56 protein-coding genes (2 of these 56 cut by a window edge) are annotated in these 57,671 nt (G+C 33.3%); 16 read left to right on the top strand and 40 right to left on the bottom strand.

The window, feature by feature from the left end; all coding sequences use genetic code 11:
* Nucleotides 1-332, top strand: the 3' portion of a protein-coding gene (locus H600_RS0114855; RefSeq protein WP_026729530.1) for a DUF4142 domain-containing protein. It extends 256 nt beyond the left edge of the window; the window shows 332 of its 588 coding nt (coding positions 257-588); its start codon lies off the left edge, out of view; the stop codon is at nucleotides 330-332.
* A 320-nt stretch (nucleotides 333-652) separates the two neighbouring features.
* Here H600_RS0114855 and H600_RS0114850 read toward each other — a convergent pair whose 3' ends face one another.
* The 4 genes from H600_RS0114850 to galA form a co-directional block, all read right to left on the bottom strand.
* Complete coding sequence (locus H600_RS0114850) at nucleotides 653-1,705, bottom strand: NAD(P)-dependent alcohol dehydrogenase (RefSeq protein ID WP_026729529.1); 1,053 nt, start codon at nucleotides 1,703-1,705, stop codon at nucleotides 653-655.
* A gap of 218 nt (nucleotides 1,706-1,923) precedes the next feature.
* A complete protein-coding gene (locus H600_RS0114840) occupies nucleotides 1,924-2,331 on the bottom strand; it encodes a cupin domain-containing protein (RefSeq protein WP_026729528.1) in 408 nt (135 codons plus the stop codon).
* A gap of 303 nt (nucleotides 2,332-2,634) precedes the next feature.
* The gene (locus H600_RS0114835; protein WP_026729527.1) at nucleotides 2,635-3,507 is read right to left on the bottom strand and encodes a helix-turn-helix domain-containing protein; all 873 of its coding nucleotides are present in this window, start codon (nucleotides 3,505-3,507) and stop codon (nucleotides 2,635-2,637) included.
* A 284-nt stretch (nucleotides 3,508-3,791) separates the two neighbouring features.
* Complete coding sequence (gene galA, locus H600_RS0114830; protein WP_026729526.1) at nucleotides 3,792-6,614, bottom strand: beta-galactosidase GalA; 2,823 nt, start codon at nucleotides 6,612-6,614, stop codon at nucleotides 3,792-3,794.
* A 209-nt stretch (nucleotides 6,615-6,823) separates the two neighbouring features.
* Between galA and H600_RS0114825 the strand changes: the two genes are divergently transcribed.
* Complete coding sequence (locus tag H600_RS0114825) at nucleotides 6,824-7,207, top strand: hypothetical protein (RefSeq protein ID WP_026729525.1); 384 nt, start codon at nucleotides 6,824-6,826, stop codon at nucleotides 7,205-7,207.
* A gap of 251 nt (nucleotides 7,208-7,458) precedes the next feature.
* Here the strand turns inward: H600_RS0114825 and H600_RS0114820 are convergent, their stop codons facing one another.
* Nucleotides 7,459-7,950: a TlpA family protein disulfide reductase gene (locus H600_RS0114820; RefSeq protein ID WP_026729524.1), complete on the bottom strand. Its 492-nt coding sequence runs from the start codon at nucleotides 7,948-7,950 to the stop codon at nucleotides 7,459-7,461.
* Nucleotides 7,951-8,224: 274 nt separating this feature from the next.
* Between H600_RS0114820 and H600_RS0114810 the strand changes: the two genes are divergently transcribed.
* Together H600_RS0114810 and H600_RS0114805 are read left to right on the top strand one after the other, a co-directional pair.
* The gene (locus H600_RS0114810) at nucleotides 8,225-8,527 is read left to right on the top strand and encodes an ArsR/SmtB family transcription factor (RefSeq protein ID WP_012025367.1); all 303 of its coding nucleotides are present in this window, start codon (nucleotides 8,225-8,227) and stop codon (nucleotides 8,525-8,527) included.
* A 7-nt stretch (nucleotides 8,528-8,534) separates the two neighbouring features.
* On the top strand, nucleotides 8,535-9,641 hold the full coding sequence (locus tag H600_RS0114805; protein WP_026729522.1) for an NADH:flavin oxidoreductase: 1,107 nt from the start codon (nucleotides 8,535-8,537) through the stop codon (nucleotides 9,639-9,641).
* A gap of 200 nt (nucleotides 9,642-9,841) precedes the next feature.
* Here the strand turns inward: H600_RS0114805 and H600_RS22140 are convergent, their stop codons facing one another.
* The 6 genes from H600_RS22140 to H600_RS0114775 form a co-directional block, all read right to left on the bottom strand.
* On the bottom strand, nucleotides 9,842-10,978 hold the full coding sequence (locus tag H600_RS22140) for an acyltransferase family protein (protein WP_035108668.1): 1,137 nt from the start codon (nucleotides 10,976-10,978) through the stop codon (nucleotides 9,842-9,844).
* A 71-nt stretch (nucleotides 10,979-11,049) separates the two neighbouring features.
* Complete coding sequence (locus H600_RS0114795) at nucleotides 11,050-11,694, bottom strand: DUF1349 domain-containing protein (RefSeq protein WP_026729521.1); 645 nt, start codon at nucleotides 11,692-11,694, stop codon at nucleotides 11,050-11,052.
* A gap of 194 nt (nucleotides 11,695-11,888) precedes the next feature.
* Entirely contained in the window at nucleotides 11,889-14,105 is a 2,217-nt protein-coding gene (locus H600_RS0114790) for a glycoside hydrolase family 3 C-terminal domain-containing protein (protein WP_026729520.1), read from the bottom strand.
* A gap of 209 nt (nucleotides 14,106-14,314) precedes the next feature.
* Nucleotides 14,315-15,901 carry a DUF6377 domain-containing protein gene (locus tag H600_RS0114785; protein ID WP_245176573.1) on the bottom strand — a complete coding sequence of 529 codons (1,587 nt, stop codon included), beginning with the start codon at nucleotides 15,899-15,901 and terminating at the stop codon, nucleotides 14,315-14,317.
* Nucleotides 15,902-16,158: 257 nt separating this feature from the next.
* Complete coding sequence (locus H600_RS0114780) at nucleotides 16,159-18,420, bottom strand: acyl-CoA dehydrogenase family protein (RefSeq protein ID WP_026729518.1); 2,262 nt, start codon at nucleotides 18,418-18,420, stop codon at nucleotides 16,159-16,161.
* A 329-nt stretch (nucleotides 18,421-18,749) separates the two neighbouring features.
* The gene (locus H600_RS0114775; RefSeq protein WP_026729517.1) at nucleotides 18,750-19,667 is read right to left on the bottom strand and encodes an EamA family transporter; all 918 of its coding nucleotides are present in this window, start codon (nucleotides 19,665-19,667) and stop codon (nucleotides 18,750-18,752) included.
* 186 nt (nucleotides 19,668-19,853) lie between these two features.
* Between H600_RS0114775 and H600_RS0114770 the strand changes: the two genes are divergently transcribed.
* A complete protein-coding gene (locus H600_RS0114770; protein ID WP_026729516.1) occupies nucleotides 19,854-21,281 on the top strand; it encodes an aminotransferase-like domain-containing protein in 1,428 nt (475 codons plus the stop codon).
* A gap of 71 nt (nucleotides 21,282-21,352) precedes the next feature.
* Here H600_RS0114770 and H600_RS0114765 read toward each other — a convergent pair whose 3' ends face one another.
* The 6 genes from H600_RS0114765 to aspA form a co-directional block, all read right to left on the bottom strand.
* The gene (locus H600_RS0114765) at nucleotides 21,353-22,300 is read right to left on the bottom strand and encodes a bestrophin family protein (protein WP_026729515.1); all 948 of its coding nucleotides are present in this window, start codon (nucleotides 22,298-22,300) and stop codon (nucleotides 21,353-21,355) included.
* A 177-nt stretch (nucleotides 22,301-22,477) separates the two neighbouring features.
* Nucleotides 22,478-23,200 carry an adenine nucleotide alpha hydrolase family protein gene (locus H600_RS0114760; protein WP_026729514.1) on the bottom strand — a complete coding sequence of 241 codons (723 nt, stop codon included), beginning with the start codon at nucleotides 23,198-23,200 and terminating at the stop codon, nucleotides 22,478-22,480.
* Nucleotides 23,201-23,277: 77 nt separating this feature from the next.
* Entirely contained in the window at nucleotides 23,278-24,681 is a 1,404-nt protein-coding gene (locus H600_RS0114755; RefSeq protein WP_026729513.1) for a sensor histidine kinase, read from the bottom strand.
* Complete coding sequence (locus H600_RS0114750; protein ID WP_026729512.1) at nucleotides 24,682-25,356, bottom strand: response regulator transcription factor; 675 nt, start codon at nucleotides 25,354-25,356, stop codon at nucleotides 24,682-24,684.
* A gap of 121 nt (nucleotides 25,357-25,477) precedes the next feature.
* Nucleotides 25,478-26,749, bottom strand: a complete 1,272-nt coding sequence (locus H600_RS0114745) for a BamA/TamA family outer membrane protein (RefSeq protein WP_026729511.1) — start codon at nucleotides 26,747-26,749, stop codon at nucleotides 25,478-25,480.
* A gap of 152 nt (nucleotides 26,750-26,901) precedes the next feature.
* A complete protein-coding gene (gene aspA / locus H600_RS0114740) occupies nucleotides 26,902-28,311 on the bottom strand; it encodes an aspartate ammonia-lyase (RefSeq protein WP_026729510.1) in 1,410 nt (469 codons plus the stop codon).
* Nucleotides 28,312-28,466: 155 nt separating this feature from the next.
* Between aspA and H600_RS0114735 the strand changes: the two genes are divergently transcribed.
* The 3 genes from H600_RS0114735 (at nucleotide 28,467) to H600_RS0114725 (ending at nucleotide 30,464) form a co-directional block, all read left to right on the top strand.
* Complete coding sequence (locus H600_RS0114735; RefSeq protein ID WP_026729509.1) at nucleotides 28,467-29,045, top strand: pentapeptide repeat-containing protein; 579 nt, start codon at nucleotides 28,467-28,469, stop codon at nucleotides 29,043-29,045.
* 67 nt (nucleotides 29,046-29,112) lie between these two features.
* A complete protein-coding gene (locus H600_RS0114730) occupies nucleotides 29,113-29,631 on the top strand; it encodes a helix-turn-helix domain-containing protein (protein ID WP_026729508.1) in 519 nt (172 codons plus the stop codon).
* Nucleotides 29,628-30,464 carry an IS3 family transposase gene (locus tag H600_RS0114725; RefSeq protein WP_157509931.1) on the top strand — a complete coding sequence of 279 codons (837 nt, stop codon included), beginning with the start codon at nucleotides 29,628-29,630 and terminating at the stop codon, nucleotides 30,462-30,464. Before H600_RS0114730 ends, H600_RS0114725 begins: the two co-directional genes overlap by 4 nt.
* A gap of 171 nt (nucleotides 30,465-30,635) precedes the next feature.
* Here H600_RS0114725 and H600_RS0114720 read toward each other — a convergent pair whose 3' ends face one another.
* The 5 genes from H600_RS0114720 to glyA all read right to left on the bottom strand — a co-directional run bounded on the left by H600_RS0114720 (nucleotide 30,636) and on the right by glyA (nucleotide 35,011).
* A complete protein-coding gene (locus H600_RS0114720) occupies nucleotides 30,636-31,157 on the bottom strand; it encodes a hypothetical protein (RefSeq protein WP_026729506.1) in 522 nt (173 codons plus the stop codon).
* A gap of 59 nt (nucleotides 31,158-31,216) precedes the next feature.
* On the bottom strand, nucleotides 31,217-31,714 hold the full coding sequence (locus H600_RS0114715; protein WP_026729505.1) for a GNAT family N-acetyltransferase: 498 nt from the start codon (nucleotides 31,712-31,714) through the stop codon (nucleotides 31,217-31,219).
* A gap of 1 nt (nucleotide 31,715) precedes the next feature.
* Entirely contained in the window at nucleotides 31,716-32,756 is a 1,041-nt protein-coding gene (locus H600_RS0114710) for a GMP reductase (protein ID WP_026729504.1), read from the bottom strand.
* 240 nt (nucleotides 32,757-32,996) lie between these two features.
* Nucleotides 32,997-33,590 (bottom strand): MiaE family protein, encoded by a 594-nt coding sequence (locus H600_RS0114705; RefSeq protein ID WP_026729503.1) that lies wholly within the window; start codon nucleotides 33,588-33,590, stop codon nucleotides 32,997-32,999.
* A 146-nt stretch (nucleotides 33,591-33,736) separates the two neighbouring features.
* On the bottom strand, nucleotides 33,737-35,011 hold the full coding sequence (glyA, locus tag H600_RS0114700) for a serine hydroxymethyltransferase (protein WP_026729502.1): 1,275 nt from the start codon (nucleotides 35,009-35,011) through the stop codon (nucleotides 33,737-33,739).
* Nucleotides 35,012-35,120: 109 nt separating this feature from the next.
* On the opposite strand from glyA, the gene fahA reads away from it, so the two are divergent.
* Nucleotides 35,121-36,404 carry a fumarylacetoacetase gene (gene fahA / locus H600_RS0114695; RefSeq protein WP_026729501.1) on the top strand — a complete coding sequence of 428 codons (1,284 nt, stop codon included), beginning with the start codon at nucleotides 35,121-35,123 and terminating at the stop codon, nucleotides 36,402-36,404.
* 448 nt (nucleotides 36,405-36,852) lie between these two features.
* On the opposite strand, the gene H600_RS0114685 is transcribed toward fahA, so the two are convergent.
* Nucleotides 36,853-37,893 carry an agmatine deiminase family protein gene (locus tag H600_RS0114685; protein ID WP_026729499.1) on the bottom strand — a complete coding sequence of 347 codons (1,041 nt, stop codon included), beginning with the start codon at nucleotides 37,891-37,893 and terminating at the stop codon, nucleotides 36,853-36,855.
* Between the two features lie 186 nt (nucleotides 37,894-38,079).
* On the opposite strand from H600_RS0114685, the gene H600_RS0114680 reads away from it, so the two are divergent.
* Both H600_RS0114680 and H600_RS0114675 read left to right on the top strand, forming a co-directional pair.
* A complete protein-coding gene (locus tag H600_RS0114680; protein ID WP_026729498.1) occupies nucleotides 38,080-39,600 on the top strand; it encodes a choice-of-anchor I family protein in 1,521 nt (506 codons plus the stop codon).
* A gap of 202 nt (nucleotides 39,601-39,802) precedes the next feature.
* Nucleotides 39,803-41,068: an OmpA family protein gene (locus tag H600_RS0114675; RefSeq protein ID WP_026729497.1), complete on the top strand. Its 1,266-nt coding sequence runs from the start codon at nucleotides 39,803-39,805 to the stop codon at nucleotides 41,066-41,068.
* Nucleotides 41,069-41,364: 296 nt separating this feature from the next.
* Here the strand turns inward: H600_RS0114675 and H600_RS0114670 are convergent, their stop codons facing one another.
* From H600_RS0114670 to H600_RS0114625, 9 genes are all read right to left on the bottom strand, one after another.
* Nucleotides 41,365-42,255 (bottom strand): carbon-nitrogen hydrolase, encoded by an 891-nt coding sequence (locus H600_RS0114670; protein WP_026729496.1) that lies wholly within the window; start codon nucleotides 42,253-42,255, stop codon nucleotides 41,365-41,367.
* Between the two features lie 174 nt (nucleotides 42,256-42,429).
* Nucleotides 42,430-42,648 (bottom strand): type II toxin-antitoxin system RelE/ParE family toxin, encoded by a 219-nt coding sequence (locus H600_RS0114665; RefSeq protein WP_026729495.1) that lies wholly within the window; start codon nucleotides 42,646-42,648, stop codon nucleotides 42,430-42,432.
* Entirely contained in the window at nucleotides 42,648-42,893 is a 246-nt protein-coding gene (locus H600_RS0114660) for a hypothetical protein (RefSeq protein WP_026729494.1), read from the bottom strand. Before H600_RS0114660 ends, H600_RS0114665 begins: the two co-directional genes overlap by 1 nt.
* 139 nt (nucleotides 42,894-43,032) lie before the next feature.
* Complete coding sequence (locus tag H600_RS0114655; protein WP_026729493.1) at nucleotides 43,033-43,446, bottom strand: hypothetical protein; 414 nt, start codon at nucleotides 43,444-43,446, stop codon at nucleotides 43,033-43,035.
* A gap of 338 nt (nucleotides 43,447-43,784) precedes the next feature.
* Nucleotides 43,785-44,669: a DUF808 domain-containing protein gene (locus tag H600_RS0114650; protein ID WP_026729492.1), complete on the bottom strand. Its 885-nt coding sequence runs from the start codon at nucleotides 44,667-44,669 to the stop codon at nucleotides 43,785-43,787.
* A gap of 408 nt (nucleotides 44,670-45,077) precedes the next feature.
* Complete coding sequence (locus H600_RS0114640) at nucleotides 45,078-46,112, bottom strand: hypothetical protein (RefSeq protein WP_026729490.1); 1,035 nt, start codon at nucleotides 46,110-46,112, stop codon at nucleotides 45,078-45,080.
* A 23-nt stretch (nucleotides 46,113-46,135) separates the two neighbouring features.
* Nucleotides 46,136-46,627, bottom strand: a complete 492-nt coding sequence (locus tag H600_RS0114635) for a T9SS type A sorting domain-containing protein (RefSeq protein WP_026729489.1) — start codon at nucleotides 46,625-46,627, stop codon at nucleotides 46,136-46,138.
* Nucleotides 46,628-46,862: 235 nt separating this feature from the next.
* On the bottom strand, nucleotides 46,863-47,096 hold the full coding sequence (locus H600_RS0114630; RefSeq protein WP_026729488.1) for a hypothetical protein: 234 nt from the start codon (nucleotides 47,094-47,096) through the stop codon (nucleotides 46,863-46,865).
* A 6-nt stretch (nucleotides 47,097-47,102) separates the two neighbouring features.
* Nucleotides 47,103-47,333, bottom strand: coding sequence for a hypothetical protein (locus tag H600_RS0114625; protein WP_157509930.1), 231 nt, complete (start codon nucleotides 47,331-47,333; stop codon nucleotides 47,103-47,105).
* 474 nt (nucleotides 47,334-47,807) lie between these two features.
* Between H600_RS0114625 and H600_RS0114620 the strand changes: the two genes are divergently transcribed.
* Together H600_RS0114620 and H600_RS0114615 are read left to right on the top strand one after the other, a co-directional pair.
* Nucleotides 47,808-49,109: an IS1595 family transposase gene (locus H600_RS0114620; protein WP_245176571.1), complete on the top strand. Its 1,302-nt coding sequence runs from the start codon at nucleotides 47,808-47,810 to the stop codon at nucleotides 49,107-49,109.
* 44 nt (nucleotides 49,110-49,153) lie between these two features.
* Entirely contained in the window at nucleotides 49,154-49,942 is a 789-nt protein-coding gene (locus tag H600_RS0114615) for a hypothetical protein (RefSeq protein WP_026729485.1), read from the top strand.
* A gap of 69 nt (nucleotides 49,943-50,011) precedes the next feature.
* Here the strand turns inward: H600_RS0114615 and H600_RS22940 are convergent, their stop codons facing one another.
* The 3 genes from H600_RS22940 to H600_RS0114600 are packed head-to-tail and all read right to left on the bottom strand — an operon-like array spanning nucleotide 50,012 to nucleotide 50,798.
* Nucleotides 50,012-50,176 (bottom strand): hypothetical protein, encoded by a 165-nt coding sequence (locus H600_RS22940; protein WP_157509929.1) that lies wholly within the window; start codon nucleotides 50,174-50,176, stop codon nucleotides 50,012-50,014.
* 12 nt (nucleotides 50,177-50,188) lie between these two features.
* A complete protein-coding gene (locus H600_RS22935; protein WP_157509928.1) occupies nucleotides 50,189-50,347 on the bottom strand; it encodes a hypothetical protein in 159 nt (52 codons plus the stop codon).
* A gap of 4 nt (nucleotides 50,348-50,351) precedes the next feature.
* Entirely contained in the window at nucleotides 50,352-50,798 is a 447-nt protein-coding gene (locus H600_RS0114600; RefSeq protein WP_026729484.1) for a hypothetical protein, read from the bottom strand.
* A 160-nt stretch (nucleotides 50,799-50,958) separates the two neighbouring features.
* Between H600_RS0114600 and H600_RS22930 the strand changes: the two genes are divergently transcribed.
* Entirely contained in the window at nucleotides 50,959-51,135 is a 177-nt protein-coding gene (locus tag H600_RS22930; protein ID WP_157509927.1) for a hypothetical protein, read from the top strand.
* Here H600_RS22930 and H600_RS0114590 read toward each other — a convergent pair whose 3' ends face one another.
* A complete protein-coding gene (locus tag H600_RS0114590) occupies nucleotides 51,136-51,597 on the bottom strand; it encodes a hypothetical protein (RefSeq protein ID WP_026729483.1) in 462 nt (153 codons plus the stop codon).
* Between the two features lie 176 nt (nucleotides 51,598-51,773).
* On the opposite strand from H600_RS0114590, the gene H600_RS0114585 reads away from it, so the two are divergent.
* Together H600_RS0114585 and H600_RS0114580 are read left to right on the top strand one after the other, a co-directional pair.
* Nucleotides 51,774-52,115, top strand: a complete 342-nt coding sequence (locus H600_RS0114585; protein ID WP_026729482.1) for a hypothetical protein — start codon at nucleotides 51,774-51,776, stop codon at nucleotides 52,113-52,115.
* Between the two features lie 285 nt (nucleotides 52,116-52,400).
* Nucleotides 52,401-53,228 (top strand): hypothetical protein, encoded by an 828-nt coding sequence (locus tag H600_RS0114580; protein ID WP_026729481.1) that lies wholly within the window; start codon nucleotides 52,401-52,403, stop codon nucleotides 53,226-53,228.
* A gap of 169 nt (nucleotides 53,229-53,397) precedes the next feature.
* Here H600_RS0114580 and H600_RS0114575 read toward each other — a convergent pair whose 3' ends face one another.
* The 4 genes from H600_RS0114575 to clpB form a co-directional block, all read right to left on the bottom strand.
* On the bottom strand, nucleotides 53,398-53,709 hold the full coding sequence (locus tag H600_RS0114575) for a hypothetical protein (RefSeq protein WP_026729480.1): 312 nt from the start codon (nucleotides 53,707-53,709) through the stop codon (nucleotides 53,398-53,400).
* A gap of 6 nt (nucleotides 53,710-53,715) precedes the next feature.
* A complete protein-coding gene (locus H600_RS0114570) occupies nucleotides 53,716-54,585 on the bottom strand; it encodes a hypothetical protein (protein ID WP_026729479.1) in 870 nt (289 codons plus the stop codon).
* Between the two features lie 291 nt (nucleotides 54,586-54,876).
* Nucleotides 54,877-55,017, bottom strand: a complete 141-nt coding sequence (locus tag H600_RS22925; protein ID WP_157509926.1) for a hypothetical protein — start codon at nucleotides 55,015-55,017, stop codon at nucleotides 54,877-54,879.
* A gap of 106 nt (nucleotides 55,018-55,123) precedes the next feature.
* Nucleotides 55,124-57,671, bottom strand: partial view of an ATP-dependent chaperone ClpB gene (gene clpB, locus H600_RS0114560; protein WP_026729478.1) — the 3' portion only. 50 nt of this gene lie beyond the right edge of the window; only the last 2,548 of its 2,598 coding nucleotides appear in the window; its start codon lies off the right edge, out of view — the gene reads right to left on this strand; its stop codon occupies nucleotides 55,124-55,126.

The following is a 57,671-nucleotide window of genomic DNA, read 5'->3' as shown; positions in this document are numbered from 1 at the left end:
AATTCGGAAAAATGCTGGTTGATGAACATACAAAATCGGCTTCTGAAGTTAGTGCTTTGGCGAAAGCCAAAAACTTTACGCTACCAACTTCTTTAACTGAAGAAGGTCAAGACGAATACAATAAATTAAATGAAAAATCAGGTGTTGATTTTGATAAAAAATTTGCTGATATGATGATCGACGGTCACGAAAAAGCAATTGACAAACTTGAAAAAGCCTCTAAAGACGCCACTGACGAAGATGTGAAACAATGGGCATCAAACAATATTGCAGGTCTAACAGCACATTTAGAACATGCTAAAATGCTGAAACAAAATTTAGATAAAAAGTAATCTTTTAAGGTGCTAAGATTAAAAAAGTAAAATAAATTTAATTGGTTATTATTTATTTTAAACGCTAAGATTCTGAGATTCTGAGATACTAAGTTAAGTGAGCATCTAAGAACCCCAAATCTTTGCTAAAAACCCCTCAAGAGTTGAATTGCTTGAGGGGTTTGTTTTTTTTTAAGGGGCAAAGATTCAGAGAGACAAAGGGACAAAGTTTTTTCCTTTGTTGCTTTGAACCTTTGTAACTTTGTAACTTTGTAACTTTGTAACTTTGTAACTTTGTAACTTTGTAACTTTGTAACTTTGTAACTTTGTAACTTTGATATTTACTTCAAAGAAGCCATATCAATTACAAAACGATATTTGATGTCTCCTTTAAGCAATCTTTCGTAAGCGTCGTTTACTTCGTTTACACCAATTAACTCGATGTCTGCAGTAATGTTATGTTCAGCACAGAAATCAAGCATTTCTTGAGTTTCAGCAATTCCGCCGATAGCTGAACCTGCAAAACTTCTTCTTCCTAACAAAAGGCTGAATGATGTTACTGGCAGCGGTTCCATTGGTGCGCCAACAAGCGTTAGCGTTCCGTCAACTTTTAATAAATTCAAGTAAGAATCGATATTATGTTCCGCCGAAACGCAGTCTAAAATAAAGTTGAGGCTTTTTGAATGTTTTGCCATTTGCTCCGGATCTGTAGATAAAACCACTTCATCAGCGCCAAGCTCTTTTGCTGCTTCAAATTTTGACAAAGAAGTTGTAAATACCACCACATGAGCACCCATAGCTTTTGCCAATTTGATTCCCATATGCCCTAAACCGCCAATTCCAACGATTCCAACTTTTTGGCCAGGACCAACTTTCCAATGTTTTAATGGAGAATATGTTGTAATTCCAGCGCAAAGTAATGGAGCAACTCCAGCTAAATCAAGTTTATCAGAAATATGCAATACATAATTTTCATCCACTACAATGCTTTGAGAATAACCTCCAAAAGTATGTCCTCCTAAATGTTTGTCTGGCGAATTGAATGTCAATATGCTTCCTTCGTCACAATATTGCTCCAAATCGTTTTTGCAATGATCACATTCTCTGCATGAATCAACCATACAGCCAACTCCCGCTAATTGCCCTACTTTGAAGTTTTTAACGTGGTCTCCAACTTTAGTCACGCGCCCTACAATTTCATGTCCGGGCACAATTGGGTACATTGTTCCGTGCCATTCATTTCTAGCAGAATGCAAATCAGAATGGCAAATACCACAATATAAAATTTCAATTTCTACATCATGAGCTTGTACCGCTCTTCTTTTAATATCTAATGTTTTTAATGGTGCTTCGGCAGCTTCTGTACCAAAAGCTTTAATGTCTTTTGTTTCCATAATTTGTTTTTTGTTGTTTTTGTTTGAAGTTTCAGGTTTCAGGTTTTGGAACTATGGAAAAGTTTCTCGCAGATTTGGCAGATTTAAACCGATTTATTTCATATCAAATTGATAATATGAAAGTTACAAAAATATTTTCTCTTTCATATCAAAATAAATCATTCCAAAATCTGTATAAAAAAATGCTAAGAAGCTTAGAACCTTAGTAACTAAAAAAATCAAGCCCTTTGAAAAGAAAAATATTCTTCATCCGTAACTTTTTCAAGCCAAGTTCCAAAGCCTTTATCAATTTCTGTGATAATTGCGATGTAAGAAAATTTATTAAACGGAGTTGCGCCGTACCAGTGTTCGATGCCTGGCAAGATCGTAACTACTTCATCTTTTTGAAGCATTCTAATTTCGCTTCCTCTTTCTTGATAATAACCAGTTCCGCCTGTAGCAATCAGCATTTGAAGACTAACATTGCTGTGCCAGTTGCTTCTTGCGCTTGGCTCAAATGAAACTTCTTTAATAGTCGTATTTTCAGGATGAATTTCGCTGGTTTGTTTTTTATATGACACTTCACCTGTCATATAAGTATTTGGAACTTTTCCTTCTTCGGTCACTGTGGTGTATTGTGTCGACATAATTTAGTTGTTTTTAGGTTAATAATTTATTTTAAAAGTTATCGTAAACTATCTTTCGATAGCAAAATCAGAACGGCCAATCTCTAAAAGAGATTTTGAGTTAATTCATTCTTTAAAATTTTATATTATTTTATATCAAGCATTTAAAACTAAACCGTAAAGCTGGGACCTCGCTTTTATGAAGTGTTTTTTAGTCTTTAAAAACCGATAAATGATTTGTTTATTAATCTGGGACAAATGTAGTACAATACTAAAGTCCAGAAATAACAATATTCAAACAAAAAATTATGAAAATGAAACAATTTACATTCTCAACGATTTTGGAACCGTTCCTGTAAGTCTTTTAAAATAATTATTAAAGTAGCTCGGATATTCAAATCCTAAAGAATAACCAATGTCAGAAATACTCCAATCTGTATGCTGTAATAATGCTTTTGCTTCGTTGATAATTCTTTCTGTGATATGCGAAGTCGTAGGCTTTCCTGTAACTTCTTTAACCGAGCGATTTAAGTGATTTACGTGTACAGCAAGGCTTTGTGCATAATCCTGAGGCGTTTTTAATAAAAGTGGCTGATCTTTTGTTTCAATCGGAAATTGTCTTTCTAGTAATTCCAAGAACAAAGATGTAATTCTAGAAGATGCATTTTTTGGTTTAAAGAAATTCTCCGAAGGCTGCATCTTCATTGATTCGTGCAAAATCAAATTGATATAATTGCGCATTAAATCGTCTTTAAAAGCATAATCTGTTTCATATTCCTGAATCATTTTTTGAAACAATGAATCTATAAAAACCTTTTGTTCTGCGGTTAAAGAAAAGATTGGCGTACCTCCTATTTTAAACAAAGGTGATTCTTGAAGAGCTTCTGAACGCTCCTTTGATTTCAAGAATTCTTCTGTAAAAACACAAGCATATCCCTCATACTCTCCTGAAATGGTTTCCCATGAATATGGAATAATTGGATTGCCGAAAAACAAAATCGTACCGTCTGTTTCTATTCCACGGTCAGCGTATTGTATGATACTTCTACTCGTATTGATGCAGATTTTATAAAAATCCCTACGGCTGTAAACAGGAATCTTGCTTTGATCTCCATTTATTTGATAAACTTTAAACCCCTTCAGCTGTAAATCTGAAGTAAAATCGCAATTATTAATATTTTGTGCCTGATTATTCATTTTGCAAAGTTATGAAAATCAAACAATATTATTTTAGTTTATTTTGTTTCAGGTTTCAGGTTTCTCCCGAGGCTTTGGGATCAGGTTTAACCGCAAAGAGCGCAATCCCGATAGCTATCGGGAGCTATTTTTTTTTTTAGTTGAGTGAAAGAATCTCGCAAAGTCGCGAAGACGCAAAGTTTTTTTTGCACGCAGATTTTGCAGATTTAAGCAGATTTTTATTTTTTATATTGTGAAAATAAAATCTTTACCAATCTGCTTAAATCTGCAAAATCTGAATGAAATTATTTTAATTTTAAACTTGCTGCTTTTACTTCTTTTGCGGAAGCGGATAAAATAACTTCTTTGGCATTATCTTCTTTTTGGATTATAATTTGGGCGTAGCCATTAAAAAGCTTTCTTTTCCAAGATTCTGCTGGTGTTATGACCTGAATAATTCCGGGATCTGTATTCATTACATCCCAATCTTTAATTTTTTGCAATGGCGTTGCAGCAATATGAATTGTATTTTTTCCTTCTTTTAAGAGAGAAGTATTCAGAATGTATTTTTGAGGATCTTCAGAGCTTGCATTTACCTTGTTTCCGTTTACAAAAACGACCGATTCAATTCCAATTTTCTTGTAAAAGAAGCTCACAATATTTGAGACCGAAATATTTTTCAGTTCAAATTCACCGCGATAAATATAAGATGATGCCTGATTTTTATAATCACGGTCTTTAAAAGCTATTTTCCAATCGTTTTCAGGGTAATTTGACAATTGCTGTGGCAAAACAGCAGTTTTTCCTTTTTGTTCCTGAAAATTTGTAATTGACACCAATTCCATCTCATCTATAAACTGATCCTTTTCTAAAGAAGTTGGATCACCGTTTCCTACACCTAAAATTTTTCCGCCTTTTATTGAAAATGCTATTTCATCATTAGAAGTCGGAACATGCAAGCCATTTTTATCCGTAGTTTCAACCGTTATAACCGAAACATTCCCTTTCACAACATTTTCTTTATCCAAAGACAATTTGACGTTTTCTGCTTTTCCAGTTGTTTTTTGAATATCCGTCAACACTTTTTTGCCGTTTTTATATCCAATTGCTTCCAAAGTTCCTGTCGCATAATTTACTTTCCATTCTAAATGGCTGTTTTTATGCATTTTCTTTTTCCCTAAACTCTTTTTGTTCAAAAAAAGTTCAACTTCATCGCAGTTAGAATACGCCCAAACATCAATTTCTTTTCCTTCTAATCCAGCCCAGTTCCAATGTGGCAATAAATGCAAAACTGGCTCTGTTCCCCACCAAGATTTTAAATAAAAAACATTGTCTTTCGGGAAGCCACAAACATCCATCATACCAAAATACGAAGTCACTGACGGCCAACCATAAGGTGTTGGTTCTCCGCGGTAATCAAAACCAGTCCATATAAACATTCCGGCCAAATAAGATCTTTCAGCATAAAACTTCCAACCTTCTTCGATGCTATAAAAAGTCGGTCTAGGCTTTTGATCATAAGCACTTTTATAATGTTTAGCATCATCTGTAAAATACACCCCTCGCGTGGTGAAAGTTGAACCTTCCTCTGTTCCCATTCCCGGCTGTTGCTTGAATTCATTTCGGTGCGCGTCAATATCTCCATTTCCAAGATAATTGTAGCCCATCATCTCCACTACAGATGAAATACCACTTCTAAATCCACTGCTGATCCCAACTGTCACAGGTCTTGTATCATCAATGCTTTTTGCAAAATCCTGCATCACATTAGTAATGCGTTCGCCGACAATATTACCTTCGATATTCCATTCTTCATTTCCAACCGACCAACAAATAATACTTGGGTGATTTCGATCACGCTTCATCATCCGTTCCAAATCATTCAAATGATAATCGTTAATTCCCATTAATCGAGTTTCATCAATTACAAGCATTCCCAATTCATCACAAGCTTTCAGTAATTCGGGAGTTGGAGGGTGATGCGAACAACGATAAGCGTTTGAACCCATTTCTTTCAACTTTTTAATTCTGTAATACTGAATTTCATCTGGCAAAGCAGTTCCAATTCCAGCATGATCTTGATGATTATTGGTTCCTTTTAATTTTAACGCTTTTCCATTCAGAAAAAAGCCTTTTTCGGCATCAAATTTTATTGTTCTAATTCCGAAAGGCGTTTCGTAACGGTCAATTGTTTTTCCGTTCTGCTTTAATTCAGTAACCAAACGGTATAAGTTTGGTGCATCAATATCCCATAGAATCGGGTTTTTGACATTTAATTTTGAAGTAAAATTTGTTGTTTTATAAAATTCAGGAGCCAAAATATTTTCTGAAACTGATGTAATTTGTTTATTCGAAGCATCAAAAATCGTCTGAACTACTTCAATAGTGCCTTTGTAATTTCCTTTATTTTCTATTGAAACTTCGGTTGAAATTACTGCATCACTATTTTTCAATTCAGACTTTACATAAGTGCCATTCAAAGCAACATGAATTGGATTTGTTTTCAGCAGATAAACATGCCTGTAAATCCCTGCGCCTTCATAAAACCAGCCTTCTTCCATTGAAGTATCGGCACGAACAACGATCATATTTTCTCCACCGTAATTTACATAAGCTGTTACATCATATTCAAATCCATTGTAACCGCTTTCCTCTGTTCCGAGATAATAACCGTTGAAAAACACTTTTGAATTTCTGAAAACACCATCAAATTTTAAAGAGATTATCTTTCCCTTGTCAGCGTCTGGAATATTGATTTTCTTTCTATACCAACCAATGTTTTTTTCTGGAAAACCTTTTCCGGCTGTCTTAAATCCGTGACTGAAACTGGCGTTTTCGCTAAAAGATTGTTCGACCGCCCAATCATGAGGCAAATCAAGTTTTCTCCAGGCGCGGTCATCAAAATCTTTGGCCGCCGGACCATCTCCGAAACCTGTTTTTGTTAAATAAGAGAAATATCCTGTAGCATGACCAAAGTCTTTATCAGTGTCATATAAATGTCCAAAGGAAAATCGCCAATCTTTATCTATCAAAATCAATTCTCTATCCGATTTGCTTTGGGCAAAAGCCAAAACTGAAATCAAAAAAAAATAAATTGAAAAGACTTTTTTAAGACAAGAATTTCTCATAAAACTGTTTTGGTAAAAATTAGAAAATATAAAATTAGCTTTTTGAAGGTATATTTTTTAATAGTATTTTATCAAAAACATAAACTATTATCCTTGTATACCCCATCAAAAATGAGTAACAAAATTTAGAATCATTCTATTGGCTTTACTTTATAAAATAATTTTCTTTTGGTGTAATTTTATATAAAAATTTAAAAAACAAAGATTTTATGAGTGTTATTAAAGATGAAAAAAAGCTTCTGAGCACCATTAAGCGTATCGATGAAAAGATCGATAAGATTAATGATCAAAAGATAGTTGCCTTTTTTGATTCTCTTGGATTAACTGAAAGAGAGGACGTTCCAAAAAATTTTCTGGATTGGGATACGATTCTTATTGTCGTTCCCGATCGCCACATTTCGCATGAATTAAAATATTATAAATTCTCTATATCAAGACTTTTCTTTGTAACAAATCCGTATGCCGATAAAATCCATATTTATAATTTTGACGAATGGAAAAATGTTACACGAAACAAATCGCAGTTTCAAATTAGGGAAATGATGAAAACAAGCTTTGGAGGCGTCAAAAAGGCAAATACAGAAAACGAATAATTTAAAAAAGTCCATTAAAATGGACTTTTTTTTTGTTTCAGGTTTTTCTTTGTTTCAGGTTTCAGGTTGATTTGCTTTGTGAATTTAACCGCAAAGAGCGCATAGATTTACGCAAAGGTTCGATAAGTTTTTTTTTTAAGCTGACGAAATAATCTCGCAAAGTCGCAGAGTCGCAAAGTTTAATTTTCCTTGCGTGCTTTGCGTAAATCTATGCGCTCTTTGCGGTTAAACTTGAAACTTGAAACAAAAAACTACTTAGTCAACAAGCTGTTAACCATATCTTCTAGAGCTTTTCCGTGAATATTTTTAGCTAAAATAATTCCATTTTTATCAATTAAAAAGTTTAATGGAACAGATTGTAGCATGTACGCGCTTACAACTGGCGAACTCCAATATTTTAAGTCGCTTACGTTTGTCCAAGGCAATTTTCCTTTTGCAATTGCGCCTGTCCACAAAGGCTTTTTTGTGTCCATAGAAACGCCATAAATAAATAGTTTTTCTGGATAAGCATTATGCAGTTTCAATAAAGCCGGTTGTTCTTTGATGCATGGTCCGCACCATGAAGCCCAAAAGTCAACTAACACTAAAGCGCCTCTAAATGACGAAAGCGAAACGACATTTCCTTTTGTATCTGGAAGTTCAATTTCTGGAGCAATATCGCCGACATCGACACCTACAACTTGTGCTTTTGAACTGGTGATTGCACAACATAAGAAGCCTAAAATGAGTAATGTTTTTTTCATAATGGATTAAGTTTATTTGTTTTGGGGAATTTTTTAATCTCGCAAAGACGCGGAGTCGCAAAGTTATTTTTGACTTGCTTCCGGCTTTTACTGAGGCAAGCAACTCATAAAGCTTAAAAAGACTTTGCGACTCCGCATCTTTGCGAGATTAATACATAAGCAAATATAATTTTTCTTTAGTAAATTCTTCGTCATTTCCTCTTCTCCATCATAAAAAAATCCTAAATATTTTTCTTTAAATTGGTATATCGGGAAAAGTCGATATATTTGCGTCATGGAAAATATAGAAATCTTTAAAGCACTGTCAAACAAGTCCAGACTGCAAATGCTGGAATGGCTGAAAGAACCTGAAATCAACTTTCCAGGTCAACTGGAACATGGCGGATTTGAACACGGAGTTTGCGTGGGACAAATTCAGGCTAAAGCTGGTTTGACACAATCTACAGTATCTGAATACTTGTCTATTTTGCAACGTGCTGGTTTTATCGAAGCCAAACGTGTTGGACAATGGACTTATTATAAACGCAACGAAGGTGCCTTTGAAGCACTTAGTAAATTAATTCAATCTAATTTGTAAAATTACTATGAGTACAAACAACCTGTTTTCGGAATTTAACTTAAAATCGTTGAATCTGAAAAACCGAATCGTAATGGCGCCAATGACGCGCTCTTTTTCTCCAAATGGAGTTCCAACTGATGATGTCGCAGCTTACTACCAAAAAAGAGCTGAAGGCGAAGTTGGTTTAATTTTATCTGAAGGAACTGTAATTGACAGACCTTCATCATCAAACGATGCAAATGTTCCTCATTTTTATGGAGAATCTTCTTTAAATGGCTGGAAAAAAGTGATTGACGAAGTTCATGCTGCTGGCGGGAAAATGGGGCCACAAATCTGGCATATGGGAATTATGGATAATCACCATTCTGGTTGGGTTCCTCCTGTTCCATTTGAAGGTCCGTCTGGATTAAATCGTCCTGATTTCAGAAATGGAATTACAATGACTGAGAAAGATATTGAGAATACAATTTTGGCTTTTGGAAAAGCGGCAGCTGATGCAAAAAGACTTGGTTTTGATACGATCGAAATTCACGGCGCTCATGGTTATTTAATTGACCAATTCTTTAGAGCGGAAACAAATTTACGTGAAGATATTTACGGCGGAAAAACATTGCCAGAACGTAATTGTTTTGCCATTGAAGTTGTTAAAGAAGTAAGAAAACAAGTTGGGAATGATTTCGCAGTTATCATGCGTTTTTCTCAATTCAAACCTTCTGATTACAATTATAAATTGGCTAAAAATCCACAAGAATTAGAAGCTTGGCTTACACCGCTTGTTGATGCTGGAGTTGATATTATACATGCTTCACAACGCAGATTCTGGGAACCTGAATTTGAAGGTTCTGATTTGAATTTTGCTGGATGGGCTAAAAAAGTGACTGGAGCTCCAACTATTACTGTAGGTTCTGTTGGACTTTCAAGTGATTTCTTTGGCGCTTTTGCGGGTGAAAGTTCTGAGCCGACTTCTTTAGAAGAATTAAACAGACGTTTCGATAGAGGTGATTTTGATTTGGTTGCTGTTGGAAGACCTCTTTTATCTGATCCAAATTGGGTCGCAAAAATCAAAGAAGGAAAATTAGATCAATTGAAAGGTTTCAGCAAAGAAGCTTTAGGACAATTGGTTTTGGAATAATTTTTTTAGCTACAAAGAGACAAAGTTACAAAGGGACAAAGGTTTTACTCTGAACTTTGTTTAAAAATAGAAAAGGGATGAAATTTTAAATATTTCATCCCTTTTTTCAATTCTAAAACTAACAAAATTTAGAAATTCAATGTTTTTAAAAGGTGCAAAGTTGCGAAGATTCAAAGTGACAAAGTTTTTTCCTTAGCACCTTAGCTTCTTACAACCTCAGAACCTTTTCTCTGAAATTTATTTACAAGCCACTTTCTAACCGGCTCATCGTATAATTTTAAACATACGAATGCTAAAACAATACTTGCTAACAAAAGTGCAATTCCAGGAAGGAAACCGTCTTCTAAAGAAATTTTATTGTTAACGACCCAAGCCGTGTACCAATAAATCAATGGATAATGAGTAATATAAATTGGATATGAGATATCACCCAATAGTTTACAAATCTTAGCTGAAAAAGCACTTTTGATCTGTCCGCCGGCTCCAATTGCAACGATTAATGGGAAAACTAAAATGATACAGAATGATTCATATAATCCGTTCATCCATAAACTGTTTTCGTCTCCAAATCTTGGAAGAGCCAAAACAACAGTAATCAAAATACTGCAAATCCAGAAAGCGCCTTTTAAATGAATCAATTTTCCTAAACGACAAAGCAACATACCGGCAAAAAACGGGTATAATAATCGGGTAAAACCAATGTTCATTTGCTCCAAGTTTAAAGACCACCCGCCTATCACATCACCTTTTGGCCCAAAAACAAGATAATTAATTAGCAGTCCGGCAAATAGCAGTACAAAAACTGACAATACTTTTTTCGAAAATTTGCGAAAGATTAGGGCGTACAAGATATTTGCAATATATTCAAAAAAAAGCGACCATGCCGGACCGTCTAAAGGATGCATTTCTCCCCAGCCTCTAATTTCCAAAGAAGGCGGAATTGGCAATAATGTAAATCCGATTATCATGGTCAGAATTACTTTCCATACTTCCATATCTGCAATCATTGGAAATAATATGTCTGAAGCTTGAAAATAATAAAATAAGGCGCCTATAATCATCCCCATAATCACCATGGGCTGCAAACGAATTAATCGGCGTTTGTAAAATTCCCATTGTGTCATTTTTCCCCAACGATCATCATAGGCATAAGCAACTACAAATCCAGATAAAAGAAAAAAGAAATCAACGGCTAAATAACCGTGATTGATAATTTGCTTAAAACGGTTTCCGCCTGCGAAAGTTTCAAAAATATGAAAAGCTACAACTAATATTGCAGCAACTCCACGTAATCCGTCAAGGATTTCGTAATGTTTTTTTGGTTGAATATCATTCATATAATGGTTAATTATAAACTGTTAATGGTGAATTTAATTAATAATTGATAATTTACAATTCACAATTATTATTAGTGATTTTTCAACCATTCTAATCTTCTTTGGTCTGGAAGATGTTTAACTGTGAAATTTTCAAATTTAGCTTCAAAACCATTTCCGTCTGGCGAAGCGGCCATTAATCCAACCATAACCGGCGTGTTGTCTTGCAGTGGCGCATTTCTGGTCATGATGTAGTTTTTATCATCAAAAGAATAAAAAACTTCAACAGCATCTAACCTTCTAACGGCTTTTATCCAGATAAATGGTGGCGCTTTTTCAAGTGTGGTTACACTCCAATCGCTTTTTTCATGCGTCACTACAGTGCTGATGTTGAATTTTCCGTCAACAAATTCGACTCCGGTTTTAATGTAGTTTTTTTCGTCTACACGAATCATCAATCCCATTTGGTCAAAACGAGCGATGTAATTTCCTGTAATTTTTACTTTGGCCTCAAACTCACCACCGTAAGTTGCATAGTAAAAAGGCGCATCATCAACCGTAAAACCGTAATGCGAAATTCGCCAGTAATCACTGTTTGGCGTTACATTCATAATTAACGCATTGCTTTTAATTTCCCATTTTTCAGGTTCATTAAACCATTGCATTTTATTTAAACTTTGTGCCGATAGATTTTGAATTAAAATTAAAGCGAATACTAGAAGTATAATTTTTTTCATGTCATTTATTTTTTTTCAACCATAAAGATATTAAGAAAGTTAAGTTTGACTTAATGAATGTTAGCATCTAAAACAATAAGAAAATAAAGCATTCTTAATGAATCTTAATGTCTTAATGGTAAAATTACTAAAAGCAAAGCTGCAAATTTTTACACTTGCAGCTTTACAAACCAACCAATTTAGAAATAATGAAATTATTGAAGTGAAAAGCCCACTTTAGATTTAATATCTGTTGAAGATGCACCAATTAAAGCTTCAAAAGCTCCTGGTTCAGCAACCCAGTCGTGTTTTTTATCATCAAAGAAACTCAAAGCAGTTTTGTCAACAGTAAAAGTTACTGTTTTCTCTTCTCCTGCTTTTAGCGAAACTTTTTCAAAACCTTTTAATTCTTTTATCGGACGTGGAAGAGAAGATTTTAAATCGCTGATATAAAGCTGTACAGTTTCTGATCCTTCACGGCTTCCAGTATTTTTTACAGAAACTGAGAATGTAATTTTGTCTCCTGCTCCCATTTGTTTTTTGTCAGCAGTAACTTTTCCATAAGCAAAAGTGGTGTAGCTTAATCCATGTCCGAAAGGGAATAAAGATTTGATTTTTTGTTTGTCAGCCCAACGGTATCCAACATAAATTCCTTCGTTGTAAACAACCTCATCTCCACCTGGAAATTGTCCTAAAGCGTGCGCTCCATTATCTGTTAATTTTACTGGGAAAGTGAAAGTCAATTTTCCTGACGGATTCACATCTCCAACTAAAACATTTGCCAAAGCATTTCCTGCCTCAGTTCCTAGAAACCATCCTTGAACAACTCCTGGAACTTCTTTAATCCAAGGCATTGACACAGCATTTCCAGAAATATTAATGAAAACAATGTTTTTATTTACTTTCGCCAATTGGCTGATTAATTCATTTTGTCCATAAGAAAGTTCCAATCCTTTACGATCGTGTCCTTCATCATCTTGATTAGGGCTTTTGTTCAAACCTCCAATAAAAAGAACAATATCAGCATCTTTAGCTACTTTTAAAGCTTCAGCGGTCAATTCAGCAGGTGAACGTTTTTCTTCTAAACTTACTTTGGCTACAACTCCATTATAATTGCTTGTTGGATCTCCAACGTAACCACGAGCGTAAACAATTTCAGCTTGATTTCCGATTTTTTTCTTTAATCCTTCAAGAGGGGTAATTTCGTATCTCGCTTTTAAAGAAGAACTTCCTCCACCAACGGTCATCATTTTGATTGCATTTTCTCCAATAACCGCAATTTTCTTAGTTTTAGAAAGGTTGATTGGCAAAATATTATTGTTGTTTTGCAATAATACAATTCCTTCTTCAGCAATTTTACGACCTGCATCAGCGTGTTCTTGTGTTCCAAAAGAACCGAAAGGACGATTTTTATCCATTGTCGTCAAGAAAGCCAAACGCAAAATACGACGTACTTTTTCGTCTAATTCTTTAGTTCCAACTTCCCCTTTTTTAATCATTTCTGAATAAGGTTTTGCTAAATAATAATTATCATAAGCATTGCTCGTACCCCAAGAAAGTCCGTTTGTCCAAGAACCGAATTCCATATCTAGACCATTATAAATAGCTTGTTTTGTATCATGAACACCGCCCCAGTCTGAAACGACAACGCCTTTGAAACCCCATTCTTTACGAAGAATATCGTTTAACAAATATTCATTGTGGCAGCATTGCTGTCCTTTGTATTTGTTGTAAGCTCCCATAATCGCCCACGCATCACCTTCTTGCACAGCCGCTTTAAAAGCCGGAAGATAGATTTCGTATAAAGCACGATCATCAACTACAACATTTACAGTATTCCTGTTTGTTTCTTGATTGTTTAATGCGAAGTGCTTTACGCAAGCCGCAACGCCATTTGATTGAACTCCTTTGATATAAGGAACAACCATTTTTGAAGTCAAAAACGGATCTTCTCCCATATATTCGAAGTTTCTTCCGTTTAATGGGCTTCTATAAATATTGACTCCAGGTCCTAATAGTACATTTTTATTACGGTAACGTGCTTCTTCTCCAATAGATTTACCGTATAAAGAAGCCAATTCTTTGTTCCAAGTTGCAGAAAGTGCCGTAAGCGCTGGAAAAGCAATACAAGAGTCGTTTGTCCAACCGGCTTGATCCCATTCGTCCCATTTTACTTCGGTACGGATTCCGTGTGGTCCATCGGTCATCCAGTTTTCTGGAATTCCAAGACGTTTTACACCTGGCGAACTAAATTTTGACTGCGCATGAATCATGGCAATTTTTTCGTCGGTTGTCATTCTTTTAAGCGCATCTTCTACACGCTCATCAATTGGCTTTTTATCATCAAGATAAACCGGAACTTTATTTTGTGCATTCAATCCGAATGAACTCAATAAAACTAAAACAACGATTGTTTTAACGTTTTTAAACATAACTATTATTATTTATTTAAGCATTCAATTTACATACAAAGTACTAGTGGTCAGTTGTACCTTTTATTAATATTGTAAAACTAAAACGTTATCGTACAAGTTACATTTTTAAGCGAAAAAAAGTAGTGAATTAAAAAATCAAAACATTGATTATCAATTTAATAAACAAAAAAAAGCACTAAAAAAAGTAGTGCTTTTAAAATTTTTCTTTATGATTTCAAAGTAATTAAACCTATTTTCATGACCATTTCTTCGAAATCATTTCGGGAAACTGCCGCTTTATTTCTAGCTCTGGTTCTGTAATTGTAAATTGTACTTAAAGAATAACGAAGAAATGCCGCTATCTTAATACTGTCTGTAATTCCAAGTCGGATTAAAGCAAAAATTCTTAACTCAGTATTCAGCAATTCATTCTGTTTTAAAACAATTTGCTCTTCCGGAATTAGCAACGCATTAAAATCCTTTACAAAGGTTGGATACAAATTCAAAAAGATAATATCGAAGTTTTTATACAACTCTTCCAATTCATTATCCACTAAAGTCGTAGATTTGAGCATTTTATAAATCTCGTCAAACTGTTTGGCAGTTGCTTTTTTGTTTAAAATAATCCTATAATTCTCTAGCTTGTTGATATAAGTCGAACAAAGACTGAAAAAATGAGCTATATATTCCTCCTTAACGTGATTAGATTCAGATAATTGCGAATTTCTTTCTTGAAGTTGTTCGTTGGTTTCTGTTATGTCTTTGTTTAATTCGGCTAATTTCTGACTGGTTTCATACAATTCTCCTCGAATTCTGGAAACCTTTTTCATTTGTTTGTAAACATAAATTATCGCAACAACCAAAAAAAGCGACAACAAACTAATACACAGTAAATAAACCTGCAATTCAGTTTTTCGCTTGGCTTCTTTTTCCAAATAAACAGTGTTAATGATCGAATATACCTCAGACATTAAAAGCGTCCTAAACTGTACATTGCAGTAAAGTGCATCTTCAATTGCAGATTGCGTGAGCTTATATGCCATATCAACATCACCAATTTCATAAAAAACAGATGCTAATTCCTGCAACGAAGCATTGTCTTTATTCGCATTTTTTAAATCTGATGTGGCAGAAAGTGCATAATATATTTTTCTAAGTTCAAGATTGTCTGTTGCTTCGTATATTTTTGCCAAAAGATAAGTAATCATCGCATATTGCGGATTTTCTTCTTTAGTAACTTTCAATAAAGCTTTTAACTGTTTTTCGGTGTTGACATATTTTTTTAAAAAGATGTCTTGCGTAATCCTATTGATTTGATAGTCTAAAGTATTTGGTTTTAAAACCATTAAAAGCGAATCGCGATATTTTGCAATTTGCTGACGGTATTCTTCGTTATAACTGTTGGCGGCATAATGCTCAAAAAATTCTCGATATGAGATGTAATAATTTGGCAACAAATTAGAAGGCAGGGCTTTCTTATTGATACTTTTTAAGATCGCTTCAGACTCGCGATATTTCCCCGAAGAAGAATAAAGCGTAACTAATTCCAATTGAGCCAAATTTAGAAGTTCTTTATTTTGAAGCGTCCCTGCTATATGAACATTCTTTTTCACATAACGAATCGCCGAATCTGAATTGAATTTCTGATACTCGAGATATAATGTTTTATTGTAATTGTATTCTTGTTCTGGCGTTAAACTTTCCGATTTTATTTTCTTGAAGTTTAAAATTCGCTCTTCTTTGAGCTTAACGTAATGCTGTTTGTTTTTTAACGCATCATTTAATTTATCCAAAATAATATCTTCGCTATCCAAAGCAAATGTTGGAAAGCTGAGCAAAAAAGCACAAAACAGTAAAAGGTTTTTCAAGGTGGTGGTCGATAGTTTTTAGAAAAGCAAATATAATGAAATTAGTTTCTGAGATACTAAGATGCTAAGGTGCTAAGTTTTTTTATTTGCCACGAATTACACGAATTTTCACTAATTTCTACGCTATCTTAAATAATTATAATTCGTGGAAATTCGTGAATTGCTTCGCCTGTTCGCTATCGCTCGGGTCGTGGCAAAAAAAATTATAATGTTGCAATTGGTGCAGCTAAACAACTTTCTGGAATATCAAAAGCATTCACAAGCGCAACGGCGTCTGGGCGAATATCCCAGCATAATTGATTGACTATTTTTCGGATGGCTTTGGTTTTCACTGCTTCCATATAACCGTCTTCAAGATACCAAGCTTTGTTTTTTTCTAGCTGTGAAAGCGCAAATAACTGGTACAATTTGGTTAATATCACTTTTGAATTTTCATCTTTAATTGTTTTTAAAGCTTCTTGGAATTGCTCCAAAACAATTCGTTCCAAATAAGCTTGCGCCACATCAATCATTTGATGCTGTACAACATTAAAAGCATCATAAGCTTCTAATCCGCCGTCAACTAATTTTTTGATACGTCGCGCCGCCGAAGCCAAAATTGTTTTTTCTCTATGAATAAAAGCTTGATGATGGAATTCTGAATCCAATAAATGTTCATCTTCAGTTCTTCTTGTTGCAATTGGGTTTTTCTCTGATAAAGCCGTTTTGGCATTTTCATAAACATAATTGATGATGCCAAGCGATCCCATTTCTCCAAAAGATTTTCTGAATTCAGATAATCTATTTTTGGCAACCAACTGCATTAAAACCGTATTATCACCTTCAAAAGTGGTGTAAATTTCAGTATCATTTTTTAAAGCGTCGATTCGATTTTCAGATAAATATCCTTTTCCGCCACAAGCTTCACGGCATTCTTGCAAAATGTCTCCTGTACTCCAAGTTGAATAGGATTTTAATCCTGCTGCCAAAGCTTCTATTTCCTGCATTTCGGCTTCAGTTCTATTCAAAAATCTATTCGTAAGATATTGAAGCGCAAAATGAACGGCATAAGTCTTCGCTAAATTTGGCAATAATCTTCGTTGATGCATTCTGTAATTTAAAATCGGAACTTCAGATCCACCTTCTGGCCCGAATTGTCTTCTTTGATCGCTGTAGCGAATGGCAATTGTCAATCCAGATTTCGCCGCCGCCAAAGCTGATCTCGGAATTCCGATTCTTCCTCCTACCAGAGTTCCTAACATGGTAAAAAAGCGACGGTTGTCACTCGGAATCGGGCTTTCAAATTCGCCTTTTTCATTTACAGAAGCAAAACGATCCAACATATTATCCTTCGGAATCACAACATTATCAAAACTAATAGTTCCGTTATCAACGCCGTTCAAACCCATTTTATGACCACAATCACCAATTGTAACGCCTTTTACCGTATTTCCGTTTGTATCACGCAACGGCACCACAAATGCATTTACGCCGTAATCATGATCATCAATAATTAATTTAGCAAAAACAGTTGCCATTTGGCCATGAACGGCCGCGTTGCCAATGTACTCTTTTTGCGCGTTTTTATTTGGAGTATGAATCGTAAAAGTCTGATCGCTGTGATTATAAGTTGCCGTCGTTTCTAAACCTTTTACATTTGATCCATGATGCGTTTCGGTCATTGCAAAACAGCCTGGAAGTTTTAAAGAACCTATATCTTTTAAATATTTAGCATAATGTTTTTCGGTTCCAAGAGACTGAACGCTCATTCCCCAAAGCCCGAATTGAACGCCAAATTTGATTACCAAACTTAAATCATGATAACTCAACGTTTCCATAATCGCAAAATAATCCTCGACATTTCCTCCTCCCCCATATTCTTTTGGATAGGCCATATTTCCAAGATTTTCCTCGGCTAGAATTTTACACCAATTGTAAACTGTTTGGCGGAAAACATTAATATCTGTAGAAGTTTCATAAGCAAATTCAGGTCTTGAAATAATTGATTTTACTCTTTTTATGATTGGCGCTTCTTTTCCATCCAACAATTCAGTTATTTTTTGAATATCAAAATTGTTTGTTGTCTGCGAATTTGCTGTAAACGAATCGGCTTTTGTTTTGAAATTCTGAAGCGCTTCTTCGCCTAAAATTCCAAGATCATTCTCCAATTTTGTAAAATCTGATTCTATTGGGGTTAAATCCAAATCACTGCCAGAAAGTGCTTTTGCAATATCAAAAATTGACTTGATAGATGATTTATCTTGAATACTTTTTTCAATATCCAATTTCCATTGTGTAAGTTCATTTCGCGAAGGCGGATTTGAAATATCAACTTTTGAAAGCAAATATTGTTTTTCTTCTAAAGATAAAACGTTTAAGGAATTTATGAATTCTTTTAGTGTCGAAAATTCTTTCTGAGTCAAAAGATCATCAGACCACACTAAATAAAATAACGGAGTAAAGGCTTGAAGTTTGGCAGCTTTCATAAAATTATAGGATTCGGTTTGTTTAGTTTTTTGCCACAGATTACACTGATTAAAAGGATTTTTTTTAGCAACGAATTACACACAAATTTTCACGAATTAGATTTATTTAAGGCAAGTGCTTAATAAAAAAAGAAATTTGTGAAAATTTGTTTAATTCGTGGCTGTTTTTTTGCACAAAACAATTTAATCCTTTTAATCAGTGTAATCTGTGGCTAATATTAAATTTACTGCATAAAAAAACAGGAATGAAAAATAATCATTCCTGTTTTAAAACCCTGTTAAGATTCTCGTAATTTTACTTTCTAAACCAATAAAAAATGCAAAACCAACTATTGAGAATCTTTAGACGACAGGATATATTTTTGTCTTATCGCAAAAATATGATGTGAATTAAAAACTAACACCGCTATAAAAATGATGCTATAAGCTGCAATCTGCAAAGTGCTTATTTTCTCTTTGAAAACAAATGCCGCTAACATAAAAGCAATCATTGGATTAATATTCAATAACATTCCGACAGTAGAAGATGGAAGCCCTGAAAGCGCATATAAATTCAGAAATAACGGAATTATGGTAAAAGCTATCGCAATCGTTTCAATGCAGAAATAAAACTTAAACTCTGTTGGTACTGGACCACTATAAGCTGGATAAAAAGGCAACAAAACTAGTGCTGCCAATGTAATATGAAATGTCAGTACAATGAATTTATCGAAACCTTTATTAATTCTCTGGCTTACCAAATATGAGGCATATGTCAAGCCGATAATGATGCTGAAAAACATATCCATAATATCTGCATAAGAGAGCATCAAACAGCCTAAAATACTTAATCCTACCGCAAGCCATTGTGTTTTGGCAAGCTTTTCACTTAGCAGAAAATAAGCCAATAAAGTGGTCAAAATCGGGCAAACTAAATATGCAAGAGAAGTCGCCTTAACGCTCACGTGATTCATAACATATATGTAAGTAAACCAATTGGCCATTAAAAAGAAGCTTCCGCTAATATTAAGCAAAACTGCTTTCTTCTTTTCTGAAGAAGAAAGCGCAGCGAAACTCCCCACGGTTTCTTTTATTTTGCTTCTTTTGAAAAGAAAAGCAATCAACAGCATCAAAATACTGCAGCTGAAAACTCTAAAAAATAAAATATCTAAGGACTGATAATTATGAATTGGCCTCAAGACCAAACTGAAAAATCCCCAGACCGTATAAGCGGTAATCGCAGCTGTATAATATTTTGTTGTTTTCACGATTTCTATTTCTTCTTTTTTCTGAGACAAATTTCTTAAAAATAAAATAGCAATACAGATACAGTTTTTGTAAATTGCAACATAACAGTTTATTTTATGAAATGAGCATAACCGTAAAATAGTCGCAAACACTAATGAAAATATGCGAATTACATATTACCTATAAAAAACAATAAATATCACAATATGAAAAGTTCCAATTACTTGTATTTACAGTTTGCAGATGTTATTGAAAAACAAATAAAATCTGGCCTTTTGAATGTTGGAGACAAATTACCCTCAATTAGGGAAGTTTGTGCCGAAACAGGCTACAGCATGAGCACCGTAAGCAAGGCATATTATGAAGTTGAAAGCAGATCGTTGATTGAATCGCGTCCACAATCGGGATACTATGTGAGTAATATTTCGGCTAGAAATATTGCAGAACCTTCTGCCAGCAAACCAATTTTAAAAGTTGAAAATATAGACCGCGAAGATTTGCTTGATTTGGTTTATGGCGATATGAGAGTAAAAGATGTTACGATGCTTTCGCTCGGTTTTCCTTCAAATGAATTATTGCCGATTGCAAAATTGAACAAAGGAATGGTTCAAGCCATGCGCCAATTGCCAAACAGCGGAACAAGTTATGAGGAAATTCAAGGGAACAGTAATCTGCGAAAAGAAATTGCACGCTGGTCCTTTACATGGGGCGGTTCATTGACTGAAGATGATATTATTACCACTCCGGGTTGTATTTCTGCTATTTCGGATTGTTTGCTGACATTGACAAAACCAGGAGATACAATAATTACCGAAAGTCCTGTTTATTTCGGAATTCTACAACTGGCTCGATCGTTAGGTTTGTATGTAATGGAACTTCCGACCAATATGACAACGGGAATCGAATTGGAAGCCGTAAAAAAAACACTTAAAACTAACAAAGTAAAAGCTTGTGTTTTGATGAGCAATTTCAGCAATCCTTCTGGAAGCATGATGCCAAGCGAGCACAAAAAAGAAATTGTCCGATTAATGGATTTTTACAATGTTCCGTTGATTGAAGATGATATTCACGGGGATTTGTACTTTGGCACAAGCCGACCAACAAACTGCAAAACATATGATGAAAGTGGCATTGTATTGTGTTGCAGTTCAGTTTCTAAAACATTGGCTCCTGGATACCGCGTTGGTTGGGTTTCACCAGGAAAATTCAAAAAAGAAATGCTCCGAACCAAATTGTATCATACCATCTCCTCGCCTACTATTACACATGAAGTTGTGGGCGATTTCTTGAAAAACGGCCGTTATGAAAATCATCTCCGAAAAATTCGTCAAATCTTAAACCGAAATTGCAATAATTATATCAATACTGTTTTAGAATCTTTTCCAGCAGGGACTAAAGTGAGCCAGCCTCAAGGCGGATTTTTTCTTTGGGTAGAATTGGATAAAAAAATTGATACTGCTGCGTTTTATCATTTGGCTATGAAACACAATATCAGCATTGCGCCGGGAAGAATTTTCTCTTTTCAAGATCAGTTTTCAAATTGTATGCGTTTGAGTTTTGGTCTTCCTTGGACAAATGAATTGCGTCAATCCATTCAAACTTTAGGAAATTTGCTGAAAAAATATTCGCTTTAAAACATAAAAACCAGACAGCGCCACTAATTAAAACGCTGCCTGGAAAAATTGAGAAACTAAGTCAATTTACTTTATAAAACGTAGTAGGCATTTTGCTCTACCTTTTTTGAAGTTTCTTGTAAATCAAATTCTTTCAGAATATCAAATTCGCTTTGGTATTCGTTAAGCATTTGTTTTATATTCTTTTCAATTGTATTTGCAATTGCTGTAACCGGAGTATCTGTAGGCCTGTTTTCAAATGGATCTTGCAAATGGATTGCCATTCTTTCAATCAAAAAGAAAGCAGCGCCAATTGCTGTAATCAACGGAATTGCAAACCAGCTTAACACACTCGTCAGGCCAAATGGCAATAATAAAATGAACAAGCACAATGTCAATCTGATATACATACTATATGTTGTTGGGAAAATTGTGTTTTTGATTCTTTCACATTTACCCATTTCATCGCATAATCTAGACAAAGTATTATCAATTTCAACTTGCTGATACCTATTAAATCTCTTTTCGTTTTTCGCATTTCGCAAATCTCTAGCATGCAACATTAAAATTGCATTCGGAATGTTTTGATGATTTTGAATGTATCTTATCTCATCTTCACTCATCAAACCTTCAAGTGGCGTTATAGCATCTTTATTTCGAAGTGCCTGCCCTAGACTATAACACCAAGCAATCTGTCTCTTGGCAAAATTTTCTTTGAATTCGCTTGCTTCAACAGAAAAATCTGGATCCTTATAAAATGTCAAAACCTGACGAATTAATGTTCTTGAATCGTTTACAATTGCGCCCCAAACAATTCGAGCTTCCCACCAGCGATCATATGCCTGATTAGACTTAAATGCTAATAACAAGGAAATAATGGTTCCAATCATTGTTGGAATTGCTATTGGAATATCAACAGGCAAATTGATAAAATAATGATGAAATATCTCAAACAAAACGGTGTACGCTAATACAAGTACTATTTCTACTTTAATCTTGCCGAGAACGTACTTCATTGGTATTCTTTTCTTTAATAACATATTTTCGGTCTTAAATTAATGTTTTCTAGTTATTGGTTGAATGTTGTTGGTTGGTCTGCATTAATTTTTCTAAACACGATTGTATAAATGTAAGATCATATAAAATACAGTCTTATAATTATTTATTAAGCATAATGCCTAACAACCAGCAACTTTCAACCAACAACATTCAACTAATCACGCCATCTCTTCATACAATGAAAGTACAGGAAGTCCTAATTTTTCATTGATGCTTACTTTTTTATTCTTTTTGAATTTGATTTTTTCTCCTTTTCGGGTTTCTACCAGCAAATCGATTTCATATTTCGAAATTGCTTCAGATAAATACGGAGCCATATTTTCAAAATCATCATCAAACTTAGAAGCTTGACTTACAATCTCATAAGAGAAATTTTCATTCAAAAATTGCTGTACATCTTTCACATGCATATTGGCAGTGCTACTTTCAATATAAAGTGCTTTTGTGAAATCTTCTTTTAAGCGCTCATTGCCAAGATGCAGAATTGGGCATTTTTGATTTCCAGCCAATTGAATTAAATATTGATGAATACGCTTTGTTTCTTGTTTGTACGAATGAGTCAAAATCACCAACTTCACTGAGAAATGTTCGATAACGCGCTTAAAAATTGGAGATGAAAGTCCGTATTGATTGTGAACTTTAATTTTGCAGTTTGGAGTATGTTCTACAATATATCTGCAAGTTTCTAAAACCTCTTCTTGGCTTATAGTTAGTCCAGTTTTCATTTCACGCAAATAAAATGAAGAAGAAAAAGAATCTGGAGTTTCAGCAACCATCAATAAAATGATTTCACAAGCCGAATCTTTAGTTTGGTTCACTGCCGATTTAACTGCAGAAATTGTATCGTCTTTTAAAGTAGTGGGAATAAGGATATTTTTCATAAGTATAATCGTTTAGTTTATACATACAAAATAACTCCTTGAAAATTAGACGGGTATTAACCTAAAATTAGAATTTTCTAAGATTCAACATTAGAATTTTTAATGTTGTTTTTCTTGATTTTTGATTTATTAAAAATAATGGTAACAATTGTTCCTTTATTTTGTTCCGACTGTACTTGAATCTCTCCATCGTGCATGCGAATGATTTTTGATGCCAAAGGAAGCCCCAAACCATAACCTATATATTTGGTAGCAATTTTCCCTCTAAAGAAAGGTTCATATAAATGTGGAATATCTTCTGGTGGAATTCCGATTCCAATGTCATTAATTGCAATTTTTATTAATTCCTTATTCGCAGAAAGAGTTACAAATACCTCATTGTTATCAGAATATTTAACTCCATTTGTTATAATATTATTTATTGCCAATTCCAAAAGTGGTTTGTTGCACGGAATCAAAAGCAAATTAGAATCTTTTGGCGCAAAATTAAGCTTGATGCTAACACGGTTATCTGGGAAAATTTTATCCAAATCTGATTTTACATCCAGTAATAATTCGTCTATTCTGGCAATATCCAATACTTGTTTTTTTCCATCATAACCTGTCTGTGTCAACTTGAGCAAGCTTTCAGTAAGGTTTCCTAATCTTGAAGCTTGGCTGTATATATTTTCCAATGATTCAACATATTCTTCAATTTTTCTTTTTTTCAAAAGCATAATTTCCGACTCAGCAATAATAGTCGTAATTGGTGTTTTCAATTCATGCGAAGCATTGTTGATAAAGTTGGCTTGAATTTCAAATGAAGTTTCCAACCGGTCGAGCATATCATTAAAAGTGGCTGTCAGATCTGAAATTTCATCTGAATTTTTGACTTCTGGCAATCTGTTATGAAGATTTGAAGCACTTATTCGATTTACCTCCTTTGTAATTCTCGCCACCGGATTAATAACACGTTTAGCTAAAAATCGGCCTAAGAAGAAAGCTAGAAAAATAAATGCAATACCACCAAAAACTAATATTTTAATAATATACATAGTAGTCGTTTTTCCGCGTCTGTCGCGCGCACCTACAATAACAATATATTTTTGATTGTTTTCAGTAAAAACTTGTCCTAAATAATATTTGCTGTTGATTTCAAAATAATCTTTTCCTGTACTTAAAATTGTTGAATAAAACGTGTTTGGCAAATTCAGTTTTGTATTGTATTCAAAACTATTGGCACTGTTTATTTTAAGAACATATTCCTCTTCTTCAATAAGTTCTTCTAGTCCGTTCTTTTTAAGATTGCTGTAATATTTTATTTTCTCAGGATCATTTTGAAAATGTATTGATGCCACAATTTTTGCTCGATCTTCTAATCTTTTCAAGAAATGATAGCGGTTATTTTCCCTAAAAAGGACAAATACAACAATACACAATAGCAATGTACTAAAGGTAGAAAGTGCTACATATGTAAAAGTAATTCGTTTTCTAATATCCATCTAGGGCTGTATTACATAACCTAAACCTTTCATCGTATGAATAAGTTTGGTTTTATAAGGTTTGTCAATCTTTTTTCTTAAATAATTGATATAAACATCCACAACATTGGTGTTCATATCAAAATTAATATCCCAAACATTATCTAAAATCTGGTCACGGGAAACAATTCTGCCTGCATTTCTTGCCAAATAATACAGTAATTTAAATTCTTTGGCTGTCAAAACTATAGCTTCGCCATCTCTTTTAACCGTTTTCGCTTTTCCATTTATTTCTAAATCGCCAATTGTTATGGCATCGATTTTTTCATTGTCCTGATTTGCTCTTCGGTTCAAAGCATTTACTCGGGCATCAAGTTCTCCAAATTTAAAAGGCTTTACTAAATAATCATCCGCGCCTGCATTTAATCCTGTCACGATATTTTCAGAAGTGCCTAAAGCGGTTAAAAGCAATATTGGCACAAAGTTTTTACTAGCACGAAGTCTTCTACAAATTTCGATTCCGTTAATATCCGGGAGCATTACGTCTAAAACAACAACATCAAAATGATAATTGTCAATCATCTCGAGGGCAGTTTTGCCATCGAGAGCCACACTCACTTCGTTATTGTTTTCGGCAAATCCTTTTCGTAAAATCGACAAAAGATTTGGCTCATCTTCGACTATTAGTAACTTCATCTAAACTTGTATATACAACAAAAATAAGGATTGCCTTTAAAAATATAAATCACAATAGTTAAAAATTATGATTTAATTATGAACAAAAGTATTCTGTAGTCATTAGGAAAGAAGCAAATTATTAGAAAGTTTCTCCTGCATTGAGGTAAAAACCTTTAGAATTATTCCCCCAAGCATAATCCATAATCAAATTGGTTCTTGTCGCTTTATCTATTAAAACGCGCAAGCCAAAACCGAATGCAGGCTGGATATATTGAAAAAGTTTGGTATCTGTATCTGGATTGCTTGTCGTTACAAAATTTGTGAAGACAGTACCACTCAACATTTGGTTGCATGTAATTGGGAATCTAAATTCAGTAGCGGCATAAACCAAATTTGTCCCTCTAAATAATCCTTGAGTATATCCTTCCCCGCTTCGACTGCGCTGATCCCAGCCAATTGCAGGCAAATTTAAATACGGAACTTTCCCTTTGGTAACAAATTGCCCATAGGTCCAAAGTGCCAGAATATATCTTTTGTCTTTTTGTGAAACTGGAATAAAATTTCGGTATTCAGCATACAAAACATTGCTTACATCCTGATTATCAAACAATACAGGATTAAAGCGATAATTAATATTGGCAAACCAACCGTGACTTGCATTTACTTGATTATCTCTTGAATCATATACCAAATTAAGGCTCATTCCGTTCAAAAAATATTCTTTATCATTAAAACCATATTTCTGGCTATAATCATAATGATATGTCAGATTTCCGTTGGGAACATCAAGATTTTCATCAACAATACTTGAATACCAATCAATATTGATACCGCCACCTACATAAAAGTTTGGACGAACCTGAAAAGAAACCGATTGATGAAATTTGAGGTAATTATAATCCATTGGTTGTGCAATAGAATCAATACTAAAGCCGTCCTGCTGTTCACGACGAGGCGGAATAATATTTGTTCCTAAACCATAATTGGGTTGTGAGAAAATATACAAACGATAATCTCCACTCAAAAATATATTATTATTTTTCAGCAAAATATTATTCTTGACATTGATAAGCCATTGTTTTTTTGTTGTATACGTTATCCCAACATTTGCGATAGAATATTTATCTGTTTTCTCTTTTCCTTTAAAAGTATATTGGGCTACTGCACCATAAAAGAAACCTGTTGCAGGCTGTGAACCTATCGCTGGAATAATCAAGAAAAAACTATTTTTTATGGGTTTGACAACATATACAGAATCCTTTTTTTTAAAGATTTCCAATATTGTTTTAGGAGGACAAATCTTAGAACTGTCAATCTCATTTTGAGCATTCAGACTAAATTGAATAAGGAAGAACAATCCGAAGATTTTAAATTTATTCTGAAAATAATTATTTTTTAAAAATTTTACCATACGGAAGTTTTAATTTTTTGAAGCAATAATCAATTCATATGTAAATATATAGCTTATTTTCAAGATTTTACATTACTAAATCAACAAATGTAAAATAAAAAAAAGCCGTCGATAAAATGACGGCTTGTTAATGTTTTTTATAATACCAAATGTTATTTTGTAATAAATTTTGGATGGATCAAATTTTCTAACGAATAGATTTCATCCCATTTTTCTTGCGTTATTAGTTTACGTTCTAAAACTGCTATCTGATGTACGCTTTTATTTGTCTTTAAAGCTTCTCCAGCAATACTTGCGCTCTCTTCATAACCAATAATAGGGTTTAATTGTGTCACAATTCCAATGCTGTTCATTACCATATTATAGCAGTGATCTACATTTGCAGTAATTCCGTTTATGCATTTATCGATTAAAGTCTGGATTGCATTTGAAAGATAATCCAATGAAGTAAACATCGCAAAAGCAATAACTGGTTCCATTACATTCAATTGCAATTGCCCTGCTTCTGCTGCCATTGTTACTGTTAAATCTTGTCCAATTACATAAAAACAAGTCTGATTCACAACTTCAGGAATTACAGGATTCACTTTTCCTGGCATAATAGACGAACCTGGTTGGCGCGCTGGAAGATTAATTTCATTAAAACCTGTTCTTGGTCCAGAACTTAACAATCTCAAATCGTTACAAATTTTAGAAATCTTAACCGCAGAACGTTTTAAAGTTCCCATAATCTGAACGTAAGCTCCTGTATCAACTGTTGCCTCAATCAAATCTGGCGAAAGCGTCAACGGAATTCCTACCTCGTTTGCCAAATATTTTACACAGATTTCTGGATAGCCTTCTGGCGCATTTACTTTTGTTCCAATTGCTGTTGCGCCCATATTAATTTCTAATAATAATTCCTGAGCATTTTTCAAACGTTGAATATCCTCACCGATTGTTGTGGCATAAGCTTTAAATTCTTGTCCTAAAGTCATTGGCACCGCATCTTGCAACTGTGTTCTTCCCATTTTTAGAACATCTTTAAACTCTTCACCTTTTTTAGCGAAAGCAACTTCTAAACCGGCAAAAGTTTTAATGAAACTTTCCATTTTCAAATACAAAGCAATTCTAAATGCCGATGGATAAGCGTCGTTTGTTGATTGTGAACAGTTTACGTGATTATTTGGATGAAGAAAATTGTATTCTCCTTTTTTATGGCCTAAATATTCCAATCCGATATTAGCTATTACTTCATTGGCGTTCATGTTTACTGAAGTTCCGGCTCCGCCTTGAATTAAATCGCTTACAAATTCTTTATCAAATTTGCCCGAAATTACTTGGTCACTTCCATAACAAATTGCTTCCGCAATTTTAGGATCAATTGCATTACAATCTTTATTAGCTAAAGCTGCCGCTTTTTTTACATAACCTAAAGCTTTAATAAATAACGGTTCTTTTGAGATTGGAATTCCGGTAATATTGAAGTTTTCTACCGCTCTAAAAGTCTGAATTCCGTAATATAAATGATTGGGAATTTCTAATTCTCCCAAAAAATCATGCTCTTTTCTTGTTGATTCCATATAATAAATTGATATGTTTTAGTCAAAATAATAAGTGTAAAGCTACATTATTTTTATACGAAATCAGATGTGTTTTTAAAATGTTTTATGATTTTAGATCGAATATTTTGCCACAAATTATTACCTTTTCAGCCTCAAACAATTATCAAAAAAACTTGAAAAAAGAAAGCGAATATTTTCTTGATAAAGAATACAATACGATTATTTATGCCAAAGACGATCTCAATTTTAAGGATTTTGAATGTTGCGTTTTTAATAATTGTAATTTTTCGGCCTGTACTTTTTTGGCCGTTACTTTTATTGATTGCATTTTTAATGACTGTATTTTTAACGAAGCAAAAATCAACTACGTTGCCTTTAGAACAGCTACTTTTAACCGATGCGAAATTAAAGAGGTGAATTTCGCTATGTGCGATAAACTTATTTTTGAAATTGTTTTCAACGATTGCATTTTAGACTTTTCAAAGTTTTACACTTTAAAATTAAAAGGAACTCCATTTACAAATTGCAGTTTAATTGCCGTAGATTTTATGTCGGCAGATTTAACTAATGTTATTTTTGACAACTGCGATTTATACCGATCTGAGTTCGACAAAGCCATCGCAAATAAAGCTGATTTCAAAACGAGTTACAATTATACTATTGATCCTTCTAAAACTAAATTAAAGAAAGCTGTTTTTTCTTTGAAGGAAGTAAAAGGATTATTGTTTAAACATGATGTGATTGTGAGTTGAATAAAATAAAAAAGCCAGTCAAAATGAACATGCCCCAAAAAGTTAGACACTATTTGGGGCATTTTTTATGAAAAGAAAAACAAAGTATGACTACACATTTAAATTAGAATGTGTAGAGTTGGTTTTAAAGAAGCATTATTCAGCTGAACATGTTTCAAAATTGAAGCAGACTGCAAGATGGAATATTCGTAAGTGGGTCAGTTTTTATAAGGCATATGGTGAAATTGGCTTATTGCCGCGAATTAATCAAAGCCATTCATCGGAATTCAAGTTAAAAGTGTTAAGAAGCATAGAAAAGGAATCTCTTTCCTTGATGCAGGCTGGTATACGATTTAATATTCCCAATATGTCCATAATTTTAAAATGGAAAAAAGATTTTGCTAACTTTGGACTAGCAGGATTAAAACCCAAACAAAAAGGCAGACCCGTATCGATGAGTGACCATAAAGACAAAAAGCGTAAATCAGACAAACCCCTTACAAGAGAGCAGGAACTGCTGAAAGAAAACGAAAGGCTTCGCTGTGAGAATGAACTGCTAAAAAAGCTTCAAGCCTTAATTCAAGCCAGGAAAAATCCAAAGCCATAAACGAGTTAAGGCATAAATATGGTTTGGAATTACTTCTGAACCTAGCAGATATGGCACGCAGCAGTTTTTATTATCATCAAAAACAAAGCAAATCACCTGATAAATACAAAGAAACCAAAGAGCTGATTAAATCCATTTATCAAAAGCATAAAGGGCGTTATGGCTACAGACGGATAACCGATGAGTTGCAAAACAGAGGACTGATTATCAATCATAAGACAGTTCTCAGATTAATGAATCTATTAGGCCTAAAAAGTGTTATTAGAGTAAAAAAGTATAAATCTTATAAAGGTGAAAATGGCAAAATAGCTCCAAATATACTGGAGCGAAATTTTAAAGCACAAGCTCCAAACCAAAAATGGGCAACCGACATAACAGAGTTTAGCGTGGCAGGAAGCAAATTATATCTCTCACCAATAATTGACCTGTTTAATCAGGAAATAATCAGCTATGAACTCACAGAGAGACCAGTGTTTAATCAAGTAGTTACGATGCTGAAAAAAGCTTTTAGAAAAATACCAAATAACACAAATTTAATACTTCATTCAGACCAAGGCTGGCAATATCAAATGAGGCATTACCAGGATTTATTGAAACAAAAAGGAATCAAACAGAGCATGTCAAGAAAAGGAAACTGCTTAGATAATGCAATTATTGAAAACTTTTTTGGAACACTAAAATCTGAAATGTTTTATACACAAAAATTCAACTCAACAGAACAATTAAAAAAGGAAATTGATAAGTATATAATATATTACAATAACGAAAGAATTAAATCAAATTTAAACAAAATGAGCCCGATAAAATATCGAGCTCATTATTATAAAACTTAATTATAAATTTGTCTAAACTTTTGGGTGCAGTCTAAAACTGGCTCTTATTATATTCTTGCTTTGGAAACTATCCAACTATTACATCTCTTTTCATAATAAATAATTTAAAAATTAATTATATAGCAATATTACAGAATATTAATACAGTTTGCAACTTATTATAGTTAAAAATTATACAACTCCTAAATCGTCTCCCGATTTGAATTTCTTGGTTGTAATAACATCTTTAGAATAAAAATCTTTTACAAAAATATCCGTAAAACCAGATAATGAATGCTTTGCAATAACTGTAAGTCTTATATAAGATGAGGCATCGCTCCAATTCATTTCAATATCTTCCACCGTTCTAACCCGCATTGCGTGCAAACTGTTAGTATCACTCTTTTGCTTACATGGGATATAGGAAATAAAATTATCTTTTAAAAGAATATCTTTCCCTTGAATATTCATTCCACCAACACCTCCAACTTGTTTATAAAAAGTAGGCTCAATTCGAACATCAAATATTTCAGAATTTGTTTTATTAACGAATTTAAAAAAGTAATTCGTCTGCTCTTCGAAAGTAACTTTACTTATATATGAAGAAATTTCTATTTTGACTCTTTTCCTATTTAAGAAATACATTAAAAATAGATATGATGAAATCACACCTGTAATGATACTAATTATTATACCCAAAAATACCTCTGCCATTCTTTAGCTAAATTAAAAATGCAAAATCAAAACATTTTTAACAAGATAAAAACTACTTTTTAAATATTTTTCCCCATCACATAATCTTCCATCAAATATCCTTTTCCAATTTCAATATCAACCGTTTCCTTAATTTCGAAACCTAGTTTTTCATAGAAATTCAAAGCCGAATTAAAACGATTTACATTTAATAAAAGTTGGTTTGAATTATTCTCTAAAGCCAGTTTTTCAATCGATTCAAAAACTATTTTACCATAACCTTTTCCTTGCGTTTCTGGCAGAAGATAGATTTTATGAATTTTAGTTATGGCTTCATTTTTATAATTATGTTCAATTCCAATAAAACCAATTACAGATTCTGAATCTGAAATTAAATAAAACAGCTGCTCTTTGTTCTGAATTTGTTTTGATAACGCTTCATCAGAATAAATAAGATCCAGCATATAATCTAATTGTTCTGAAGTCAAAATTTCGCCATAAGTTATTGGCCAAGTTATATGTGCGATTTCTTGAATTTTAGCAATATCTTCAACAAATGCTTCGGTAATCTTAATCATATTATTTTTTAAAAACTTGATTTTCCTGTTCGCTTACGCGTATAAAAGTCGTTCGTTTAGTCAATTCTTTTAATCTTGAAGCTCCTACATAAGTACAGGTACTTCTAATTCCGCCTAAAATATCTAAAACCGTATAAATAACTTCACCTTTAAACGGAACCTGAACTGTTTTTCCTTCACTAGCTCTGTATTCTGCAACACCGCCAGCATGTTTATCCATAGCGGTTTTAGAACTCATTCCGTAAAATTGTTTGAATTTTTCGCCTTTCACTTCGATTAGTTCACCGCCACTTTCGGTATGTCCGGCTAACATTCCGCCTAACATTACAAAATCGGCACCAGCTCCAAAAGCTTTTGCAACATCGCCCGGAGTTGTGCAACCGCCGTCGCTTATAATATGCCCACCTAAACCGTGAGCGGCATCAGCGCATTCTATAATGGCAGATAATTGTGGATAACCAACGCCTGTTTTAACTCGCGTTGTACAAACTGAACCAGGACCAATTCCTACTTTTACAATATCAGCTCCTGCTAATAAAAGTTCTTCGGTCATTTCGCCAGTAACTACATTTCCAGCAATAATTATTTTGTCGGGATATTGCTTTCTTGTTTTCTTTAAAAACTGAACAAAGTGTTCTGAATAACCATTTGCAACATCAATACAAATGAATTTCAGCAATGGATTTGCAGTTATAATTTTTCCGATTTTATCAAAATCTTCTTTTCCTGTTCCTGTGCTTACAGCAATATAATCGTAAATATCTGGAGTGACGTTTTGTAAAAATTTGTTCCATTCTTCTAGAGAATAATGTTTATGAATAGCTGTAAAAAGCTTTTCTTTTGCCAAAACCCGAGCCATTTCAAAAGTTCCAACGGTATCCATATTCGCGCCCATAATTGGAATTCCTGTCCAATTTGAAGTGCTATGCAAAAATTTAAAATTCTGCTCTAATGAAACTTCAGATCTGCTTTTGAGCGTTGATCGTTTTGGTCTAAACATTACATCTTTAAACCCTAATTTTAAGTCCATTTCTATTCTCATCGTTCGAGATTTTGGTTACTCTCAAATGTAAGAATTTCTGATTCTAGATTTCAGATATTAGATTAACAAAAACTTGAACTTTTGAACAATTGTGATACTGATTCGCTTTCGCGAAAACGGTGATCAAAAATAATTTTTGAACATTTGATATACTTTGCGCGGGCTTCTCCCAAAGTCTCGGGACGCTCAGCCTGACAAATGTAAAAACTGAAAACTGAGACTGCGACTGAAAACTAAAAATTATCCATGAATCGTCTCGCCTTTTCCGTAATTGGTAATAATTGATTCTTCGAATGCCAACCATTCTCTCCAGCGTTTTTCAACATCGATTCCTACTCCGTATTTACGTGCGTAAGTGATGAAAGTTGTGTAATGTCCTGCTTCGCTTTCCATTAATTCTCTATAGAAAACTGCTAATTCTTCATCTTGAATATTTTCTGAAAGTACTTTAAACCGTTCGCAACTTCTCGCTTCGATCATTGCAGAAAAAAGAAGCCTTTCTACAAGTCCAGAAACGCGGCTTCCGTCACCACTTCTTTTCATGTATTGATACAATTCGTTTACGTAATCGTCTTTACGCTCACGTCCCAGTTTCAGTCCTCTTTTGATGATGATATTATGCACTTGTTCAAAATGATCCACCTCTTCTTTTACCAAAGCCAATAAATCCTGAACCAAATCCTGATGTTCTGGATTATTTGTAATAATCGTAATCGCATTTGTTGCCGCTTTCTGCTCGCACCAAGCGTGATCTGTTAGAATTTCTTCAATATTTTTCTCAACAATATTTACCCATCTTGGGTCGGTTGGCAATTGTAATCTTAATACTCCCATTTTTTTAAGTCTTAAAGTTTGAAAGTCGAAAGTCATAAAGTAACTAGAAAACTCTAAAAGAAAAATCGAAGATCAAAAACTAAAAATAGAAATTCGCATTCCATTTTAGACTTTCGACCTTCGACTTTATGACTTTTGACTAATTTTTAATATGCAAAAATTGGTCTTTCGCTCATTAATTCGTTTACTTCTTCAGCAACTTCTTCAATAACGTCTTCGTTTGTATGATCAGTAAGAACTTTATCGATTAAAGCTACGATAGTTTCCATATCTTTTTCAACTAAACCACGAGTTGTGATTGCCGCTGTTCCAACACGAATTCCAGACGTGATAAATGGAGATTTATCGTCAAAAGGAACCATGTTTTTGTTTACTGTAATTTCAGCTTTTACTAATGCATTTTCAGCCTCTTTACCAGAAATGTTTTTATTTCTTAAATCAATAAGCATCATGTGGTTGTCAGTTCCGCCAGAGATAATGTTGTAACCTCTTTTTACGAAAGCATCAGCCATTGCATTTGCATTTTTTTGCAATTGCATTGCATAAGTAAAGAACTCATCTTTTAATGCTTCACCAAAAGCAACTGCTTTAGCAGCGATGATGTGCATTAAAGGTCCACCTTGATTTCCAGGGAAAACAGCTAAGTCTAATAATGAAGACATCATTCTGATTTCTCCTTTTGGAGTTGTTAATCCTTGTGGATTTGGGAAATCTTTCCCCATTAAAATAAGACCTCCACGTGGTCCTCTTAATGTTTTATGTGTTGTTGTAGAAACAATATGACAATGTGGAATTGGATCACTTAATAATCCTTTTGCAATAAGACCTGCTGGGTGCGAAATATCAGCAAATAAGATTGCTCCTACACTATCAGCAATTTCTCTGAAACGAGCAAAATCCATATCACGAGAATAAGCCGAAGCTCCAGCGATGATTAATTTTGGTTGTTCTTTAGTTGCAATTTCTTGAATTTTATCATAGTCTAAACGGCCTGTTTCAGCATCTACACCGTAAAAAACCGGACGATATAAACGTCCAGAGAAGTTTACTGGAGAACCGTGAGTCAAGTGACCACCGTGAGATAAATCGAAACCTAAAATAGTATCACCAGGATTCAAACAAGCGTGATAAACGGCTGTATTTGCTTGAGAACCTGAGTGAGGCTGTACGTTTGCATATTCAGCACCAAATAATTCTTTAGCTCTGTCAATTGCAATCTGCTCAATAACGTCAACTACTTCGCAGCCTCCGTAATATCTTTTGCCCGGATAACCTTCAGCATATTTATTGGTTAAAACTGATCCAGCTGCTGCCATTACTTCATCACTTACAAAGTTTTCAGAAGCGATAAGCTCTAGTCCGTGAATTTGTCTTTCTTTTTCCTCTTGGATAAGATCAAAAATTTGTTCGTCGCGTTGCATTTTTTCGTTTTTCGTTAATTTGATGCAAAAATACAAAAAAACGTTTGTCATACAGTTAGATTATGATATATTTGACATGTAATTTTTCAACAAATAATTAACATCTAACATGCCAATAACCGCCAACGATACCAAAAGAAAATCATGGTTAGAAGTGCCAGAAAATAGCGACTTCCCTATTCAAAATATTCCTTTCGGTGTATTTCTTACTAAAGAAAATGTCGTTACTGTAGGAACAAGAATTGGCGATTACGCTATAGATTTAGGGGCTTTACAACAGTTAAACTATTTTGAGGGAATAGATTTGACTGATGATATGTTTATGCAGGACACGCTGAATGATTTTATTTCTGACGGAAAAAAAACATGGCGTTTAGTTCGAAATCGCATCGCCGATATTTTCGACGAAACCAATCCGCAACTTAGAGATTCAACAAAAGATCGCGATATTGTTATTTTTAAAATTGACGATGTTGAGATGCAATTGCCTGTTTTAATTGGTGATTATACTGACTTTTATTCAAGCAGAGAACATGCAACAAACGTTGGGAAAATGTTTCGTGATCCAGAAAATGCCTTATTGCCAAACTGGCTTCATATTCCGGTAGGTTATCACGGCAGAAGCTCTACAATTGTACCATCTGGAATTCCGGTTCACAGACCAATGGGGCAGACATTACCTGCTGATAGCGACTATCCAGTTTTTGGCCCGTCTCGTTTAGTAGATTTCGAATTAGAAACTGCTTTTATTACTACTGATGTAAATGTAATGGGCGAAAACATCTCCACTTTTGAAGCTGAAGATTATATTTTCGGAATGGTTCTATTGAATGATTGGAGCGCACGAGATATCCAGAAATGGGAATATGTGCCACTTGGACCTTTTTTAGCAAAAAACTTCGCTACATCAATTTCTCCATGGATTGTAACTATGGATGCATTGGAGCCTTTTAGAACTAAAGGTCCAAAACAAGATCCAACGCCACTTCCTTATTTACAAACAAAAGGAAAAAAAGCTTTTGATATTCATTTGGAAGTTTCCTTAAAACCTGAAGACAGCGAAGAAACTATTATTTCAAAATCGAATTTCAAATATTTATACTGGTCAATGACCCAGCAATTGGCACATCACACCTCAAATGGTTGTCGTGTAAATTCTGGCGACATGATGGGTTCGGGAACGATTTCAGGACCAACTCCAGACAGTTTTGGTTCAATGCTAGAATTAACTTGGGGCGGAAAAAATCCTTTAAAGTTAAAAGACGGAAGCGAGCGTAAATTTATTGAAGATAATGACACTGTAATCATTCGTGGTTTCTGTGAAAATGCCGAAGTAAGAATTGGTTTTGGAGAAGTTGCAAGTCAGCTTTTGCCTCCATTTATTAGACAATGAAGAGCAGATGCAACATCTGAAGAGATATAGAAATAGAAAAACCTTGGCTCTCGCCAAGGTTTTTTTATGTTTTTTTTGCCACTCCCGATAGCTATCGGGATAAAAGGATTAAAATGAATTTTTACCTGAATGTTTTGAATCTCGCAAAGTCGCCAAGACGCAAAATTTATTTTAGTTGCCTCCAGTTTTAACTGGAGGTGTTTTTAATGCAATAAAAAAGGCTTTAGCCAAAAAAATGAGTTTGGCTAAAGCCTTTTATGCTGACTTTATTTTTCCTCCAGTTAAAACTGGAGACTATTTAATAAATTTAAAAACTTTGCGACTTTGCGACTTTGCGAGATTAAATCTTCGCAAATTCCTTTGACAAAAACTATGCGGGGCTTCGACTTCACTCAGCCTGACAAATACATAAAAAACTTAGCGCCTTCGCGCCTTAGTGGCAAAAAAACTAAGCAGGAATCTGTTGGCTTAAGCAATGCAAAGTTCCGAATCCCCAAATGAAATCAATACAGCTTATCCCGATTACTTCTCTGTCTGTAAAACATTCTGCTAAAATATTTAAAGCTATACGATCATTGCTGTCATTAAATGTTGGAACTAAAACACAATTATTCAAAATCAAGAAATTCGCATAACTTGCCGGCAATCTTAAATCTTCAAAATCAACACGTTTTGGCATTGGCAACGCTACAATTACTGGAGATTTTCCGTTTTCAAGTTTTGCATTTTGAAGACGCTTCAAATTGTCCTGTAAAGGCTTATAATTTGAATCGTTTTTATCAGTTTCTACAATCGTTACAATCGTATCTTCATTTACAAATCGGCATAAATCGTCGATATGGCCGTGTGTGTCATCGCCTTCTATTCCATCTCCTAACCAAATTACATTGGTAACGCCAAGATATTCTTTAAAAACGGCTTCGTAATCTTCTTTTGTAAAACCAGCGTTACGAACCTGAATTGTTGGATGCATTAAACATTCTTCAGAAGTCAATAAAGTTCCTTTTCCGTTTACGTCAATCGCACCTCCTTCAACAATTACAGGTTTTCCTTTGTACATTACCTGCGTTAGCGGAACATCAATAAAATCGGCTACTTTGCCCGGAACAAATTTATCCAACTGATAGTTTTTATACTTTGCCCAACCGTTGAAATTAAAGTTTAAAGCCTCTCTTTTTGATCCATTTTTTACAATAATCGGGCCTGAATCACGCATCCAGCTTCTGTTGGTTTTATGAATGATATAGGAAACATTTTTAATATTAACACGAGCTCTTTCAAGCATATCAGCAACTTTTTCTTTCAGTTTTTCATCGGCTACGACCAAAAAAACAGTTTCAAAAGTGGCTACTTTTTTAATGAATTCTACAAAAGCCCATTGAACAGCTTCGTATTTTCCTGGCCAATCGTTGCCGTTGTGCGGAAAACACAATACAATTCCTTGTTGTTTTTCCCATTCTGCTGGAAATCTTCTATTATTTGTCGACATAAATACGTTCTAATTTAGAAAGCGCAAAGATAAGCATTCGTTAGGACTATAAAACATTTGAATGAAATTCATCTGTTATTTCACAAAAAATATCCTGCAAAATTTAAGTTAAAGATTAAATAATGAAGGCTTAATATTTGACAAAAATCCACGAATTACATTTGCCCAACTAAAAAACTAATAAAAATGAAAAAATTAACTATCTCATTATTAGCCGCTCTTGTATTTATGACAAGCTGTAATAACGATGAAAATTCTAACAACGAACCTGAAGCTGTTGTAAACGAAAACCCTGGAACTTTTAAAGAAATTGGTTCTATCACAATTGGCGGTGAAGCTGCTGCCGAAATTTCAGCTTATTGTGAAAAAACTAAAAGACTTTTTACAGTAAACAATAGTGGAACAAATCAAATTGATGTTATCGATATCTCTGATCCGACAAAACCAATGAAAATCGGCAAAATTGACCTAACACCTTATGAAGGTGCATCGAACAGCGTTTCTGTTTTTGACGGAAAATTGGCTGTTGCTTTAGAATCTACTACCAATAAACAAGGAAACGGAAAAGTTGTTGTTTTCAACACCTCTGATTATAGCTTAATCAAACAAGTTACCGTTGGCGCTTTGCCAGATATGATTACTTTTTCTCCAGACGGAAAATACATCATGACCGCTAATGAAGGCGAACCAAACACAGATTATTCACAAGATCCAAACGGAACTATTTCTATCATAGAAACAAGCACTTATAATGTTACAACTTTAGATTTCAGTTCATTTGCAAGTCAAGCAGAAACGTTGAAAAAAGAGGGATTCAGAATTTCTAAATTTGCTAAAACTAGTTTTGCTCAGGATATTGAACCAGAATACATTACAATTTCTGATGATTCAAAAACGGCTTGGGTAACTTTGCAAGAAAACAATGGTGTTGCAAAAGTAGATTTGACTTCAAAAAAGATCACCGCAATTTATCCCTTAGGATTGAAAGATTACAATACTGCTGAAAATGCAATTGATGTAAGTGATAGTGACAGTAAAATTGCTTTTAATCCTTGGAAAGTAAAAGGACTTTATATGCCAGATGCTATTAGCCATTTTACGGTAAACAATACTCCTTATTTTGTTACGGCAAACGAAGGTGATGCAAGAGAATACACAGCTTATACTGACATTAAGCGAATGAAAAGCATGACATTAGACGCAACGGTTTTTCCAGATGCAGGTACTTTAAAATTAGATGCTAATTTAGGAAGACTAAATCTTGTTGCCGACATGGGAGATACTGACGGAGATGGAGATTTAGACGAAATGGTAAGCTTTGGAGCTCGATCTTTCTCTATTTGGAATGGAAACACTGGAAAAATTGTTTTTGACAGCAAAAATGATGTAGACAAAAAAACAAATCAATTAGGAACTTATGATGATAAAAGAAGTGACGACAAAGGTTCTGAGCCAGAAGCTGTAGTTGCGGCGAAAATGGGAAGCCAAAACATTCTATTTGTTGGCCTAGAAAGATCGGATGCCTTTATGGTTTATGATGCTACAAATCCAGCCTCACCACAATATTTACAAACAGTAAAAACAGGCGATGCACCAGAAGGACTTCTTTTTATTCCTGCTTCTAAAAGCCCAACTAAAAGAAGCTTATTAGTTGTAAGCAGCGAAGGAGATGGAAGTGTAAAAATATATCAGCCAGACTTGAAATAAATCTTATTTTAAAAAGGAAGAAAAGGACAAAATGTAATTTTTGTCCTTTTTTTATGCACATATTTCTGATTTCATTAACGATTTTACATAATAAAAAGCCAAAACATGGGAATTATGTAAGACCAAATAGAACACATTCTAAAACCCACCCTATAATTTTGTCATGAGTTTAATAATAACAACCAATCTAAAATTGAATATCATGAAAAAGAAATTAACTTCTCTGTCCTTTCTAATATTTGCGTTTGCTGCAAGCGCTCAAGATATGTCGACCACTACTACTCCAACTTCTGATCAGCAATTATACAACAAATGGTCTTTAGAACTAAATGGCGGAGTCAACAAACCAACAAGAGCAATGACTCCTGGCTATTCTACTTCAACTTTAAATCCGTTTCACGCCGATTTAGGAGTGAGATATATGTTTAGCCCAAAATTTGGGGTGAAATTAGATGTAGGTTATGACCAATTCACAGAACGTGATGACACACCTGATTTTGAAAGCAGATATGTTAGAGCAAGTATCCAAGGTGTGGTAAACATCGGGCGTGCTTTAAATTTTGAAACTTGGACAAATACTATTGGTGTTTTGGCACATGGAGGTATTGGAGTTTCGCAAATTAGTACTGAAACTGGCCCAGGAGGTCAAGATTATATGGGACACGGAATTCTGGGCTTAACGGGTCAAATAAAATTAAGCAATAGAGTCGCTTTGACTGGTGACCTTACAGGAATTGTTAACGGAAAACAAAACTGGAACTTTGATGGAATGGGAACCACTAGAACGGGCGCCTTTGATGGAGTTTTATTGAATGCTTCTGTTGGTTTGACATTCTATTTAGGTAAAAATGAAAAACATGCCGACTGGGTTGGTGAAGAGGACAGAATCAGTGAATTAGAAAAAAGAGTGGATTTAGTTGAAACTGGCCTTTTAGATACTGATAAAGATGGCGTTGCAGATTTATATGATTTAGAACCAAATTCTATTGCTGGTGTTGCTGTTAACACAAAAGGACAATCTATTGATACCAATCAAAATGGTGTGCCAGATGAGTTAGAAAGCTATTTGGACAAAACTTACGAAAAGAAAGGCGCTGGAAGTGGAAGTCTTACAAACAGTACTGTTGAAGAATTAATCAATGGAGGTTATGTAAATGTTTATTTCGATTTCAATTCGGCTAAACCAACAAACGCTTCATTGTCTGGAGTTGATTTCTTAGTGAAATACTTGAAAAACAATCCAGGGAAATCAGCAGATATTATTGGTTATGCTGACGAAATTGGAAGCTCTAGCTATAATACTGAATTATCAAGAAAAAGAGCTGAAGCTGTGAAAAAAGTAGCAACAAATGCTGGAATCGATGCTTCAAGATTAAATGTAATTGCTAACGGAGAAGATACTTCGGTTAACAAAAACTCTAAAGAAGCACGTCAAATCGTGAGAAGAGTTACTTTCCAAGTGAAGTAATCTACATATAAAGCTAAAACAAGAAAAGAGCTATTCAAAATTGAATAGCTCTTTTTTGCTATAAAAATGCACGGCAAGCTCCAGCGGAGCAAAATATTTATAGAATTTAATTAACGTAAATTGACGAAGCTCTAGAGGAGCGACATTTATTAGACTGCAAAAAAATATCGCTTCGCTGAAGCTTTTTATTCTATGTGTGCTTTCTTTTCTATAAATATTTCGCTTCTCCGAACGAAGCTTACAAAAAAAGAGCTATCTTTTTTTAGACAGCTCTTTTTTATATAATTTAAATCGGATTATTTATCAATCGCTCTTTTTGTAATATCTCCAAAAGCATCAATTCTTCTATCTCTGAAGAATGGCCAGTTTTGGCGAACATTTTCTTGTAAATCTAAATCTACTTCAGCAATCAAAATTTCTTCCTTATCGTGCGAAGCTTGAGCTAAAATTTCTCCTTGTGGTCCTGCAATGAAAGAAGCTCCCCAGAATTGAATTCCTTCTGTTCCCTCAATATATTTCTCAAGACCGATTCTGTTTGCGGCTGCAACGAAAACACCATTTGCTACAGCGTGGCCTTTCATTACATTCATCCAAGCTCCGTATTGATTTTCTCCGTATTGTTCTTTTTCTTTTGGATGCCATCCAATAGCTGTTGGATAAAATAAAACTTCGGCTCCTTTTAAAGCTGTAATACGAGCCGCTTCTGGGTACCATTGATCCCAACAGATTAATGTTCCAACCGTTCCTTTTTTAGTTTCGATTGCCTGAAAACCTAAATCGCCAGGAGTGAAATAGAATTTTTCGTAGAAATGCGGATCGTCTGGAATATGCATTTTACGGTACAAACCAGCTTCAGTTCCATCAGTATCAATAATATAAGCGCTGTTATGGTAAATACCAGCCATTCTTTTTTCAAAGAAAGGAACAATGATCACAACTCCTAATTCTTTCGCCAATTCACTGAAAGCAATAAATGAAGTACTGTACAATGGTTCTGCTAATGCAAAATTATCTACATCTTCGCTTTGACAGAAATAATGACTGCTATATAATTCAGGAAGTAAGATAACTTCAGCACCTTGACTTGCAGCATCTCTTACCCAACTGATACATTTTTTAAGATTATTTTCAGCAACATCATTCAGGTTTAACTGAATTACTGATATTTTATATTTTCTTTTCGGCATGACATAAAATTTAGAGTGCAAAAATAGTAAATTTTGAAGGAATGACAAAGTGAGTTTACTTCACTCAACTAGATGATACAAAAAAAGAGCCTAAAGCTCTTTTTATAATTGTTTAGAAGAATTCCGCTTTGTAGAAAATATTTTAGAAATATAAATTACCTCGTTTTCTACCAATTATAATATCTTGTAATCCTTTACTATTATTCTCCTATATTCTGGCTCAATTTCGTCTTTTTGAAATTGTTCACTAAAACGTATAGCCTTAGTAATATTTAATATTTCACTTTTAATATTATTAGCGCCTTGGACTGATTTCTCTTTATAATAATTAAAAATTGTTCTTAACTGATCTTTAGCAGTATGAGTCCATACTACTTTTAAAAACTTTTCCATTACCAACTCTCAGATTCTTTTTCTAAATCTTCCTGTGAGGTATATTCTCCCTTTTCAATTTCTAATTTAGCATCAGCCAGTTGAGTTTTATACTCATTCCTTGTAATTGGTTTTCCTTCTACTGAAAATGCAACTATATCTTCTTCTTGATAACTCTCAATAACTGCTTTTACAACTTTTAAAAGACGCTCATCAGCCGTGTTTAAATATTCTAACACACTTTCTCTCAACTCTAAGGCTCCCATAACTTTATTCTTTATAAACCAAAGATAATCATTTTGATTCAGTTTCTTTGATCAAAAAAACCATTTTACATCGATTTAAAAAATTAAACTTCTGCAAAATGGCTTATCAACCTAAAAAAATTTCAACTAAGAAAGCGGTTTATTCAATCACAACTTTCTGAGTCAAGAATTCAGTTTCTGATTTTCTGAATTTGATTTCGATTGTTCCTTTTGCAGTTGCTTTGAATTTGTAAACTGTCTTTTTTGGGTCTGGCACTTGTTGTGTACAAACTCCATCTACTGGATATTTTGCTACAACTTGCAATCCTTTAGCTTCGCCGATTGTAGTTTCAGTAATTTTATCAAATTCACCACAAGCATTATCTACTAAATAAGTAACATCATAACTCAATTCGTCGTTTACTTTTCCTGTAGCCGGCCCTTCTATTTTAGTAACAAATGCTGCTTTTGTTTTAACTGCCGATTCTACGTTGTCATCATCGTTATTGCATGAAATTAATGCAGTTGATAAAAATAATACTACTAAAACTGATTTTAATCTAAACCTTTTCATATAAAATAATAATTAATTGTTAATTACTATGAAGATGTGGCATAGTTGCAAAGGTTGCTTATAAAAAATGTTAAATAGTTTCAACTTAATATTAAGCAAGTACAAATCAATCATTTATAGTATGAAAAAATATTTAAAAAATAACGTTATTTCTTACGAAAATAATAACTTCTCGTCTAGCCCCGATCGAAGCGGCATCCTTTTTATCCGCTTTTTTGCGGATGAAAAGATACAGCGGAGAGCGGGACTAAACTTGAACTGAAAATGACATTTCTGCTCAAAAAAAAAAAAACACCAGCCTTTCGACTAGTGTTTTCGCTTATTTTAGAGTCAATTATTTAAACTGATTTCTTTTTGAAAATCTTTTTAAAGATATTTACAACTATCAAAACAGCAGCTCCTAATACCAAACCAACAACAAATTCCTTGATAATATCTGGAAGTTTTATTTGAGGTACATAATGATGGAAAAATGGTATATAATGCACAAAAATACCTCCTGCCACTAAAAGCAGAGCGATAGTCCCAACCACAGTCAAACCTTTGATAACTAAGGGAAGCGCTTTTACCAATAAATTCCCAATAAATCTTGACGGACTTTTTTCACTTTTGCTATATTTTATAAGCTTATAACCTGCTTCATCCATTCTGACTATCAGGGCCACAATTCCATAAACCCCTATTGTTGCAATCAATGCAATAACTGAAGTAACAATAATTTGCTGTGTTAATGGCTCATCAATGACAGTTCCCAATGCAATAATTACAATTTCTATAGATAAAATAAAATCGGTTACGATAGCTGATTTTATTTTTCCTTTTTCCATTTCCAGAATCTGTTCCTCGGTAAATGTCTCATCTGTAATCCCTTCTGATTCTTCGTGTTTATGAGGAAATATAAATTCGTAAATTTTTTCAGCACCTTCATAAGCAAGAAAAAGTCCTCCTAAAACCAAAATTACGATAATAGCAACCGGAAAAAAAGCACTTAACAAAAATGCAATTGGTAGAATAATAATTTTATTCAATAATGAACCTTTACTAATTGCCCACAATACCGGAAGCTCACGAGAGGATGCAAATCCAGAAGCTTTTTCGGCGTTGACCGCTAAGTCGTCACCCAAAATTCCAGCTGTTTTTTTTGCTGCTACTTTGCTCATTACTGCAACATCATCCATAATTGCTGCGATATCATCTAATAAAGCGAAAAAACCTGAACCCATTTTATTTTTATTTTAGTGATGCGAATCTAGACATTTTGCCTTAATCTTCCCAATAATATAGCATCAAAATTTGTGTTTTTATTCGTAATTTTTGTAAACAAGTCCTGTAAAAAAAATCAACTGCATTGACCTAAAAGCACCCATAAAATAATAAAAACTATGATCGTTCCAAAACAACCTCCTCCTAATTTTTTAGCACCATAACCGGCTAACAATCCTCTAAAAATATTGTTCATGATTTTTTAATTTTAATTAATAATTTGCTGATTTTTATTTATTTAAAATTGGATCTTTTTTGAAAATATTATGTTATATGAATTAGATTAAAAGTTTCAGAATTCACGGTAAAAAAAACACCAGCCTTGTGACCGGTGTTTTTCAATGCATCTAAAAAATATTTTCTGCAAATCAATCTGTTGTTAGAATATCTCCCCTGTTTATTAAAAATGCTTTATCTGTAATTCCTTGGCCTGTAGGAGGAGCTGCCGGAGTTTGCCTGTCTAATTGGATATAATTTCCTTTAGAAGTTAAATTTTTTAATCTGCTTAAAATTAAATTAATCTGAGCACTGGAAAGAGCATTATTTCTAAAAGTAACTCCCTCATTATTATTAACAAAAGTCAATAAAGGTACATCTATAGAAGTAAGAACAGGATTGTTTGTAAAATAAAGTTCTATTGATTTTGTTAGCAAAGGAAAAGAAATAGATGTTAAAGAAGAATTTCTTGAAATATTTGTATCACCTGAATAGCTTATTTTCAAAACAGGAAACAAAACTGAACCTAATTTTTCATTTCCCATTATTTTTAAATCCTTATAAATTTCGCTGAGATTACTAAAATTTATAGTTGTCAATTTTAAATTATCACTTACACTGAGGTCTATAATTTTTTTTACCATGCTCAAATCAATAGTAGTCAGATTTGTTGTACCCATAATATAAATATTTTCTGTGTAAGGTCCAAACTCAGATTGTATTTGTGCAGCAGCCTCAGCATCCGTTATATCACCGGTAATGGTTATAGTTGTTTTTCCTTTAGTTGCACTGCTTCCCGCATACAAAGCATAAGGGACACTTAAGAGCTGGCGTGTACCACTAATCGTATAATTAGTTCCTCCGGCTGGATCAATTTCTGTTTTTACAAAATGTGATCCTGCTCCCCAGTTAATTCCCGAAAATGTACCTGTAACTGGAGTTCCTCCTCCAATTTCCATTGTTGCCAATCCGTTGGCGTTTGTTGTTGTAGTTTGAGTTTCTATGTAAGAAGCTGTTCCTGTTGCTGAACCTAATAAAATACTAGTTTTAATGCCAACTAAAGTATTTGTTAGCAATGTTCCATCTGTTTTACGAATCACAGACTGATAACTCATTTTTTGTGGAGCTTGTGCAAGTAAAATTGTAAAAGAACTTAATAATAGTAATACGAGAGTAATTTTTTTCATATATATTTCTACTGTTTTTAATTTTATTTTTTAATAATTTTAAATGTTTTTATCTTTTTCGAATTGTTATTTATTGAGAGAAAATAAACTCCTTTTACTAATCCCTGCATTGAAACTTTTGTTTCGGAAGCGCTTATATTATTGGTTTTTGATACTACTCTTCCGTTTATATCAAATAAATCATAAGACAAGTCTTCAAATTTATTATTGAGTACGATAAAATTTAGTTCATCAACAACCGGATTAGGAAAAGCAGTCATAACTAAACTAATTTCATCGAATTCATCATTTCCTAAAGTCGCAATTTCATAGGCTTGCTGAATACCTTCTTGAGCAGACCCACCGCTACCTTTTAATTGTATAGCAGCAATCTGTCCCACCGAATAACTTGATGACCCACCGGTTCCTGTACCTTTCCCGCCAGTAGCAACAATACTTTCTTGTGAGTATGAATTAGCGGTAAATAAAATGGTTCCAATAATCAATTTTAAAAATTTTCTTTGGCTTCTTTTCATATAAATGATTTAATAGTTTACTCCAAATATAAAATTTTTACTACAGTAAAATAGTATTAAAAAAACAAAAATCTAAAAAAAAACACCAGCCTTTCGACTGATGCCTTTTTAAGAGTAACATAAAAAATTTAGATAATGATATATCCAGTATACCACATTAGATTTACGTTATAATGTACTTTACGATATTAAAAAGCCCACTTCAATGAGGTGGGCTTTTTAATATCTATATAGATTAAAACTTGTCATTTAATCTTTTAATAACTTTTTCAACATTTTCTATATTATTTGCATTTGGTAATTCGATATATGAATTTACAGCATGCATAATATTTCCAATTTCTCCAGATGTTTCTGGACGGGCTAGAAATACAGTTTTTTGCATTATTGAAGCTTTTAAATTTACTAAATCTGTTTTATCTGTCGTAATTATAAGTTCTTGCAATAAAGATATTAGTTTGTTTTTCATAAATATTTATCCCAGATAAGCAGTTAAATCATCATTCCAGCCAACAATTCTTTCAGTAATAACCTCTTTGACACTATCGTTATCAAAATTGTCATTTTTGTGCCAGCGATTTGTCTCAGCATCATAATATGCTATATAGCTAAATGTAAGGTCAGCACCCATGTATGGTCTCCGTATAGAAACAATATAAGTTTTAGAAATAGTTGGTCTATTTTCTGGGTATGATATCCAATTCATAGTTAGTTTTTTAATTATATAAAGATACATATTATGTTTTGAAAGACAATCATATTAAAAAATCCAACTCGAATGAGTTGGATTTTTTTTGTAGCATCATTTTCAACTTTTCAAAAGTTAAATTAAAATTTTGAACAGGTTGTTTAATTCGGAGAATTTAATTTTTCTATTATGTTAGACACATTAAAACAAACATTGGAGTTCTTACACGAACAAATTTCAAAATTTTTAGAACTTTTAAAAAAGTTACTACGAACAATGATATTGCTTTACAGAATTTATAAAGCAATAGACTATTTTAAAAATCTATTGTTCTAAATAATGTTTTCAAAACCATCTGTTACCAGCAGGTGGTTTTTATTTATAAAATTAAACAACATCAAAAGCTTACATCGTGTTCTTTCAAACTTTTAAAATCAAACTCATTTCATTTTTTAATGTTGTTGTATTCGTCATAATTCTAACTCGAAAATTATGATTCCAATTAAATACGACTTTAAATCTTGTTACGACGTATACAATTTCTCACAATTTGACTGCGACGAGGTAGATTCTGAAGATGAACAAGACGATTCAGATTCATTACTCAAATTAATACAATGTAATGATTATAATTATGATTATGATGAACTGGATACATTTGCCAAAACTGTAGAAGATATTATAAACGTCCTACTTATCCAGTACGGCATAGAACCTCCTCAGCCTAAATTTGTTAGATTTCCTGACCCAGTAAAACTGTTAACAACTTGTAAAAGAAAAGTACGAAAAACCTTACCTATTACGCCAGAATTTATTAATTTTAATAAAACAAAAATGGCAAAACATCCTAATACAGAGTTAGATACAGCTCAGATTTTTACTTCAAATATTGACATGTTGATGAAGTTAAATTCCGAAAAAGCATGTCGTAAACATCTAGAAAAATTACGTTGGAATGGAGAACCAATTTGCCCACATTGTGGGAGTCAGCGTGAAGATCATTATCGAATTCTAACAAGAGGCGAGGACAAAGGTCGATATAAGTGTAAAGATTGCAGATTACCATTTAGTGTGACTATTGGAACAATATTTGAAAAATCAACAATCCCATTGCAAAAATGGTTTATGGCTGTCTTCCTATTCGTAACAAATAAGAAAGGTATAAGTTCTCGTCAACTACAAAGCACTATTGGAGTTAGTCAAAAGAGTGCTTGGTTTATGTTAAGTAGACTCAGAAATGCAGTTCATAATAGAGTCGAATTTGAATTTGATGGAATAACACAAGTCGATGAAACTTATGTTGGAGGTAAGAATAAAAATCGAGGTAAAGAAAAAAAGATTGAAAATACTCAAGGACGAAGTCTTAAGACAAAAACTCCAGTATTTGGAATGTTAAATAACGGTCTTGTATATACACAAGTAGTCAAGAATACGAAAGGAAAAACTCTTCAAGCCATAATTGATTCAAAAGTAAAGAAAGGTTCTACAATAGTAAGTGATGGTTGGAGAGGTTATCGTGGATTAGAAAACCGTTATAGTCATGAAGTTATTAAACATAACTTAGGGTTGTTCAAGAAAGGATCATATCACACAAATGGAATTGAAGGATTTTGGGGGCTGTTAAAAAGAGGTATTGTTGGAATGTATCATTATACGAGTGACAAACATTTGCATCGATACTGTGATGAGTTTGCTTATCGATATAATATTCGAACAATGAGTCCGGGCGAACGATTTAATCTTACATTGATTAATTCCGATGAAAGGTTAAGTTATAAAGAGTTGACAGCTTAATAATCAAATATTATGTAATACATATATTACATAATATTTAGCATATGAAAACTTTTAGCGTTAAATCAATTAACAATCAACTAGCAAATGAAACTGGAAATGTCAATTTACCTGTTGAAAATCCTATTAACAAAACAGACGAATATGCAGAAAATCTAGCATCTTCTATTAAATTTCTATCTGTAAAAGGGAATGAGAATTTTTGGGAATACATCAAATCAAATGACCAAAATATCACTGGTGATTGGAATTTTACAAAAGGTATAAAAGTTCAAAAATCATTGGGAGATTATACCTATACGGCTCAATTATTAGAAGGTTTACTTTCATTGCAAGTAAATAGTATTTATGGTCTTATTAGAACACAGTATGAAATGGGTTTGATAAGATTCATTTCTAATGGATTTTCAACTACACTTCAGCCAATATCTCCGACAAAATATAACTATATATTATTACCTGATAAATCTGGAGTAGTTGCATTGACAAATGACTTTATTATTACACCTGTCGGTACTGCTGATAATCCACCAATAATAATACCAAATGGTATATTGACAACCATACTACAAAATGGCGCAATTGAAAGAGATGAAAGTGGCCAACTTTGGGAAACACACAATAATGTACGGTCGAGATTACTTAGTACAGCAAATATTGGAGTCGTAAACAATTCTACAACTACCACTTTATCTAGTGCTACGCTAAATTCTACTTATCCAGAGGCTTTAATTGGTTTTAGAGTGCATTGCTTATTGATTTCTACGGGTAGTTTGATTTATGAAAAAACGAATACAGGTTGGGTTCAATACGCATCGACAGTAGTTGAATAAATATACTATTAAGTATTAATTGCACATAATAAATGCTCAAAAGTTAACTGAATTTTTGAGCATTTATTTCTATCTTTTTGGTCTGTCACCAGCTCCCAGACCTTTTTTGTCAATCTTACTCCATTGTTCTTTTGTAGTATGTGAGCGCTCCTGTAGAGAGCCATTTGCATTTTTCCCGCTTTGATTGCTTTCTTTGCCTTTATTTCCCGATTGATTTTTGTCCTTATCACTCATGTTTTTCAATATTTAATCTCTCTTAGGCCTAGTTCCTGAGCCTTGACCTTTTTCTATTTTTTGTCCTTGCTCCGTGCCAGTTTTTGTACGTTCTTGAGAACTACCATTGCCACTGCCACCATTGCCACTGCCACCGTTTCCATTTCCAGATCGGCTTCTGTCTTCACTCATAAAATTATTGTTTTAAATTAATAAAGAGAATTATCAGTATTATTGCTGTTGTTAAACTTAAAAATGATAAACCATTGAAAGCCCTAGTTAGAAAATTAAAAACTGCTTTTTGGCAATCAATAGATTTATGCGTACCCTCTTCTTCCTTACCTTTTACTTCTTCAATAAGTATCCTTGTACATTTAATATCAAGTTTATTAGCATAATATCCTGTAATTTGAGATAATAAATTTACGATTAAAGCTGAAGAGAAAAAAATCCAAGCAATGTCTACTAGGGTTTTATCAGCATTTTTAAAATTTTCGTATAAAGTTCCACTTAAGGCTAAACCGCCACTAGATAATGAAATAATTAGTATATCAAACCGTTCTAGAGAATATTTTACACGCCCTTCCGCAGTAGTAATATATTCTTTTAAATCGGTAATGTATTTTTTGTCTTTTTTATTCATATAAAAATTGAAAATTTTTCAAATATAATAAAATAGGCACAAAAATTTATGCGGATTTTTTTGACAAGTTATAATTATAGACAAAAGGTGTTTTTACTCGGTAAAATGCACAAAAAACAAGAAAAATTAAGTCTTATAAATATTATAAAAAATATAAACCATGAAACGACTATCAAAACATATGAAAGAATCACTAGATAATGAGGCGATAAAGAATGTTTTCCCTCAAAAAACTATAGGTGAAGAATTGGATACTTTGACTAGGATGGCTCCAATAAATAAAACTGAAAAGAAACAGACAAAATCTCTAATTGATTCGGTTATTAGTGGGGGTTAATTACCATTGATTTTTGCAACATTTTCCATAAGCTTTATTTACGATTGAGTCTTCGAATTTTTGAATGTAATTTATTATTCTTTCTCTTTCATCATCAAATAATTCATTACCATGCTTATCAATAATCCGTCCACAAAAACCACATCTATATGCCTCTTCACCATCAGATAAATCAAAATTCTCTTCATAATACACAGGATGTTCAAAATCATCATCATTGATAATCCCAATCCTGTTAAGAGGAACTTTATTAGAGTTGTCTTCCGAGATTAAAACACCAAGTAGATAATATGGTATTTCAATACTTTCATTATAAAAATCCAAATACTCCAATACTATGTCATCAAAATTTTGACTATTTAAAAGAATGATTCTGTCTTCACTTAATTTTAAATCAAGAATACAATCTCTTATTGTTTTTAAAGTAATTTTTTGACCAATATATTTAACTTCTGGTTTCATAAATATAAAATTGATTTAGCGCAATTTACTAAAATTAAATGTATGTGATTTTTAAAGTTATAAACTTCGAATGTTAGATTCTCTATAATAAAACGAATAGAAATGTTTATAACTCACTTTTTTAAACGAGCAGAAAAAGATTACTTTTATCAAAACTAAAATAACTATATCTTTTTATGAAGACAACTCAATTTTTTATTGATAAAGCTGAATCATTTTTAGTAGAATTACGTTCATTTGAATTAGTTCCCTACAACCTAGATTCAATTACAGATGATATTTATAAAGATCCTCTTGAAACAGACAATAGGAATTATACAATACAGTCACAAGATTTAAAAGAGATTAAATTTCAAATGAATTTGATGTTTACAGAATTTGATAATGGAAAATTATTTGAAGAAAGATTGAATAATTTTACATCAGCAGACTGGTTTAGTAATAAACCATTACTAAACCATTTAATATTACTAAATGAGTTATTTATTGATTTTCTAGAGGAATATAGAAAAGAATAAAAAGATTAAGATTATGAATATTCATTGTTCCACGTCCTCCTTTTTATTTATTTTTGTATTATAAAAATATTCGTACTTAATTACGTTATTGCTAAATCCGAATTACCACTCTGAAGCTCAACCGCTTCTCGATTTAACAAGCAAATAATGTATGTGAGGTGCGCCGTCATGGCGTGGCTTTGCATCATTGCTTGTTTAAGGGTGTGGTAATCCTGGATTTAGTGTGGTGTAAATGTCCACGCTTATTTTTTGTATTAAACATTTATAAATCCTAATTACCACACAATGAAAAAGCACTACCAAAAGTACTGTATGCATTTCGCGTACGTCATTATTTCCATCTCTACATTTTTATTCACTACACAGGTTTTTAGTCAAGGAAAACTCAAAATCAATCCAGAATTTTCCAAACAAATCATCGAAAAGTACAAAGTAGAACCTTTCGAAATTTTCCCCGTTAAGATTAAAGAAACTGAAAATAAACCAATTATATATGTGATGGAAGATAATCACATTGATATAGATTTATTATCAGGAGATTTTATCAAATTACCTGATAATTATATGCTTACAACTAAAGAAATTCCCAATAGATTCGTAAAAAATCAGTTATTTACGGAGAAAGATGAGGGCTATGAAAATTTAGGTGGCTCTTTTGAAAGATTTCCAATTCTTAAAAAAGTAAGCACAAATGAATTGTTTTATTTTATGTCTAATCGATTTGTTGGTCAATTAGAAATTGAGTTTGAGCGTGCTAATTTTAAAAATCTCGGAAATACTGCTGAATATAAAACATGGAAAACTAATTACTTAACTTTACTACAATCAGCACAAACAAATGTAAACGCTTGCAATGCTATAATTAAGAAACATACTTATTTGAATAGATTGGGTCAAAAAAGGTATGATTCTACAACATTTACGAAACAAGAAAAAGTCAGCTTTAATCAAAATCTTGATTCATTAAATGAGAAATTAAAAAAGATTGGAGATTTGGAAGATGAACGTGATTTTCTAAATTTTTATAACAACAGAGTATCGAATGTCGAAGCAACAAAATCTTATGCATTATCGACATTTTATAATAGTACGAGTATAAAAGTTATTAAATAGATTCAATAAGTTTATTTTAAATACAACAAAACCTGTCAAATGTGACAGGTTTTGTTTGTATAGCAGATTGATTTAATTTTTAAATAATTATCAAGACTTAACATTTGAATGGTACAAATAATAATCATGGATCTTCAAATGATGCATTATTGATTTTGATTTTTATATCCTACGGATGTGACGCTTGAGTATATTCTGGAAAATATTTAGAAATATCAACACCATTGTAAAATGCAACACATGTTATTGAACCATCCTCATTAAGATTTACAACTCTACCAAGTTCAATTTCTTTTTGATCAATTAGAGAAATCAAGCGATTTTTTGCCAAACTTTCATTTACTGTAGCAAAAGTATCTTCTCCTTGCGTAGGATTATACCCAGCAATTACTACATCAGTACCAGTTGATTCTTTCCAGTTCCAACCTTCCAGTCTTACTTTATTTCCTGATAATATTTCTTTAACCCTAAATAGAGCCATAATTTTTTATTTATTGTTAAACGGTTTTGTCACAGCATCATCTACATCTACAATTTCATACTTTTTAGAGGTACTTGGAAAATGAGAAGGACGTAAGTCGTGTCCATGTTCTTCTAACATCGGTTTTGCTTCTATTACAGTACAAACTATTCCCCATAACCGCCTTATAGTTGAAAAAAACAATAACAAACTAATACATAAAAAATATGCTTCAATATGTATTTTCACATACTTATCTTCAACATTAAACCAGTTATTGGATATGCAAAAATAAACTAATAGTGATACTATTGCTAAAGGTACTAAAAACGATAACCATTTTTTCATATTATTAATTACCCATTCAGTTAAACCTTCTTTAAATTTAGGGATTTTTATTTTAATAAATATGATTATTACAATTATAATTAGTGCAATTGTATGCAGAAGTATAAAGACTGATCCAATATTTTTCACAACCTCAATCTTGCACATATTAAAAATATCTTCTTTTATAACCGCATAAATCATCACATAAACTAACGATAGAAAAAGAGGGATAAAAATCCATTTGATTTGTTGCTTCAATTCAAAATAGTACAAACTTCTACTTAGCTCATTTGTGGCATGATGTTGTTTTCGTAGACGTTCTTTTTTGAATTTTTCTTTTAATTTTGTAGAATCCACTCCTAATTTTTCGACCGCTTCAAATGACTTATCAATATTTGCTAATTCATTTTTCATTAATAATTCGAATTGTACTTCTTGAGTTCTTAGTTTTTCCTTAAGTATAGCAATACCTTTGAAAAATACAGGAAATAATAATGTAACAGTCGGAGCTACGAACCCTAGTACAGCAATTATTAGTTTTAAGTAAATATCTACAACAGTTGTCAATTCCTATTAATTTTATACTGTAAATATAGAAATTTTATGAAATGATTTTTATTTATACATACTTTTTTGATTAATTAAACAATTATTTCTTATGTTAAGTGCTGAATTAATGTTTTAAATTATTTAATTACAAGTATATAGGCTTATAAATAGATATTGCAAATATTTGTACAGTATTCATAACTATATGAACAAATTTAGTGTTTCTTAGTCATGAGCATTCACAAAATTTTAATAAAAATTTATATAATTACAATCAGAGTTAGTTTTAGAAGCAAAATAAAACCGTCCTTACTCAGACGGTTTTTCTTTTTCTACAGATTCGTCTTCATTAACAACTTCTTTCTTGTCAATTTGATTTTCTATAACTGTTTGTTGTTCTTCTTTTGTTTCGCTAAAACTTTCTTGAATATGGTTTGAAAGTGTTTTCATAGTATATTTGTTTAAATATTTATATAGTATATATAATTAAACAATATTCAGATTGTCATTTTTAGCTTAAACTAAAATGGTATACTGGGTATATCATTATCAAAATTTATTTAGCTGTCTGGTTTCTAAAGACCAACTTGCCATCGAAAGCATCTAATAAAATGATGCTGTCTGTTGTTATGTTTCCTGCCAAAATTTCTTTTGACAATTGATTCAATACTTCTCGTTGAACCACACGTTTCACTGGTCTAGCTCCAAAATGCGGGTCATATCCTTTGTCGGCCAAGTAAGCAATCGCTTCTGGAGTTGCGTCCATTGTAATGCCTTGCAACGCCAGCATTTTGGTAACGCTTTTTAATTGCAGACTTACAATTCTTGAGATATTCTCTACTGTAAGTGGCGTAAACATTACAATTTCGTCGATACGGTTGATAAACTCAGGTCGAACTGTTTGTTTTAACAATCCTAGAACTTCGTTTTTGGCGGCTTCTGTTGCTGCTTCAACTCCGCCTTTTAGATTTTCAAATTTCTCCTGAATAATGTTACTTCCCATATTGGAAGTCATAATGATAATCGTATTTCTGAAATCAGCCAGACGACCTTTGTTATCTGTTAAACGTCCTTCATCTAAAACCTGCAATAAAATATTGAACGTATCTGGATGCGCTTTTTCGATCTCATCTAAAAGCACAACAGAATAAGGTTTTCTACGAACAGCTTCCGTCAACTGACCACCTTCATCATAACCTACATATCCTGGAGGCGCACCAACTAAACGGCTCACACTGTGGCGTTCTTGGTACTCACTCATATCGATGCGAGTCATGGCGTTTTCATCATCAAAAAGATATTCTGCCAAAGCTTTTGCCAGCTCCGTTTTACCTACTCCCGTTGTTCCTAAGAATAAGAATGATCCAACAGGTTTTTTCATATCCTGTAAACCGGCACGGCTTCTGCGAACAGCATCGCTCACGGCTTCTATAGCTTCTTCCTGACCCACTACGCGTTTGTGCAATTCGTCTTCTAAATGCAATAGCTTTTCTCTTTCTGTCTGAAGCATTTTGGTAACCGGAATTCCTGTCCATTTTGCTACAACTTCTGCAATGTCTTCTCTGGTTACTTCTTCTTTGATTAAAGAATTTCCAGATTGGAATTCTAACAATTGCTTCTGCAAAGTTTCCTGACGTTCCTGTGCTTCTTTTATTTTACCGTAACGAATTTCGGCTACTTTTCCGTAATCGCCGTCACGTTCTGCACGTTCTGCTTCGTATTTAAAGTCTTCTATTTCGTGTTTCACAGCCTGAATTCCGTCAACGATATCTTTTTCCTGTTTCCATTTTGCATAGATTTCGTTTCGTTCTTCTTTTAGGTTGGCCAATTCCATACCTAAAATTTTCAGTTTGCTTTCTTCTTTTTCACGTTTTATGGCTTCGATTTCGATTTCCAACTGCATGATTTTGCGATCCAAAACGTCTAACTCTTCTGGTTTTGAATTGATTTCCATACGAAGTTTAGAAGCTGCTTCGTCCATCAAGTCGATTGCTTTATCAGGCAGGAAACGATTTGTAATATAACGTTGCGAAAGCTCAACTGCTGCAATAATTGCTTCGTCTTTAATCTGAACTTTATGATGCGTTTCGTATTTCTCTTTGATTCCACGTAAAATCGAAATCGCACTTTCGGTATCTGGTTCATCGATTAATACTTTTTGAAAACGTCTTTCAAGCGCTTTATCTTTTTCAAAATATTTTTGATATTCATCTAAAGTTGTAGCTCCAATTGCTCTCAACTCTCCACGAGCCAAAGCTGGTTTCAAGATATTTGCCGCATCCATTGCGCCTTCTCCTCCACCCGCTCCTACAAGCGTGTGAATCTCATCAATAAACAAAACGATATCTCCATCTGCCGCTGTAACTTCTTTTACAACCGATTTCAAACGTTCTTCAAATTCTCCTTTGTATTTCGCTCCGGCAATCAAAGCTCCCATATCTAGAGAGAAAACGATTTTATCTTTTAAGTTTTCTGGAACGTCTCCGTCTACAATTCTGTGCGCTAAACCTTCTGCAATAGCAGTTTTACCAACTCCGGGTTCTCCAATTAACATTGGATTATTTTTTGTTCTACGAGTCAGAATCTGCAATACACGACGAATTTCTTCATCACGACCGATAACTGGATCTAGCTTTCCAGTACGTGCTAATTCATTTAGGTTTTTAGCATATTTGTTTAAAGAATTATACGTTTCTTCAGCTGAAGCTGATGTTACTCTTTCGCCTTTACGTAATTCTTCGATTGCTGCTTTAAGACCTTTTCCCGTAACGCCCTGATCTTTTAAGATTTGAGAAACTTTACTTTTTGAGTCAAAAATAGCCAAGATTAAATGCTCGATCGAAACGTATTCGTCGTTCATTTTCTGAGCGATGATTTCTGCTTCATTCAAAGCTTTATTTGCATCTCTAGAAAGCATTACATCTCCACCAGAGACTTTTGGAAAACTCTGAATTGTACTGTCCAAAATTTGAAGAAACAACGGAACGTTTACATTTAATTTTTTCAAAATAAATGGCGCGACGTTTTCATCTACTTCAAAAATGGCTTTGAAAATGTGCTCATTTTCAATTTGCTGTTGACCATTTCGTTGCGCTAATTGCTGC

It is taken from the genome of Flavobacterium denitrificans DSM 15936 (assembly GCF_000425445.1).
In the GTDB taxonomy this organism is placed as follows: Bacteria; Bacteroidota; Bacteroidia; order Flavobacteriales; family Flavobacteriaceae; genus Flavobacterium; species Flavobacterium denitrificans.
Note: the sequence above shows the minus strand (reverse complement) of the source record. Positions and strands in the feature narration are given on the sequence as shown.

What these genes read in the sequence shown, in the direction of transcription:
- H600_RS0114795 (WP_026729521.1), bottom strand. Translation starts at nt 11,694, where the DNA reads ATGAAAAAAATTATACTTCTAGTATTCGCTTTAATTTTAATTCAAAAT.
- galA (WP_026729526.1), bottom strand. Translation starts at nt 6,614, where the DNA reads ATGAGAAATTCTTGTCTTAAAAAAGTCTTTTCAATTTATTTTTTTTTG.
- H600_RS0114810 (WP_012025367.1), top strand. Translation starts at nt 8,225, where the DNA reads ATGGAAAATATAGAAATCTTTAAAGCACTGTCAAACAAGTCCAGACTG.
- H600_RS0114630 (WP_026729488.1), bottom strand. Translation starts at nt 47,096, where the DNA reads ATGAAAAACAAACTAATATCTTTATTGCAAGAACTTATAATTACGACA.
- H600_RS0114835 (WP_026729527.1), bottom strand. Translation starts at nt 3,507, where the DNA reads ATGAATAATCAGGCACAAAATATTAATAATTGCGATTTTACTTCAGAT.
- H600_RS0114850 (WP_026729529.1), bottom strand. Translation starts at nt 1,705, where the DNA reads ATGGAAACAAAAGACATTAAAGCTTTTGGTACAGAAGCTGCCGAAGCA.
- H600_RS0114705 (WP_026729503.1), bottom strand. Translation starts at nt 33,590, where the DNA reads ATGGGAGTATTAAGATTACAATTGCCAACCGACCCAAGATGGGTAAAT.
- H600_RS0114615 (WP_026729485.1), top strand. Translation starts at nt 49,154, where the DNA reads ATGAAAACTTTTAGCGTTAAATCAATTAACAATCAACTAGCAAATGAA.
- H600_RS0114625 (WP_157509930.1), bottom strand. Translation starts at nt 47,333, where the DNA reads ATGAATTGGATATCATACCCAGAAAATAGACCAACTATTTCTAAAACT.
- H600_RS0114710 (WP_026729504.1), bottom strand. Translation starts at nt 32,756, where the DNA reads ATGAGAATAGAAATGGACTTAAAATTAGGGTTTAAAGATGTAATGTTT.
- H600_RS0114650 (WP_026729492.1), bottom strand. Translation starts at nt 44,669, where the DNA reads ATGGGTTCAGGTTTTTTCGCTTTATTAGATGATATCGCAGCAATTATG.
- H600_RS0114635 (WP_026729489.1), bottom strand. Translation starts at nt 46,627, where the DNA reads ATGAAAAGAAGCCAAAGAAAATTTTTAAAATTGATTATTGGAACCATT.
- H600_RS0114820 (WP_026729524.1), bottom strand. Translation starts at nt 7,950, where the DNA reads ATGAAAAAAACATTACTCATTTTAGGCTTCTTATGTTGTGCAATCACC.
- H600_RS22925 (WP_157509926.1), bottom strand. Translation starts at nt 55,017, where the DNA reads ATGAAAACACTTTCAAACCATATTCAAGAAAGTTTTAGCGAAACAAAA.
- H600_RS0114600 (WP_026729484.1), bottom strand. Translation starts at nt 50,798, where the DNA reads ATGAATAAAAAAGACAAAAAATACATTACCGATTTAAAAGAATATATT.
- H600_RS0114680 (WP_026729498.1), top strand. Translation starts at nt 38,080, where the DNA reads ATGAAAAAATTAACTATCTCATTATTAGCCGCTCTTGTATTTATGACA.
- H600_RS0114750 (WP_026729512.1), bottom strand. Translation starts at nt 25,356, where the DNA reads ATGAAGTTACTAATAGTCGAAGATGAGCCAAATCTTTTGTCGATTTTA.
- H600_RS0114715 (WP_026729505.1), bottom strand. Translation starts at nt 31,714, where the DNA reads ATGATTAAGATTACCGAAGCATTTGTTGAAGATATTGCTAAAATTCAA.
- aspA (WP_026729510.1), bottom strand. Translation starts at nt 28,311, where the DNA reads ATGGAATCAACAAGAAAAGAGCATGATTTTTTGGGAGAATTAGAAATT.
- H600_RS0114770 (WP_026729516.1), top strand. Translation starts at nt 19,854, where the DNA reads ATGAAAAGTTCCAATTACTTGTATTTACAGTTTGCAGATGTTATTGAA.
- H600_RS22935 (WP_157509928.1), bottom strand. Translation starts at nt 50,347, where the DNA reads ATGAGTGAAGACAGAAGCCGATCTGGAAATGGAAACGGTGGCAGTGGC.
- H600_RS22930 (WP_157509927.1), top strand. Translation starts at nt 50,959, where the DNA reads ATGAAACGACTATCAAAACATATGAAAGAATCACTAGATAATGAGGCG.
- H600_RS0114660 (WP_026729494.1), bottom strand. Translation starts at nt 42,893, where the DNA reads ATGGGAGCCTTAGAGTTGAGAGAAAGTGTGTTAGAATATTTAAACACG.
- H600_RS0114730 (WP_026729508.1), top strand. Translation starts at nt 29,113, where the DNA reads ATGAAAAGAAAAACAAAGTATGACTACACATTTAAATTAGAATGTGTA.
- fahA (WP_026729501.1), top strand. Translation starts at nt 35,121, where the DNA reads ATGCCAATAACCGCCAACGATACCAAAAGAAAATCATGGTTAGAAGTG.
- H600_RS0114760 (WP_026729514.1), bottom strand. Translation starts at nt 23,200, where the DNA reads ATGAAAAATATCCTTATTCCCACTACTTTAAAAGACGATACAATTTCT.
- H600_RS0114685 (WP_026729499.1), bottom strand. Translation starts at nt 37,893, where the DNA reads ATGTCGACAAATAATAGAAGATTTCCAGCAGAATGGGAAAAACAACAA.
- H600_RS22940 (WP_157509929.1), bottom strand. Translation starts at nt 50,176, where the DNA reads ATGAGTGATAAGGACAAAAATCAATCGGGAAATAAAGGCAAAGAAAGC.
- H600_RS0114745 (WP_026729511.1), bottom strand. Translation starts at nt 26,749, where the DNA reads ATGGTAAAATTTTTAAAAAATAATTATTTTCAGAATAAATTTAAAATC.
- H600_RS0114805 (WP_026729522.1), top strand. Translation starts at nt 8,535, where the DNA reads ATGAGTACAAACAACCTGTTTTCGGAATTTAACTTAAAATCGTTGAAT.
- H600_RS0114720 (WP_026729506.1), bottom strand. Translation starts at nt 31,157, where the DNA reads ATGGCAGAGGTATTTTTGGGTATAATAATTAGTATCATTACAGGTGTG.
- H600_RS0114620 (WP_245176571.1), top strand. Translation starts at nt 47,808, where the DNA reads ATGATTCCAATTAAATACGACTTTAAATCTTGTTACGACGTATACAAT.
- H600_RS0114575 (WP_026729480.1), bottom strand. Translation starts at nt 53,709, where the DNA reads ATGGCTCTATTTAGGGTTAAAGAAATATTATCAGGAAATAAAGTAAGA.
- H600_RS22140 (WP_035108668.1), bottom strand. Translation starts at nt 10,978, where the DNA reads ATGAATGATATTCAACCAAAAAAACATTACGAAATCCTTGACGGATTA.
- H600_RS0114590 (WP_026729483.1), bottom strand. Translation starts at nt 51,597, where the DNA reads ATGAAACCAGAAGTTAAATATATTGGTCAAAAAATTACTTTAAAAACA.
- H600_RS0114655 (WP_026729493.1), bottom strand. Translation starts at nt 43,446, where the DNA reads ATGAAAAGGTTTAGATTAAAATCAGTTTTAGTAGTATTATTTTTATCA.
- H600_RS0114665 (WP_026729495.1), bottom strand. Translation starts at nt 42,648, where the DNA reads ATGGAAAAGTTTTTAAAAGTAGTATGGACTCATACTGCTAAAGATCAG.
- glyA (WP_026729502.1), bottom strand. Translation starts at nt 35,011, where the DNA reads ATGCAACGCGACGAACAAATTTTTGATCTTATCCAAGAGGAAAAAGAA.
- H600_RS0114780 (WP_026729518.1), bottom strand. Translation starts at nt 18,420, where the DNA reads ATGAAAGCTGCCAAACTTCAAGCCTTTACTCCGTTATTTTATTTAGTG.
- H600_RS0114825 (WP_026729525.1), top strand. Translation starts at nt 6,824, where the DNA reads ATGAGTGTTATTAAAGATGAAAAAAAGCTTCTGAGCACCATTAAGCGT.
- H600_RS0114640 (WP_026729490.1), bottom strand. Translation starts at nt 46,112, where the DNA reads ATGAAAAAAATTACTCTCGTATTACTATTATTAAGTTCTTTTACAATT.
- H600_RS0114790 (WP_026729520.1), bottom strand. Translation starts at nt 14,105, where the DNA reads ATGTTTAAAAACGTTAAAACAATCGTTGTTTTAGTTTTATTGAGTTCA.
- H600_RS0114840 (WP_026729528.1), bottom strand. Translation starts at nt 2,331, where the DNA reads ATGTCGACACAATACACCACAGTGACCGAAGAAGGAAAAGTTCCAAAT.
- H600_RS0114670 (WP_026729496.1), bottom strand. Translation starts at nt 42,255, where the DNA reads ATGCCGAAAAGAAAATATAAAATATCAGTAATTCAGTTAAACCTGAAT.
- H600_RS0114755 (WP_026729513.1), bottom strand. Translation starts at nt 24,681, where the DNA reads ATGGATATTAGAAAACGAATTACTTTTACATATGTAGCACTTTCTACC.
- H600_RS0114675 (WP_026729497.1), top strand. Translation starts at nt 39,803, where the DNA reads ATGAAAAAGAAATTAACTTCTCTGTCCTTTCTAATATTTGCGTTTGCT.
- H600_RS0114585 (WP_026729482.1), top strand. Translation starts at nt 51,774, where the DNA reads ATGAAGACAACTCAATTTTTTATTGATAAAGCTGAATCATTTTTAGTA.
- H600_RS0114765 (WP_026729515.1), bottom strand. Translation starts at nt 22,300, where the DNA reads ATGTTATTAAAGAAAAGAATACCAATGAAGTACGTTCTCGGCAAGATT.
- H600_RS0114580 (WP_026729481.1), top strand. Translation starts at nt 52,401, where the DNA reads ATGAAAAAGCACTACCAAAAGTACTGTATGCATTTCGCGTACGTCATT.